The 52,968-nt window shown below is 70.9% G+C and carries 69 protein-coding genes, 1 pseudogene and 1 riboswitch (1 of these 71 only partly in view); of the genes and pseudogenes, 35 read left to right on the top strand and 35 right to left on the bottom strand.

What is annotated here, in order from left to right:
* The 3 genes in view from ON36_RS31350 to ON36_RS31340 are tightly spaced (at most 8 nt apart) and all read right to left on the bottom strand, a layout consistent with a single transcriptional unit that may run on beyond the window.
* On the bottom strand, positions 1–1,197 hold the 5' portion of the coding sequence (locus ON36_RS31350; RefSeq protein WP_052314584.1) for a multicopper oxidase family protein. Its footprint begins 753 nt before the window's first position; the window shows 1,197 of its 1,950 coding nt (coding positions 1–1,197); its start codon is at positions 1,195–1,197; the stop codon falls past the left edge of the window.
* Entirely contained in the window at positions 1,194–1,652 is a 459-nt protein-coding gene (locus ON36_RS31345) for a DUF6220 domain-containing protein (protein ID WP_052314583.1), read from the bottom strand. Before ON36_RS31345 ends, ON36_RS31350 begins: the two co-directional genes overlap by 4 nt.
* An 8-nt stretch (positions 1,653–1,660) precedes the next feature.
* Complete coding sequence (locus ON36_RS31340; protein WP_052314582.1) at positions 1,661–3,124, bottom strand: MFS transporter; 1,464 nt, start codon at positions 3,122–3,124, stop codon at positions 1,661–1,663.
* A 111-nt stretch (positions 3,125–3,235) separates the two neighbouring features.
* Here ON36_RS31340 and ON36_RS31335 point away from each other — a divergent pair, with 111 nt between their 5' ends.
* Positions 3,236–3,919 carry a TetR/AcrR family transcriptional regulator gene (locus ON36_RS31335; protein WP_052314581.1) on the top strand — a complete coding sequence of 228 codons (684 nt, stop codon included), beginning with the start codon at positions 3,236–3,238 and terminating at the stop codon, positions 3,917–3,919.
* A 150-nt stretch (positions 3,920–4,069) separates the two neighbouring features.
* Here the strand turns inward: ON36_RS31335 and ON36_RS31330 are convergent, their stop codons facing one another.
* On the bottom strand, positions 4,070–4,438 hold the full coding sequence (locus ON36_RS31330; protein ID WP_052314580.1) for a cupin domain-containing protein: 369 nt from the start codon (positions 4,436–4,438) through the stop codon (positions 4,070–4,072).
* Positions 4,439–4,566: 128 nt separating this feature from the next.
* Here ON36_RS31330 and ON36_RS31325 point away from each other — a divergent pair, with 128 nt between their 5' ends.
* Positions 4,567–4,980 (top strand): hypothetical protein, encoded by a 414-nt coding sequence (locus ON36_RS31325; protein ID WP_052314579.1) that lies wholly within the window; start codon positions 4,567–4,569, stop codon positions 4,978–4,980.
* Positions 4,981–5,272: 292 nt separating this feature from the next.
* Here ON36_RS31325 and ON36_RS31315 read toward each other — a convergent pair whose 3' ends face one another.
* Both ON36_RS31315 and ON36_RS31310 read right to left on the bottom strand, forming a co-directional pair.
* Positions 5,273–5,641, bottom strand: coding sequence for a hypothetical protein (locus tag ON36_RS31315; RefSeq protein WP_043661384.1), 369 nt, complete (start codon positions 5,639–5,641; stop codon positions 5,273–5,275).
* 121 nt (positions 5,642–5,762) lie between these two features.
* Complete coding sequence (locus ON36_RS31310) at positions 5,763–6,374, bottom strand: TetR/AcrR family transcriptional regulator (RefSeq protein WP_174377629.1); 612 nt, start codon at positions 6,372–6,374, stop codon at positions 5,763–5,765.
* A gap of 86 nt (positions 6,375–6,460) precedes the next feature.
* On the opposite strand from ON36_RS31310, the gene ON36_RS31305 reads away from it, so the two are divergent.
* From ON36_RS31305 to ON36_RS31280, 7 genes are all read left to right on the top strand, one after another.
* Complete coding sequence (locus tag ON36_RS31305; protein WP_043661326.1) at positions 6,461–7,234, top strand: SDR family oxidoreductase; 774 nt, start codon at positions 6,461–6,463, stop codon at positions 7,232–7,234.
* Between the two features lie 117 nt (positions 7,235–7,351).
* Entirely contained in the window at positions 7,352–8,506 is a 1,155-nt protein-coding gene (locus ON36_RS31300) for an acyl-CoA dehydrogenase family protein (RefSeq protein ID WP_043661324.1), read from the top strand.
* The gene (locus tag ON36_RS31295) at positions 8,503–9,324 is read left to right on the top strand and encodes a crotonase/enoyl-CoA hydratase family protein (protein ID WP_043661322.1); all 822 of its coding nucleotides are present in this window, start codon (positions 8,503–8,505) and stop codon (positions 9,322–9,324) included. The genes ON36_RS31300 and ON36_RS31295 overlap by 4 nt, the downstream gene beginning before the upstream one ends.
* Positions 9,324–10,151, top strand: a complete 828-nt coding sequence (locus ON36_RS31290; protein ID WP_043661319.1) for an SDR family NAD(P)-dependent oxidoreductase — start codon at positions 9,324–9,326, stop codon at positions 10,149–10,151. Before ON36_RS31295 ends, ON36_RS31290 begins: the two co-directional genes overlap by 1 nt.
* Complete coding sequence (locus tag ON36_RS35225) at positions 10,151–10,303, top strand: hotdog family protein (protein ID WP_157225108.1); 153 nt, start codon at positions 10,151–10,153, stop codon at positions 10,301–10,303. Before ON36_RS31290 ends, ON36_RS35225 begins: the two co-directional genes overlap by 1 nt.
* Positions 10,304–10,431: 128 nt before the next feature.
* A complete protein-coding gene (locus ON36_RS31285) occupies positions 10,432–11,055 on the top strand; it encodes a TetR/AcrR family transcriptional regulator (RefSeq protein WP_043661379.1) in 624 nt (207 codons plus the stop codon).
* Between the two features lie 210 nt (positions 11,056–11,265).
* A complete protein-coding gene (locus tag ON36_RS31280; protein ID WP_157225107.1) occupies positions 11,266–11,742 on the top strand; it encodes a hypothetical protein in 477 nt (158 codons plus the stop codon).
* Positions 11,743–11,962: 220 nt separating this feature from the next.
* On the opposite strand, the gene ON36_RS31275 is transcribed toward ON36_RS31280, so the two are convergent.
* Positions 11,963–12,625: a TetR/AcrR family transcriptional regulator gene (locus ON36_RS31275; protein ID WP_043661314.1), complete on the bottom strand. Its 663-nt coding sequence runs from the start codon at positions 12,623–12,625 to the stop codon at positions 11,963–11,965.
* A 115-nt stretch (positions 12,626–12,740) separates the two neighbouring features.
* On the opposite strand from ON36_RS31275, the gene ON36_RS31270 reads away from it, so the two are divergent.
* The 7 genes from ON36_RS31270 to ON36_RS31245 all read left to right on the top strand — a co-directional run bounded on the left by ON36_RS31270 (position 12,741) and on the right by ON36_RS31245 (position 16,660).
* Entirely contained in the window at positions 12,741–13,127 is a 387-nt protein-coding gene (locus tag ON36_RS31270; RefSeq protein ID WP_043661311.1) for a cupin domain-containing protein, read from the top strand.
* A gap of 272 nt (positions 13,128–13,399) precedes the next feature.
* Positions 13,400–13,600 carry a hypothetical protein gene (locus tag ON36_RS31265; RefSeq protein WP_157225106.1) on the top strand — a complete coding sequence of 67 codons (201 nt, stop codon included), beginning with the start codon at positions 13,400–13,402 and terminating at the stop codon, positions 13,598–13,600.
* Positions 13,597–13,770 (top strand): hypothetical protein, encoded by a 174-nt coding sequence (locus ON36_RS35220; RefSeq protein ID WP_157225105.1) that lies wholly within the window; start codon positions 13,597–13,599, stop codon positions 13,768–13,770. The genes ON36_RS31265 and ON36_RS35220 overlap by 4 nt, the downstream gene beginning before the upstream one ends.
* Positions 13,771–13,801: 31 nt before the next feature.
* Positions 13,802–14,014 (top strand): antibiotic biosynthesis monooxygenase family protein, encoded by a 213-nt coding sequence (locus ON36_RS31260; protein ID WP_052314578.1) that lies wholly within the window; start codon positions 13,802–13,804, stop codon positions 14,012–14,014.
* On the top strand, positions 14,015–14,410 hold the full coding sequence (locus ON36_RS31255; RefSeq protein ID WP_043661305.1) for a DUF3592 domain-containing protein: 396 nt from the start codon (positions 14,015–14,017) through the stop codon (positions 14,408–14,410).
* 153 nt (positions 14,411–14,563) lie between these two features.
* Positions 14,564–15,379, top strand: a complete 816-nt coding sequence (locus ON36_RS31250; protein WP_157225104.1) for a hypothetical protein — start codon at positions 14,564–14,566, stop codon at positions 15,377–15,379.
* A 102-nt stretch (positions 15,380–15,481) separates the two neighbouring features.
* Positions 15,482–16,660, top strand: a complete 1,179-nt coding sequence (locus ON36_RS31245) for an alpha/beta fold hydrolase (RefSeq protein ID WP_043661303.1) — start codon at positions 15,482–15,484, stop codon at positions 16,658–16,660.
* A 30-nt stretch (positions 16,661–16,690) separates the two neighbouring features.
* Here the strand turns inward: ON36_RS31245 and ON36_RS31240 are convergent, their stop codons facing one another.
* Entirely contained in the window at positions 16,691–17,638 is a 948-nt protein-coding gene (locus ON36_RS31240; protein WP_043661301.1) for a sterol desaturase family protein, read from the bottom strand.
* A 43-nt stretch (positions 17,639–17,681) separates the two neighbouring features.
* On the bottom strand, positions 17,682–18,422 hold the full coding sequence (locus ON36_RS31235) for a helix-turn-helix transcriptional regulator (RefSeq protein ID WP_043661300.1): 741 nt from the start codon (positions 18,420–18,422) through the stop codon (positions 17,682–17,684).
* Positions 18,423–18,680: 258 nt separating this feature from the next.
* Between ON36_RS31235 and ON36_RS31230 the strand changes: the two genes are divergently transcribed.
* Both ON36_RS31230 and ON36_RS35215 read left to right on the top strand, forming a co-directional pair.
* Entirely contained in the window at positions 18,681–19,478 is a 798-nt protein-coding gene (locus ON36_RS31230) for an alpha/beta fold hydrolase (RefSeq protein ID WP_052314576.1), read from the top strand.
* A 29-nt stretch (positions 19,479–19,507) separates the two neighbouring features.
* The gene (locus tag ON36_RS35215; protein ID WP_157225103.1) at positions 19,508–20,032 is read left to right on the top strand and encodes a GNAT family N-acetyltransferase; all 525 of its coding nucleotides are present in this window, start codon (positions 19,508–19,510) and stop codon (positions 20,030–20,032) included.
* A 34-nt stretch (positions 20,033–20,066) separates the two neighbouring features.
* On the opposite strand, the gene ON36_RS31220 is transcribed toward ON36_RS35215, so the two are convergent.
* On the bottom strand, positions 20,067–20,312 hold the full coding sequence (locus tag ON36_RS31220; protein WP_043661294.1) for a hypothetical protein: 246 nt from the start codon (positions 20,310–20,312) through the stop codon (positions 20,067–20,069).
* A 260-nt stretch (positions 20,313–20,572) separates the two neighbouring features.
* On the opposite strand from ON36_RS31220, the gene ON36_RS33185 reads away from it, so the two are divergent.
* The 3 genes from ON36_RS33185 to ON36_RS31205 all read left to right on the top strand — a co-directional run bounded on the left by ON36_RS33185 (position 20,573) and on the right by ON36_RS31205 (position 22,421).
* Positions 20,573–21,034 (top strand): hypothetical protein, encoded by a 462-nt coding sequence (locus tag ON36_RS33185; protein WP_052314574.1) that lies wholly within the window; start codon positions 20,573–20,575, stop codon positions 21,032–21,034.
* Positions 21,035–21,303: 269 nt separating this feature from the next.
* Entirely contained in the window at positions 21,304–21,873 is a 570-nt protein-coding gene (locus ON36_RS31210) for a DUF6630 family protein (protein WP_157225102.1), read from the top strand.
* Positions 21,874–22,040: 167 nt separating this feature from the next.
* Positions 22,041–22,421 carry a glycine cleavage system protein H gene (locus ON36_RS31205; protein ID WP_052314573.1) on the top strand — a complete coding sequence of 127 codons (381 nt, stop codon included), beginning with the start codon at positions 22,041–22,043 and terminating at the stop codon, positions 22,419–22,421.
* A gap of 24 nt (positions 22,422–22,445) precedes the next feature.
* Here ON36_RS31205 and ON36_RS31200 read toward each other — a convergent pair whose 3' ends face one another.
* The 9 genes from ON36_RS31200 to ON36_RS31160 all read right to left on the bottom strand — a co-directional run bounded on the left by ON36_RS31200 (position 22,446) and on the right by ON36_RS31160 (position 30,704).
* Positions 22,446–23,408 carry a YihY/virulence factor BrkB family protein gene (locus ON36_RS31200; RefSeq protein WP_245558280.1) on the bottom strand — a complete coding sequence of 321 codons (963 nt, stop codon included), beginning with the start codon at positions 23,406–23,408 and terminating at the stop codon, positions 22,446–22,448.
* A gap of 104 nt (positions 23,409–23,512) precedes the next feature.
* The gene (locus tag ON36_RS31195) at positions 23,513–24,022 is read right to left on the bottom strand and encodes a MarR family winged helix-turn-helix transcriptional regulator (RefSeq protein ID WP_245558279.1); all 510 of its coding nucleotides are present in this window, start codon (positions 24,020–24,022) and stop codon (positions 23,513–23,515) included.
* Between the two features lie 156 nt (positions 24,023–24,178).
* Positions 24,179–24,796 carry a hypothetical protein gene (locus ON36_RS36485; protein ID WP_043661283.1) on the bottom strand — a complete coding sequence of 206 codons (618 nt, stop codon included), beginning with the start codon at positions 24,794–24,796 and terminating at the stop codon, positions 24,179–24,181.
* A 676-nt stretch (positions 24,797–25,472) separates the two neighbouring features.
* The gene (locus tag ON36_RS31185) at positions 25,473–25,817 is read right to left on the bottom strand and encodes a hypothetical protein (protein ID WP_157225101.1); all 345 of its coding nucleotides are present in this window, start codon (positions 25,815–25,817) and stop codon (positions 25,473–25,475) included.
* 763 nt (positions 25,818–26,580) lie between these two features.
* Positions 26,581–27,087 carry a TspO/MBR family protein gene (locus ON36_RS31180; RefSeq protein ID WP_052314571.1) on the bottom strand — a complete coding sequence of 169 codons (507 nt, stop codon included), beginning with the start codon at positions 27,085–27,087 and terminating at the stop codon, positions 26,581–26,583.
* A gap of 135 nt (positions 27,088–27,222) precedes the next feature.
* Positions 27,223–28,533: a DUF1254 domain-containing protein gene (locus ON36_RS31175; protein ID WP_043661279.1), complete on the bottom strand. Its 1,311-nt coding sequence runs from the start codon at positions 28,531–28,533 to the stop codon at positions 27,223–27,225.
* 341 nt (positions 28,534–28,874) lie between these two features.
* Positions 28,875–29,066: a hypothetical protein gene (locus ON36_RS31170; protein WP_043661277.1), complete on the bottom strand. Its 192-nt coding sequence runs from the start codon at positions 29,064–29,066 to the stop codon at positions 28,875–28,877.
* Positions 29,067–29,253: 187 nt separating this feature from the next.
* Positions 29,254–29,766: an OmpA family protein gene (locus ON36_RS31165; RefSeq protein WP_043661275.1), complete on the bottom strand. Its 513-nt coding sequence runs from the start codon at positions 29,764–29,766 to the stop codon at positions 29,254–29,256.
* A 128-nt stretch (positions 29,767–29,894) separates the two neighbouring features.
* A complete protein-coding gene (locus tag ON36_RS31160; protein ID WP_043661272.1) occupies positions 29,895–30,704 on the bottom strand; it encodes an acyl-CoA thioesterase in 810 nt (269 codons plus the stop codon).
* A gap of 146 nt (positions 30,705–30,850) precedes the next feature.
* On the opposite strand from ON36_RS31160, the gene ON36_RS31155 reads away from it, so the two are divergent.
* Positions 30,851–31,255, top strand: coding sequence for a DUF4870 domain-containing protein (locus ON36_RS31155; RefSeq protein ID WP_043661269.1), 405 nt, complete (start codon positions 30,851–30,853; stop codon positions 31,253–31,255).
* A gap of 314 nt (positions 31,256–31,569) precedes the next feature.
* Positions 31,570–31,695: a hypothetical protein gene (locus ON36_RS36720; protein WP_281004931.1), complete on the top strand. Its 126-nt coding sequence runs from the start codon at positions 31,570–31,572 to the stop codon at positions 31,693–31,695.
* A gap of 105 nt (positions 31,696–31,800) precedes the next feature.
* Here ON36_RS36720 and ON36_RS31150 read toward each other — a convergent pair whose 3' ends face one another.
* On the bottom strand, positions 31,801–32,031 hold the full coding sequence (locus tag ON36_RS31150; protein ID WP_043661266.1) for a hypothetical protein: 231 nt from the start codon (positions 32,029–32,031) through the stop codon (positions 31,801–31,803).
* 329 nt (positions 32,032–32,360) lie between these two features.
* Here ON36_RS31150 and ON36_RS35210 point away from each other — a divergent pair, with 329 nt between their 5' ends.
* On the top strand, positions 32,361–32,558 hold the full coding sequence (locus ON36_RS35210; protein WP_157225100.1) for a hypothetical protein: 198 nt from the start codon (positions 32,361–32,363) through the stop codon (positions 32,556–32,558).
* 92 nt (positions 32,559–32,650) lie between these two features.
* On the opposite strand, the gene ON36_RS31145 is transcribed toward ON36_RS35210, so the two are convergent.
* The 7 genes from ON36_RS31145 to ON36_RS31115 all read right to left on the bottom strand — a co-directional run bounded on the left by ON36_RS31145 (position 32,651) and on the right by ON36_RS31115 (position 38,518).
* Positions 32,651–32,890: a hypothetical protein gene (locus ON36_RS31145; RefSeq protein ID WP_043661263.1), complete on the bottom strand. Its 240-nt coding sequence runs from the start codon at positions 32,888–32,890 to the stop codon at positions 32,651–32,653.
* A 113-nt stretch (positions 32,891–33,003) separates the two neighbouring features.
* Complete coding sequence (locus ON36_RS31140) at positions 33,004–34,581, bottom strand: sugar porter family MFS transporter (RefSeq protein WP_083885573.1); 1,578 nt, start codon at positions 34,579–34,581, stop codon at positions 33,004–33,006.
* A gap of 186 nt (positions 34,582–34,767) precedes the next feature.
* Positions 34,768–35,568, bottom strand: a complete 801-nt coding sequence (locus ON36_RS31135; protein ID WP_043661261.1) for an ABC transporter ATP-binding protein — start codon at positions 35,566–35,568, stop codon at positions 34,768–34,770.
* Positions 35,561–36,385 carry an ABC transporter permease gene (locus ON36_RS31130; RefSeq protein WP_043661259.1) on the bottom strand — a complete coding sequence of 275 codons (825 nt, stop codon included), beginning with the start codon at positions 36,383–36,385 and terminating at the stop codon, positions 35,561–35,563. Before ON36_RS31130 ends, ON36_RS31135 begins: the two co-directional genes overlap by 8 nt.
* Positions 36,363–37,382 carry an ABC transporter substrate-binding protein gene (locus ON36_RS31125; protein WP_174377628.1) on the bottom strand — a complete coding sequence of 340 codons (1,020 nt, stop codon included), beginning with the start codon at positions 37,380–37,382 and terminating at the stop codon, positions 36,363–36,365. The genes ON36_RS31130 and ON36_RS31125 overlap by 23 nt, the downstream gene beginning before the upstream one ends.
* Complete coding sequence (locus ON36_RS31120) at positions 37,379–38,080, bottom strand: TenA family protein (protein ID WP_043661255.1); 702 nt, start codon at positions 38,078–38,080, stop codon at positions 37,379–37,381. Before ON36_RS31120 ends, ON36_RS31125 begins: the two co-directional genes overlap by 4 nt.
* A riboswitch (TPP riboswitch) is annotated at positions 38,074–38,170 on the bottom strand. It overlaps the preceding gene by 7 nt.
* 126 nt (positions 38,171–38,296) lie before the next feature.
* Positions 38,297–38,518, bottom strand: coding sequence for a hypothetical protein (locus ON36_RS31115; RefSeq protein WP_043661253.1), 222 nt, complete (start codon positions 38,516–38,518; stop codon positions 38,297–38,299).
* Between the two features lie 88 nt (positions 38,519–38,606).
* Between ON36_RS31115 and ON36_RS31110 the strand changes: the two genes are divergently transcribed.
* On the top strand, positions 38,607–39,188 hold the full coding sequence (locus ON36_RS31110; protein ID WP_043661250.1) for a TetR/AcrR family transcriptional regulator: 582 nt from the start codon (positions 38,607–38,609) through the stop codon (positions 39,186–39,188).
* Positions 39,189–39,285: 97 nt separating this feature from the next.
* Here ON36_RS31110 and ON36_RS31105 read toward each other — a convergent pair whose 3' ends face one another.
* Positions 39,286–39,672 (bottom strand): STAS domain-containing protein, encoded by a 387-nt coding sequence (locus ON36_RS31105; protein ID WP_245558278.1) that lies wholly within the window; start codon positions 39,670–39,672, stop codon positions 39,286–39,288.
* A 274-nt stretch (positions 39,673–39,946) separates the two neighbouring features.
* Here ON36_RS31105 and ON36_RS31100 point away from each other — a divergent pair, with 274 nt between their 5' ends.
* Complete coding sequence (locus tag ON36_RS31100; RefSeq protein WP_052314570.1) at positions 39,947–40,312, top strand: ATP-binding protein; 366 nt, start codon at positions 39,947–39,949, stop codon at positions 40,310–40,312.
* Here ON36_RS31100 and ON36_RS31095 read toward each other — a convergent pair whose 3' ends face one another.
* From ON36_RS31095 to ON36_RS33170, 4 genes are all read right to left on the bottom strand, one after another.
* A complete protein-coding gene (locus tag ON36_RS31095) occupies positions 40,313–40,756 on the bottom strand; it encodes a response regulator (RefSeq protein WP_043661247.1) in 444 nt (147 codons plus the stop codon).
* Complete coding sequence (locus tag ON36_RS31090) at positions 40,753–42,291, bottom strand: sensor histidine kinase (protein ID WP_083885579.1); 1,539 nt, start codon at positions 42,289–42,291, stop codon at positions 40,753–40,755. Before ON36_RS31090 ends, ON36_RS31095 begins: the two co-directional genes overlap by 4 nt.
* Before the next feature lie 86 nt (positions 42,292–42,377).
* Positions 42,378–43,598: a PP2C family protein-serine/threonine phosphatase gene (locus ON36_RS31085; RefSeq protein ID WP_245558277.1), complete on the bottom strand. Its 1,221-nt coding sequence runs from the start codon at positions 43,596–43,598 to the stop codon at positions 42,378–42,380.
* A 309-nt stretch (positions 43,599–43,907) separates the two neighbouring features.
* On the bottom strand, positions 43,908–44,336 hold the full coding sequence (locus tag ON36_RS33170; protein WP_157225099.1) for a hypothetical protein: 429 nt from the start codon (positions 44,334–44,336) through the stop codon (positions 43,908–43,910).
* A gap of 318 nt (positions 44,337–44,654) precedes the next feature.
* Between ON36_RS33170 and ON36_RS31075 the strand changes: the two genes are divergently transcribed.
* Positions 44,655–45,467 carry a SigB/SigF/SigG family RNA polymerase sigma factor gene (locus ON36_RS31075; protein WP_245558276.1) on the top strand — a complete coding sequence of 271 codons (813 nt, stop codon included), beginning with the start codon at positions 44,655–44,657 and terminating at the stop codon, positions 45,465–45,467.
* Positions 45,468–45,482: 15 nt separating this feature from the next.
* Here ON36_RS31075 and fdxA read toward each other — a convergent pair whose 3' ends face one another.
* On the bottom strand, positions 45,483–45,830 hold the full coding sequence (gene fdxA / locus ON36_RS31070) for a ferredoxin (RefSeq protein WP_043661241.1): 348 nt from the start codon (positions 45,828–45,830) through the stop codon (positions 45,483–45,485).
* A 109-nt stretch (positions 45,831–45,939) separates the two neighbouring features.
* On the opposite strand from fdxA, the gene ON36_RS31065 reads away from it, so the two are divergent.
* Both ON36_RS31065 and ON36_RS36795 read left to right on the top strand, forming a co-directional pair.
* The gene (locus ON36_RS31065) at positions 45,940–46,881 is read left to right on the top strand and encodes a LysR family transcriptional regulator (protein WP_043661239.1); all 942 of its coding nucleotides are present in this window, start codon (positions 45,940–45,942) and stop codon (positions 46,879–46,881) included.
* Between the two features lie 86 nt (positions 46,882–46,967).
* Positions 46,968–47,531, top strand: coding sequence for an amphi-Trp domain-containing protein (locus tag ON36_RS36795; protein WP_083885571.1), 564 nt, complete (start codon positions 46,968–46,970; stop codon positions 47,529–47,531).
* A 33-nt stretch (positions 47,532–47,564) separates the two neighbouring features.
* On the opposite strand, the gene ON36_RS35605 is transcribed toward ON36_RS36795, so the two are convergent.
* On the bottom strand, positions 47,565–47,735 hold the full coding sequence (locus tag ON36_RS35605; RefSeq protein ID WP_169334759.1) for a hypothetical protein: 171 nt from the start codon (positions 47,733–47,735) through the stop codon (positions 47,565–47,567).
* A gap of 25 nt (positions 47,736–47,760) precedes the next feature.
* Between ON36_RS35605 and ON36_RS31055 the strand changes: the two genes are divergently transcribed.
* Entirely contained in the window at positions 47,761–48,285 is a 525-nt protein-coding gene (locus ON36_RS31055) for a CGNR zinc finger domain-containing protein (RefSeq protein ID WP_043661236.1), read from the top strand.
* A 49-nt stretch (positions 48,286–48,334) separates the two neighbouring features.
* Positions 48,335–49,087 carry an isocitrate lyase/PEP mutase family protein gene (locus ON36_RS31050; RefSeq protein ID WP_043661233.1) on the top strand — a complete coding sequence of 251 codons (753 nt, stop codon included), beginning with the start codon at positions 48,335–48,337 and terminating at the stop codon, positions 49,085–49,087.
* A gap of 39 nt (positions 49,088–49,126) precedes the next feature.
* Here ON36_RS31050 and ON36_RS31045 read toward each other — a convergent pair whose 3' ends face one another.
* Complete coding sequence (locus ON36_RS31045) at positions 49,127–49,609, bottom strand: nuclear transport factor 2 family protein (RefSeq protein ID WP_043661230.1); 483 nt, start codon at positions 49,607–49,609, stop codon at positions 49,127–49,129.
* Positions 49,610–49,777: 168 nt separating this feature from the next.
* On the opposite strand from ON36_RS31045, the gene ON36_RS31040 reads away from it, so the two are divergent.
* From ON36_RS31040 to ON36_RS31030, 4 genes and pseudogenes are all read left to right on the top strand, one after another.
* A complete protein-coding gene (locus tag ON36_RS31040; RefSeq protein ID WP_043661227.1) occupies positions 49,778–50,053 on the top strand; it encodes a DUF4242 domain-containing protein in 276 nt (91 codons plus the stop codon).
* Positions 50,054–50,085: 32 nt separating this feature from the next.
* Positions 50,086–51,231 (top strand): AAA family ATPase, encoded by a 1,146-nt coding sequence (locus tag ON36_RS36475; RefSeq protein WP_245558275.1) that lies wholly within the window; start codon positions 50,086–50,088, stop codon positions 51,229–51,231.
* A complete protein-coding gene (locus ON36_RS36790; RefSeq protein WP_306306924.1) occupies positions 51,228–52,634 on the top strand; it encodes a LuxR C-terminal-related transcriptional regulator in 1,407 nt (468 codons plus the stop codon). The genes ON36_RS36475 and ON36_RS36790 overlap by 4 nt, the downstream gene beginning before the upstream one ends.
* A gap of 61 nt (positions 52,635–52,695) precedes the next feature.
* Positions 52,696–52,968: pseudogene (locus ON36_RS31030) on the top strand (hypothetical protein); the annotation flags it as partial.

Genomic DNA, 52,968 nt, shown 5'->3' with positions numbered 1-52,968 from the left:
GAATCGATGAGACTCCGAATCGGTGTTGATCAGCCGGAGGCGGGTGGGTGTGCCGACGGGCACGACGTGCTCGCCGCCCCCGGACACGGTCGCCCCGTGCCCGTCGAAGGTGTGTACCGACATCGTCAGGTCGCGCCGATCGACCGTGTCGCGATCGCGCGGGGTGACGATCAGGTACCCGTACAGTCCGCGGCGGACACCGACATGGGAGACGAAATGCGTGTGATACCAATACGTGCCGACCTGATCGGCCCGGAATCGGTAGACGAAACGGCCTCCCGGGGGCACCGCGTCCTGGGTGACTCCGGCCGCGCCGTCCTGGGAGCAGGCGACGTAACCGTGCCAGTGCAGCGTCACCCCGTCGTCGATGTCGTGGTTGATCAGTTCGACCTCGATCAGGTCACCCTGGTTCGCGAGGACCGGTGGCCCGGGGACCGTCCCCTCGAAGGTCCACGCCTCGACCTCGCCCGACGGGAGTTCCAGCGTCGCCTTGCGCGCGGTGAGCACCTGCCGACGCACCACTCCCCCGGCGGCCGGAGCGTCGGGACCGCGCAGGTCCTCCACCGAGACGGTGTGGCCACCGGTGTGCTGCGCTCCGATCTCGGTGGGGCCGCGTCGGGCGGCCAGTCCGACCCCAGTCGCGGCGGCGCCCACGACCGCGACTCCGGCGGCGACACCGAAGAGCCGGCGACGCGGCATCGTCGGCGTACGGTTCGAGGATGTCGCTCCCGTAGCCTCGGGTTCGGTGAGTACCCGCCGCGTGAGCAGGACGGTCGCACCGAAGACCGCGATCGAGATCAGTGCGGTCGCCGGGGTCAGCGGGTAACCGAGCAGGAAGCTCACCACGAAACTCACCACCGCCGCGTACCCGGCACCGAGCAGCACCGTCGGGAGCGTCGTACCCGCCGATCCCCGACCGGCGACGGTGCGCGCGAGCACCGCGACGGCGAGCGCGCCGGTGCCGATCATCAGTGGAAGTCCCAGCCAGACCTTCTCCTGCGCGAACCACGCACCCCGGGCGCCGAGCACCGCCACCGCGACGGCGCGGGTGATCGTCAGTGCCACGGCCAGGCCGGCGATGGTCGCGACGAGTCGGATCGACCGCCCCGCGAGCGCCGCACCGGCCGCGGCGAACCATGCCAGCGCGCACAGCACGGTGCAAGCATGGTCGAACACCATCCATCCGGCGGTACTCATGGCGCGACCGCTCCCGGCGCTGCCTCTCCCGAGGCAACATGGTGCGAGGCAACGGGTTCCGGGGCCGGGCTGCGGGAGGCGATGCGGGCCTGGCGCACCAGCGCGCCGACAGCACCGACGATGAGCATCCCGTTCAGCCCGTGCAGGCCGAACAGCAGATGACCGGCGCCGGAGGAGTCGCCGAGCCCCTTGGACACCTCCCTGATCACCGACTGGAACAACACCAGCAGCACCACCGATCCAGCGGTGCCGACGAAACGCCTCGGCATCCGCACCAGGGCAGCGAGCACGGTGAGCACCACGGCGAGCAGGAGAATCGCGGTGCCCACCGCGCGGTGCGGCCGGAACGCCTCCTCGGTGGGCGCCGAGTCGAAGGCGCCCGACGCGGCGAGATAGAACTGGACGACGACGGTGAGCATCAGCAGAGCGGCGAGGCCCGACACGAGTTTCTTCATGGCACCGATCATTTCGGGAGGGGGTGATTGTGCGCGTCCGTCAGTTGTGGCGCTCGGCTACGTTCGGCCGCACTTTCGCCGCTCGCTGCCTCGCCCGGCCGCAGGACCACGGCGGCGAATACCGCGGCGACCACCAGCAATCCGGCACCGAGCGCGAAGCCGAACGCGTAGCCGCTGGTGAGCGTCGCGGGGGTGACGACGGCCCCGGTGCGAGCGTCGGCGGCGGTCCCGAGGACGGCGAGCCCCAGGGAGGCACCGATCTGACGTGAGCTGCTGAGCAGACCCGACGCGGTGCCCACCTCCTGCGGTGCGACCCCGACGGTGGCGGTCGCGACCACCGGACCCAGGCACAGCCCGAATCCGACACTGGCGACGAGCGAGGGGCCGAGGACGTCGGTGACGAAGTCCCCGGTCGGGCTGATCAGGCTGAACCACGCGAATCCGACCGCCGTCAGCAGCCCGCCGACGACCAGCAGGTCACGGGCCGGGTATCGGTACCCCAGTTTGACGGCCAGCACCGCACCGGCGACCACCCCCAGCGCGAACGGCAGGAACTGCACACCGGTGAGGGTCGGGCTGTGACCGAGCACCGTCTGCAGATACAGCGACATGAAATAGAACGCCGACGCCATGACGGCGCCGACCATCAGGTTGTAACCGTTGGCGCCGGCGACCGAGCGGTTGGCGAAGAGGCCGAGCCGAATCAACGGCTCCCGTCGCGTGGTGCGCTCGACCTGCAGGAACGCTGCCAGCAGGGCCACGGAAAGGGCGATGGTCCCGATCGTCACCGGCGATGTCCATCCGTAGACGTCGGTGCGGACGACCCCGAAGACCAGCGAGGTCATGCCGACCGTCACGAGCACGGCACCGAGCACGTCCGGGCGTCCGGCCCGCGCGACGCGCTGATCGGCGACACCGCGCAGCGACAACACCAACGCGCACACCACGATCGGGAGGTTCACGAACATCACCGAACGCCACCCGAGATAGTCGGTCAGCAGGCCGCCGATCAGTACGCCGAAGGCGCCCCCGGCGGCGTTGGTCGCGCTCCACACGCCGAACGCGCGCACGCGACCCTTCCCGTCGGGGAAGGTCGCGCTCAGCAAGGCCAGCGCGGCGGGTGCGAGCGCGGCCGCGCCCGCGCCCTGCACCGCGCGCGCGGCCACCAACTGGGCGGGGCTCTGGGCGAGACCGCCGAGCAGTGAGGCGATTCCGAACAGGCCAAGTCCCAGCAGCAGGACGCGTTTGCGCCCGTAACGGTCGGCGGCTTTGCCGCCGAGCAGCAGCAGACCGCCGAAGGTGAGCGCGTAGGCATGGATCACCCACGTCACCCCGACCGATCCGAAGCCGAGTCCGGTCGTGATCTGCGGGAGGGCGACGTTGACCACCGACAGATCCAGCGACACCATGAACTGGACGACAGCCACCGCCGCCAGAGTGCGCGCCGGGCGCGCGACCTGCATCTCTTCCATGACGAGTTCCCTGCTACGTGCCGTGCCGACTTTTCGAACGTGTTCCGAAAGTAGCATCCGACAGACCCGGGTGTCGAGAGCGTTCCGGCGACGACACGGCATGATGGGACGATGTCCCGAGTGAGCAGCCAGTCCGGACGCACCGGCCGACCACCGTTGACCTCGCGCACGCAGATCCTGGCCGCGGCGCGCCGGCTCATCGACCGCGACGGCTGGGAACAGCTCACCATCCGGCGACTGGCCGCCGACCTCGGCGTCGGGGCCACGACGCTCTACCACCACATCCGCGACAAGCACGACCTGCTGGTACTACTGCTGACCGACGCGGTCGACCAGATCGACCGGCCTCCGCTGCCGGATGATCCGCGCGAACGCATCGTGACCGTCGCTACGGCCATGCACGACGCGCTGGCGACCTGGCCGTGGGCCGCCGAGGTCCTGACCACCGACGGATTCGTCGGCCTCCTCGACGAATCCGCGCTGTGGATGGTCGAATCCATCGTCGCTGCCGCCGCCGAGTGCGGATGCACCCAGGAGCGATCCGTCGACGTCTTTCGCGGTATCTGGTACTACACCGTGGGGGAGATCCTCGTCCGAGCTCATTCGGATCGTCGGCCCGCCGCCGAATCCCCCACTCGCCCGGTATCTTTCGACCGTTTCGACCCGGAGCAACTACCCCAGCTGGCGGCCATCGGCAATCGCTGGCCCGCCCTGGCCGCCCGCGACACCTACCGTTCCGGGCTGCGCGCCCTGGTGATCGGACTGACCGAGCAGACCGACCCGACGTCGCCATGACCAGCGGGCCCCGACCGACGTAGGACGAGCACCGACCACCCACGTGTCTCGGCGCAATCGCCACGCGATCCGGCGGACGGGGTGACGACCGCGAGAGTATGGACCGAGCATGCTCGGACGGCTCCAGGGGCCTCCCGCCCCGCAGCGCCGTCAGATCAGCGAGTCGTCATATCCCGCAGTCAGCGGCCCGCCCGCATCGCCGGTGTTCACCACGCCGGCAGGCTCGATGAGCATCGCGTGCACTTCACCGTCGGCCGCGGTGCAGTGCTCGACACCTCGGGGCACCACGAACAACTGACCCGGCCGTAGTCGGACGTCGCCGTCACGCATCCGAATGATCAGTTCGCCTTCGATGACGAAGAAGAGCTCGTCCGATTCGTCATGCTTGTGCCACACGAACTCGCCTGCGAGTTTGACGACCTTGATCTCGTAGTCGTTGATCCGAGCAACAACCTTCGGCGACCAATGCTCGGAGAACAACGACAGCTTCGCGGCCAGGTCGACAGCATCCTTCGTCATCACCCGATCTTGGCACCACTCGGGTTCCCGCGCCGGGTGACCAGGTGGTGGCAGACCGGGAAACCCGCCAGAATGGCGGATCATGGCACGTAGACCATGAAGACCGTGAATCCGAACAGGGTCGACCAGTGAGAGCCGAGAACATCGCCTGGGGCCGGGAGCGCGACGGTGATCCGACGGAGGCGGAACTCGTCTTCGCGACGTCGTTGGACGCGCTGTTTCCTGGATTGGAGTACTGGCTACACGCCGATGACGATGGCACGCCCTGGCTCCTGGTGTCCTTGGACATTGTCGAGGAGAACGCCATCAGAGGCACTCTGCGCCTGGATTTCGACGATCACGGCATTCGCGGTGGTTGGAGTCCGGCGAATCTGAATTGGGACGGCGGGGTGAGGGCCGAAGAGGGCGTGATAGACCCGGCGGAGCCCGACAGCCTGACCTTCTCGACGGCCGGATCGTCGGTCGAGTATCTGGCCCGTCGAGCGGCGGAGTGGTTCGGCATGCCGAAGAATCGGCGGTGGGACGGGCATTCCGGCTCGTGAGCCGCGCTCAGGCGCGGTCCACCGGGCGGCGCTGACCGCGGAGGGGTTCCGCGGCGCCGTCCGAGGAGAGGGCCGGCACCGCGTCCGCCCGGACGTCGCGAATGCGTCTGTGGCGCATGCGTTCCGCGTTCGCCCGGCTGAAGCTCCGCCTGCACGTCCGCACCCCGACCGCGTTCGGGCGGCAGTTTCGCGACGCCTGCTTGCCGGTGACCCGGTCAGCCGCGTTCGGCGCGCGGAAGCCGGTCCCAGCCATGCGGGTGTCGGCGATCCGTGTCCGCGCGGTCCGCCCTTCCTAGAACACCTGAATGCGGTCGATCTCGGGCAGTGACGCCGGCCGCTCGTCGGTGTACCAGCTGTATTCGATCGCGCTCAGCGCACCATCCGCCACCCACAGGATGAGCTCTCCGATCGGCGCTCCCCCGGGCGCCGTCACCGCGCCGTCGGCGAGGATCCCGTCCGCGGCCGGCGACACCCGCGCCGCGTCGGGCAGCACCTCGAGGTCGACGCTCGGCGATCCCGGCCCCCAGGTGGCGACGACCCGGGTGAACGGAAGCTGCGCAAGATATCCGCTCGCGCCGTCCACCTCTCCGGACAGCAGGGTGGTGATCACGTCGGCCTCACGCGCGGTCAGCACGCGCGGCTCGATCGGGGTGGTGCTCATGGTTCCCTCCGTACCGGTCCCGGGAAATGCGTTGTCCGACTCGAAGACGGCGGCGATCATGGCGTTTCACGGTCGCCGCACTGCGCGACGACCGGGTCCGGGACGGTGCGAGCCGCGCCCGTCACCCCGAGGTCGGCCAGGCAGCCAGTGCCAGTTCGACGACGGCGGTCAGTTCCGAGGCGGAGGCGCCGTCCCGAGCTCGTTGCGAGAGTCCCTGCAGGACGGTCGCGACGTAGTCGGCCAGAGCCCGCGGACTGACCTCGGCGGGCAGTTCCCCCCTTCGCTGCGCCTCCGTCAGTCGGGCCTCGAACTGGTCGAGGTTCCCGGCGCGTTGATCGCGCAGAAGTGCCTGGACGTCCTGGTCCTGCACGGTGACGTTGGTCGCCGCGCCGATAACCAGGCACCCTGCCGGATGCGCGGGATCGGGATAGATGACCGCGGCTTCCCTGAGGATGCGGGCGAACGCCGCGTAGGCGGTGGGCTCCTCGGACAGCGCCCGGCCGGCGAAGGCTCCGACAGGTGAGCGGCCGTAGGTGTCGAGCACTTCGGTGAACAGCGACCGCTTGTCGCCGAAGGCCGCGTACAGGCTTCCCGAGCGGATACCCATCGCTTCGGTCAGTTCGCCGATGGAGACACCTTCGTAGCCGCGCTCCCAGAACAGGCGGGTGGCGGCGGTCAACGCGGCCGCGCGGTCGAAGGTCGGCGGACGGCCGCGCCGGGGCTTCTCGGTCATACCCAAAATTTTAGAACGATCGACCAAAAAAGTCTGCTACCGTCTTTGTTGGTCAATCACTCAACAATCAGAAGGTGGTCCCCACCATGGGTTCGCAGCGACTCACAGGAAAGATCGCGCTCGTCACCGGCGGCAGCAGAGGCATCGGGCGCGCCGTCGCGCAGCGACTCGCCCGCGACGGCGCGGTCGTCGCGCTGAGCTATGGCCGCGACGAGAACGCGGCACACGAGACCGTGGCACAGATCCACGAGGACGGCGGCAGCGCCGTGGCCCTCCACGCGCCGCTCGGCGATCATGGGGACGCCGCCGCTCTGTGGTCCGCCTTCGACGCCCACATCCCCCACCACACACCGGAACCGGTCGTCGACATCATCGTCAACAACGCCGGCGCGGCCCACGTCGCCGACCTGACCTCGCTGACCGAGAAGGGTTTCGACGACGTCTTCGCCGTCAACGTGCGCGCACCGTTCTTCATCGTGCAGGAGGGGTCGAAGCGCCTGCGCGACAACGGCCGGATCATCAACATCTCCAGCGGCGCGGCCCGCCTGGCCATGCCCGAGGCCATCGCCTACGGCGCGACCAAGAGCGCGCTGGACAACTTCACGCGCAATCTCGCCAAAGAACTCGGGCCCAGGGGCATCACGGCGAACTCGGTGGCTCCCGGCATCGTCGACACCGACGTCAACGCGGGATGGTTGCGAGGCAACCCGGAAGCCGAAGCCCACGCGGCCGCCCTGGCCGCACTGGGACGCGTCGGCCGGCCGGAGGATGTGGCCGACATCGTGGCCTTCCTCGCCTCCGACGACGCGCGATGGGTCACCGGCAGGGTGATCGACGCCACCGGCGGCGCGGGCCTGTGACGGTCCGCTTTCCGACGTCCGACACCCAGCGCGACCCGTGGTCGACCTTCGGCGAGTAGGGGCCCATCATGAGGCCGATATTTACAGTCAGTCCGGACTGACTGTACTGTCGGGCGTATGACGACCATCGCCGGGCCACCGCCGTGGGCCTCCGATTCCGACGCCGTCGCGTTGCGTGAGACGGCGCGATCATTCCTCGCCGCCGAGGCCGTCCCCCGTCGCAGGGACTGGGCGGATCAGCGTCGCGTCGACCGCGAATTCTGGCTACACGCCGGGGATCTCGGTCTGCTGTGCGTCGCGGTGCCCGCGGAGTACGGGGGCGGCGGCGGCACCTTCGCCCACGAGATGGTGATCCTGGAGGAACAGGGCCGCATCGACGAGCCGGGATGGGGCAACCACGTGCACAGCGGCATCGTGGCGCCCTACCTGGTGGCCTACGGGACCGAGGAGCAGAAGCGGAGGTGGCTGCCGCCGATGTGCTCGGGGGAGGTCGTGGCCGCCATCGCGATGACCGAGCCCGGTGGCGGTTCGGATCTCGCCGCGATGACCACCCGGGCGACCCCGGTCGAGGGCGGCTACGTCCTCAACGGTGCGAAGACCTTCATCACCAACGGCGGGTCGGCCGACCTGGTCGTCCTCGCGGCGAAGACCGACCCGGACGCCGGCGCGCACGGTGTCTCGCTGTTCCTGGTGGACGCCGCCACGCCCGGGGTCCGGCGGGGGCGGGTACTCGACAAATTGGGCCAGCACAGCGGTGACACCGCCGAATTGTTCTTCGACGACGTGGTCGTGCCCGCGGCGGCCTTGCTGGGCGGCACGCCCGGGCAGGGTTTCGTCCAGCTGATGACCCAGCTGCCCCAGGAACGGCTGATCCTGGCGCTGGGCGCCGTCGTGGCCACCGAGTGCGCGGTCGAACTGGCGCTCGCCTACACGAAGGAGCGGACGGCCTTCGGGAAGCCACTGTTCGCCAAGCAGCACATCAAGTTCGAGCTGGCCGAGTGCGCGACGCTGGCGCGGGTCGCGCGCACCTTCGTCGACGACTGCGTCACACGCCACGGCGCGGGCGTCCTCGACGTCGCGACGGCCTCGATGGCCAAGTACTGGGCCACCGACGTGCAGTGCCAGGTCGTCGACCGGTGCCTGCAGCTGTTCGGTGGCTACGGCTACATGCGGGAGTATCCGATCTCCGAGATGTATGTCAATGCCCGGGCGCAGCGCATCTACGGCGGCACCAACGAAATCATGAAAGAGATCATCGCGAGGTCGCTGTGACTACATCATCCGAAGTATCCGCCCCCGTCCTGGTCCGGCGTGACGGTCCGGTCACCATCATCTCGATCAATCGGCCCGAGGTCCGCAACGCGGTGGACCGCACGACCGCGGAGATGCTGGCCGACGCGTTCCGGGCGTTCGACGCCGACGCGGACGCGGCCGTTGCCGTCCTCGGCGGTGAAGGCGGCACCTTCTGCGCCGGCGCCGACCTGAAGGCCGTGGCCGCGGGAGATCCGAACCGTTTCGCACCCGACGGCGACGCGCCGATGGGCGTCTCACGCCTGCGGCTGTCCAAACCGGTGATCGCGGCGATCGGCGGTCACGCCGTCGCGGGCGGGCTCGAACTGGCGCTGTGGAGCGATCTGCGCGTCGCCGAGGAGGACTCCGTCCTCGGAGTCTTCTGCCGCCGGTGGGGCGTCCCGCTGATCGACGGTGGCACGGTACGCCTGCCGCGTCTCATCGGCGCGAGCCACGCGATGGATCTGATCCTGACCGGTCGGCCGGTGCACGCCGAGGAGGCCCTGCGGATCGGCCTGGTCAACCGGGTCGCGCCGCGCGGAAAGGCACTCGAGCACGCAGTGGCCCTCGCGCAGGAACTGGCCCGCTTTCCCCAGACCTGCCTGCGCCACGACCGGCTGTCGGCGCTGGAGCAGGAAGGGCTCACCGAAACCGAGGCCATGGCCAACGAGCACGAACACGGCGCGATCTCCTTGATCGCCGACACCGTCGCCGGGGCAACCCGGTTCGCCCAGGGCGCGGGACGCCACGGCAGCTTCACCGACCTCCACCCTCCGACCACCGAAGGAAACGCGCACTGATGAACACCCTCCACGGAAAGTCGGCGATCGTCAGCGGCTCGGGCCGGGGAATCGGCGCCGCCGTCGCCCGCAAGCTCGCCGCCCACGGGGCCCGCGTCGTGGTCAACGACCTCGACACCGCCGTCGCCGAGGCCGTCGCCGCCGAGATCACCGCGGCGGGCGGGACCGCGGTGTCCTGTCCCGGCAACGTCACCGAGGCCGGCTTCGCGCAGCGCTTCGTCGACACCGCCGTCGACGCGTTCGGTGGACTCGACATCATCGTCAACAACGCCGGCTACACCTGGGACGGCGTCGTGCAGAAGATGTCGGACGAGCAGTGGGACGCCATCCTCGACGTCCACCTCAAGGCGCCGTTCCAGATCCTGCGCGCCGCCCAGCCGGTGATCAGCGCCGCCGCCAAACGCGAGCGGGAGTCCGGTGCACCGGTGACACGCAAGGTCGTCAACATCTCGTCACTGGCGGGCCTCTACGGCAATGCCGGGCAGGCCAACTACTCCGCGGGCAAGGCGGGCATCCTCGGCCTGACCAAAGCGATCGCCAAGGAATGGGGCCGATACCGCGTGACCGTCAACGCTGTCGCCTACGGCGTGATCCAGACGCGACTCACCGAGTCGGCGGCCGACCAGGACACCACCATCGACATCGAGGGCCGCGAGATCAGAGTCGGCGTGAACCCGATGATCCTGCAGGCCGCCCAGCACATCGCGCCGCTGGGCAGGCTGGGCACCCCGGAAGAGGCGGCCGGTGCGGTATATCTGTTGTGCCTGCCCGAATCGGACTACATCACAGGCGAAGTCCTGGCGTGCAGCGGCGGGCTGGTCGGCTGATGCCCACCTTCACCCTCACCGCGGTCGAACAGATCGCGGGCGCGATGCAGGTCACCCTGGCGGCCGCGATCGAGGTCGAGGGCGCAGGCGAGCCCGCCTGTGTCGCCGAACCACTGATCAGACTCTTCCCCCCGGCCACCGGGCCCGCCTAGTGCAGGACGGGTCCGGCCGCGGTAGCACGGGGCGCCGCGGCCGGACCTGGTGTACTCGGTGCCGCGACGGCGATGCCACGATGATGGCGACGGGACACGGGGTGTCGTCGCGGCGGAAGGTGGGACCGATGGCAGGCCGACGGACGAACCCGGTCGAAATGCGCCGTCGGCTGATCGAGGCGACCGTCACCTGCCTGGTCGAGCACGGCTACGCTGGCACGACGACGCTGCGGGTCCAGCAGCTCGCCGGTGTCTCCCGCGGCGCCCTGCTGCACCACTTCCCGAGCAAGGCCGACATGTTCGTGGCCGCGGTGCAGCGAGTCGCCCAGCAACAGGCGGACGACATCCGAGGCGCTCTCGCCGCTCCTCCCCCGGCCGACGGACGTATCGAGTTCGCGATCGACGTCCTGCGCCGGGCGATGTCAGGACCGCTGTACCTGGCCGGGTACGAGCTGTGGATGGCGGCCCGCACGGATCCCGAACTCCGTGCGGTCCTCGCACCCTACGAACGGGAGGTCGGCAAGGGCATCAGGCAGCTCGGCGCCGAGGCTTTCGGTCCGGAATATGCCACACAGCCAGGCTTTCCGGTGGCCTTCGAATCCCTGCTGCAACTACTCCGCGGCCAGGCACTGACCAGCATCCTGCGCACCTCGCCGGACACCGAGAACCTCGTTCTGTCCGCGTGGGCGAGCACGTTTCCGGCGCTGTGCGCCGCCACGACCGGAACCGGTCGGTCGCCAGACCCTCGTTAGGCTGCCGCCCCGGCACAACAGCACGGCCGACGTCCTCAGCGCCGTCGGTGGGTTCGGGCCGGACCCGGCCGATCGCCGCTCGAGGTTCGATCGATCCCACATTTCCGGATGGGTCGTGCCCCGCGATGAACCAGTCGGCTCGGGAGCCGAAGCTGCCTGACGAGCGGAAATGAGTTTGCCGGAGCGACAGTGGGCCGGGAGGATACGGGCATGCGGGAGATGACCTGGCTCAACAAGCCCGACCAGTTCGAGCCTGGACGCGAGCTCTATCGCAGTGAGCGCGGCTTCACGCTGTGGGCATATACGGTCAGCCACGGACAGCTGTTGTTGCGCAGCCCATGCGGCTCCGATTGGCGAGGCCGACCCACGACCACGACGATCGATATCCTGTTCAAGCCCGTCAGTGCCATGAACCTCCAGGCTCGCTACGACGGTGTGGTGATCAGATGCGCCACCGACGAGGAAGCGGCCGCCGCCCTCGGAGACCTCCCCGGATGGTGGTATCGCGACGACGATCGGGTCATCGTCCTCGAGGCCAACGGGACTCGCGGCCACGTCGTTTGCCTCGCGCTCGGCTGGTGCGAAGGCGTCCTGGCGTCAGGCGAGGGCGGCTTCTTCGTCCATGATCCCTCGCCGCTGCCGACACGTGCGTTGGACGGTATCGACTCCGGTCTGTCGGATACCTGAGTACCGGCCCGCAATTCCCCCTGGCGGCGAGGCGACCCGGCTCACCGCAGGAATCCACAAGTAGGATCCGGGTGCCGAAAGATTTTAGGCCGGACGGGTCGCAGAACGGCCACGGCCGAGGTTTCGGACCGGCGGCGGGTGTCGCGACCCGGTCGGCCATCCGCACGAACACGCCGCCGAGAGCACACGCCGGACAGGCGCCCCGGGGCCGACAACGTCGTCACGGGGGCGGCGCGTCCGTGTCACCGGGCCCGAGCAGGCCGGTGACCAGTGCGCGCAGGCCGCGCTCGTAGGTGTCCCGCGCGGCAAGAGTCACATAGCTTTCGCCCAGGGCGGCCAGCCGGGGCAGCGCCTCGGCGTCGATGTCGGAGAACACCTTGTCGCGGAAGGTGACACGGCCCGTGCCCCGGCGGGTCGCGGCGGCACGGACGAGCAGTTCGCCCGCCGTGTAGTACCAGATGGTTCGGTAGACGTAGACCGCCTCGTCGGCGTCGGCACCGCACGCCGTGGCGGCGTCGACGATCGCCTCGGTGTACCAGAGCGCCGACCGCGACAGCAGGTCGTCGCCGGTGAGAACCTCGACTATCCAGGGCACCTCGGCCAGCGCCGCGTGCATCGCCAGCGCCACCGCCACGATCCGGGCCCGGGGATCGTCGGGGAGAGCGGGCCTGCGCAGCCCGGCGGCGAGGTCGTCGAGCAGGAGCAGGAGCAGTTCGTCCTTGTCGCGTACGTGGCGATACACGGCCATGGGCGTGGCAGACAACTCTGCGGCCAGGCGGCGCATGGTCAGTGCCTCGACCCCGTGCGCGGCGACCAGGTCACGCGCCACGGCCACGATCTGGGCTCGGGACAGTCGCGACGGACGGCCTGCGCGGGTGCTCACCCGACCATCTTGGCATGGGCTGTCGACAGCCCGACCACGGCGCGCTAGTTTGTATACGCGTATACAAACTAGGCGGGCGAGCCGGCGACATCGCCCCCTCATAAGGAGAAACACCATGGAAATCGACACCGTCAATCTCTTCGACCGCGGCGTGCGCATCCTGCCCGACGGGCGGCTGCTCAGCGAAGAACGCCGGATGCAGGGCGACATGGACGGCTGGACTGTCGCGACCTTCCACGTCGACACCGATGCCGACGTCCACAGCGACACCTGGGAGATGCATCCCGCCGGCGACGAACTGGTCACCGTCCTGGCCGGAAGCGTCCGGATCTACCTCAGACCCGAACAGGAGGGCGCGCCGGCGGTGCCCGTCCAGATGGGGGCCGGACACGCCTTCATCGTCCCCCGCGGACACTGGCACCGCATCGAACTGGACGAACCCAGCGACCTGATGTCCATCGGGCCACGCCGCGGCACCCGGCTGGAACGCCGCGCCGCGTGACGGACCCGCCCCCGCTCGGAGAGACATCCGGGCGGGGGCTTCGTCGTCGGCGAGCGGAATGGCGCCCGGCCCCCGCGTGCTCCCGGCCGCATTCAGCAGGTGCCGACGTACGAGAGGTCGCCGGAACCCGGTATGCCGTCGACGCTTTCTCGCAAGGCCCCGGAATTGGGGTGGCGACGGCTCTGGACCGATCGTTCGTCGATGAACGACAATGTTCTTCTGTACGGGTTGCGAGGCCGCCCGGCACGTGCCGGGCACGGTGGGGAGGGCGCATGAAATCGGTGATGCGTTCGGCGGCAACAGCTGTCGGCACGGTCGCGGTCGTGGTTCTGTGCAGTGGACCGGCCGCGGCCGAGTCCGGATTCGAGGGCGATCACACGGCGATCGATGCCCAGGTGTGCCTGGACACCGGCGGCCACCTCGACGGGCTCATCTGCGTCGGTGGCCCGTACACCGGCTACATCACCCGATGAGCCGCGCACGGCCGACGACCGTCGGGGCGATGCTCGCGTGCAGCCTCGCCGCAGGCGTCGCGCTGACGGTGAGCGGCTGCAGGGACGAGAGCCACGTCCCGGACCTCCCGGCCCACGTGGTCTCGACCACCCCGATGACCACGGCACCGGTCCCGCCGGCGGGGCGGTGACCGTCCCGATCCCGGAACCCGACCCGAGGAAGTGATCCGGCACCGGCCCGGGTTCGTGGCCGCCAACATCCACGCCAGCCTCGACGGCGAACGGGTCGTCAACTACGCCCAGTGGCGCACGACCGAGGACTTCCACGCCATGCTCGAACACCCTGCCGCACAAGAGCATCTGCGCGAAGCCGCCCGCATCGCCGAGGGGTTCGATCCGCACCTGCACACCGTCGTCTCCGTCCACCACTGCTGAATGAACGCCCTCGCTCTCCTCCCGCTCGGCGTCGGCCTGCTCTTCACCGGTGTCGGTGCCACCATGCTGCGCCGCTCACGCCTGCTGCGCACTCGCGGCGCCACGGCACACGGGCGTGTCGTGCGCCTGCACGAGAGCGCGGGCCGGGCGGGCACGCTCTATCACCCCGTCGTCGTATGGGAGCTTCCCGACGGCGGCCGCGCCGAAGCGACCGCCGCCGTCGGGAAGTCGTGGATCGGTCACTACCGGCCGGGCACCCAGGTGACGGTCTTCTACGACCCCGCCGACCCCGCCCGCATGGTCATCGACGGCTACAGCCGCGCCGTCGAATGGGTCCTGCTGCTCCTGGGCGCCGCGACGATCGCCGTCACCGTCATGGTCGTCGCCGTGACCTAGCCAGACCTCACGCCGGTGAGGAGATCGATCCAGGGGGAATCCGCGATGTATCAACTGCCACCGGATCCGTTCGTCCCGGAGACCACGCGACAGCTGATCCACGAACACCGACCGCGTCCGGTCCCGAGGCGCCGCCGCACGACGATCGGCGTGGTGGCGGCCGTGTCGGTCCTGCTGGGCGCGGTGTGCCTGCTGTCGATACGGTCGCCCGGCTCCGATCACTCGGCCACCACGACCACGACGACCACCCGGCTCGACGAACGCGCCCGCGTCGACCTGGCCCACCCCTACGAACACACTCCCGCCCAGGACTGGGCCGAAGGGGAACGGGGCATCGTTGCACCGCCCCCTGCCCCGATCGGGCGCTACTCCGGCGAACAGGTCGGCGCCGCCATGGCGAAGGTGCGGGCACTGATCGTCGCCGCCCGCCTCGACCGCCAGGTGATCGAACGACACGACTACGAACCGGTTCTCGCGCTGCTCGCCCCGCATCAAGCCGAGGAGATCCGGCCGCGCCTGCGGCCCGGCACCGAGGCCGAGACCTGGTGGGTCGCGGTGCGCATCGCCACCGAGTACCCGCTGCTGCCGGTGACACCCCGGGTGACCGGCACCATGACCACGGCCCTCGACGACGACGGCGAACTGATCATCCGCACCAACTACCTCGTCGCCTACGCCTTCGACGCCCCACACCCCGAACTGCTCGACGGCCCCCTCGACATCGTCGCCGTCGACCGCTGGGAAGCCGACTACCACTGGGTCGACGACCCCGCCTACGACGCGGAGTCCCAGGGCATCCACTACGGCGAGATCAACGGTCATCAGTACTCCGTCGGCTGCGCCCTCGGCCACCGGGGCTTCACCGCGCCCAACTACACCAATTCCGCCTGGACCGGCTCCCCCTCCGACCGACCCGCCGAAGCCTACTTCGATCCCACCCAGCCCCTGCCCACCGAAGACGGATGCTGAGCCCGGAATCCGCTGACGCCCTGGCGGACCGGTCGCGACCGGCGCATCCACGGCCGGGCACCACTTGACTTGGACCGGGGTCCAACGCCGAGGCTTGGGTGCATGGATGAGTCAGACGAATTGTTCGGCATCGCGGAGGTCTCGGCGCGGATCGGTCTGGCGCCCGACACCCTGCGCTACTTCGAACGTCACGGAATCGTGCCACCTCCCCGGCGTGACAGCGCGGGCCGTCGCCGGTATACGACGGCCGATATCGAGCTGATCGACATGCTGGTTCATCTCCGTGAGACGGGAATGCCGCTGGCCGACATCGCTCAGTTCACCGCCGCCGACGACACTGTCACCGATCCCGTCGGCTTCCGGCTGGAATTGCTCGCCGCTCACCGCCGCCGCGTCCGAGAACGACGCGAGGAACTCAACCGCGCGCTCGACGTGATCACGCGCAAGATCGCGGACTACAGCGATCGGATCGCGAGCTCTCCGGAACTTCTCCGCCGCCCGGACTGCACGATCGCCTTCAGCAGTCAGGGCCAGGGCCCACTGCTCTTCCTCGTCGGCGCGCCCGCAGGCCGAGCCGGTTTCGCGGCCCTGGTGCAAGAGCTCGCGGGCCGATACACGGTCGTCACCCACGACCCACGCGGCATCGGCGCCAGCCGCGCGGCGCCGGGGATGGCCGCGCCCACGCCCGAGGTCCTTGCCGAGGACCTGTCCGCACTGGTCGACCGCTTCACCGGAGGGCCCGCGCTGTTCGTCGGCACCAGCGGGGGTGCGGTCACGCTGCTGGAGCTGATCAGGCGGCGACCCGATCTGGTCGGCCGGGCGGTACTGCACGAGCCGCCCCTGGTTTCCCTCCTGGCCGACGGGAATCTGGCAGACCGCGCCCGGGCGGCGTTCGCCGCGGCGGAAACCGACCCGCAACGGGCGGTGCAGGAGTTCTTCGACCTCAGCGGCGCGGGCCACCACACCGGCCCGGACCAGGTTCCGCCCACACACACGACTCTCCCCGAGCTGCCGGCCGGGGAACTCGACAAGAACCGCTATTTCCTCGGGCGCATGGCCGGCCCCACGGTCTTCTACACGCCCGACATCGAAGCGACCCGCCAGGCTTCGGTCGCACTCTGCGCGGGCGCGCTGAGCCATCACCAGATGGCGCGCCGGGCCACCCGGGCACTCGCCGATCGGCTGGGACTTCCCCTGATCGACCTGCCCGGCAATCACGTCGGCGCGAGCGCCGAGCCGGCGGAGTTCGCCCGCGCCGTCGTTCCCCTACTCGAACACTGACCCCCGTGGCGGGCGACGCGCGCGACGTTCTCAGCCGGGTTCTCCCGGCACGCTGAACGGGGCCGACCCGCTCGGCGAGCGATCGTCCGGGCGGGTGGTGTCGGGCGCGAAGTGGCAGCCGCTGTGACGGGTGAACGGTTCCGCCAGCTGCGCCAGGTAGCCCGCCGGGTAGTCGGGTTTCGCGGCCATGCCCAGGTCGGCGCTGGTGAACCGGCGGGCAGGCTCGAAGCTGTAGGTGCGCAGGAGGTGGTCCCAGACGAGGGTGAACAGCCCGAAGTTGACATCGCCGACGCCGGCCCATTTGAGGTGGTGGAAGCGGTGGCCCTCGTTGAGGGCCAGCACGTGCTTGAACGGTCCGACGCGGTAGTCGGCGTTGGAGTGCTGCAACAGCAACTGCACCGCGACCGCCAGCGACAGCGCGGCGGCGACCGGTACGGGAATCCCGGCCAGCAGCAGCGGGGTGACCCCGGCGATCGTCTCGATCGTCTGGTGCAGTGGGTGTTTCATCAGGCCGTTGAGCCCGTAGAAGCGGGTGACACTGTGGTGCACGGCGTGAAACCGCCACAGCACCCCGATCCTGTGGCTGGCGTAGTGGGTGAGGGTGATCCCCAGATCGGCGACGAGGACTGCGGCCAGCACCTGCACGACGAACGGCGCGTCGTGCGGCCAGATCCCGTCGCCGGGGACGAGCGCGGTGAGGGCGGGGACGGCGGCCACGCTCGCGAGGATGAGGGTTTCGTTGACGAAGCCGTGGGCCGTGTCGCGGCCGAGGTCACCGTGGGAGGTGTTCCAGGAATCCTGGTACGGCAGCAGTCGTTCGGCGATGAACGACACCGCGACCGCGACCGCCAGCAGGGCGATCAACCAGGCCTTGGGCGCGCCGGAGGCGGCCAGGGCGATGCCGGCGCCGTCGACGCCGAGCAGCATGAACGGAACGTAGCCGTAGCGGATGAGGGGGTGGACGAGCGTGGACGTCATGGGTCTCAGCGTGGCGTCCCGGCCGGGTGGGGGCTTGAAGAAATCAGCCGACTTCGCCGCGGCCCGTGGGTGCGGGCCGCCAGCCGGTGGCGATGAGCGCCTCGGTGGGCGTGATGCCGATCAGGTCGCGGCAGGTGCGCGTGAGATGAGCGCTGTCGGCGAACCCGGCGGTGTGGGCGGCCTCGGTCAGGGAGCCACCGGCGCGCACCACGGCGAAGGCCTGATGCAGCCGGGTCCACCGCCGCCACGCCGCGTACGGCAACCCCACGTGTTCGGTGAACACGTGCGACAGGCGGCTGCCGGACATCCCGACCCGGGTGGCGAGTTCGCCGAGCGCGGGTGGGCCGCCCGGCCAGTCGGCCGCGGCCCGCAGCGCCGCCCCGACGACCTGATGCGCGCGCCGCGGTCGAGCCGCGGTGCGCGGCGAGGGCGGGCGAGGGCGCGCGGCAGCGACCCAGCTCGTGGCGTGATCGCCGGGTAGTCCGGCCAACCGCTCGACGGCGGCCCGCGCGGTCACGGACTCGGGGTCGAGGAACGCGACGAACCCGCTGGTGCCGGGTTCGGCATCCACCCGATGGCCGACACCGGGCGGAATGATCGCCGCCTGCGCGGGCGTGGTGCGCCCGGCCGGATCGGTGAGGGTGAGCGCGCCGCGGGCGACGAAAAGCACCTGCACCGCGGCGTGCGCGTGCGCGTCGGTGTCGCCGATGCCCCCGGTGAACGCCATCAGCCCCGGGCTGAACACCACCCCACCGCGCCACCGCGCCGCCCCCGACGCCGTCATGACGGTCCGTCCATCCAGACCACACGACACTCTTCGACACTCGCCACAGTGCCATTCTCACCGCCGGCGGGCCGAGGCGGTGGACACGGGCGTGTCTCGCCGGAGGGCCGCCGCGGAAATCGCACGCCGGCACCGCCCGGCAGCGACCGCCGTATGCCTGACCTGCCGATCGGGTCCCGAGAAACTACCTATGCGTGACTGATTCGGCCCGGGCGCCGGGTGCCTACCGTGGTGGCACAGCCACGAGAGGACACGACGATGACGCACACACCCGCTGCCCCGACGACCTCGCGGCCCGGGGTGGACCTGGCCTTCGACGAGGCCGGGACCGGTTCGGTCGCGCTGTACGCGCACGGTGCGTTCCTCAGTCGCGCCGAGGACGACCGGCTCGGCCACGTGATCCTGCGGGAGGCGCTGCCGCCGGGGCTGCGGCTGGTGCGGTACGACGCCCGCGGGCACGGTCTCTCGGGGGGACGGGCCGTCGCCGACGACTACCTGTACGAGCGCCTCGGTGAGGATCTGCTGGCCGTGGCCGACCGGGTGCAGCCCGAGTCGCCGATCGTGGGGATGGGGGCATCAATGGGCGCGGCGAGCCTGCTGCAGGCGGCGGTGCGTCGACCCGACCGGTTCACCCGGCTGGTGCTGATCATCCCGCCCACGGCGTGGGAGGCGCGCAGCGCGCAGGCGGAATCCTATCTCGCGCAAGCGGACCTGGTGGAGCGGGCGGGCAAGGCGGCGATGGGGGCGGCGATGGGGGCGATGCCCGCGCCCCCGGCCCTGGCGGAGGCGGGCGCGTGGCCGATCGTGCCCGATGTCGCCGACGCCGTCCTGCCGTCGGTGATGCGGGGCATGGGTCGGTCCGATCTCCCCGGCCGGTCCGAGCTGGCGCGGTTGCCCCACCCGACGCTGATCCTGGGCTGGGTCGGCGATCCGGTCCATCCCGTCGAGACCGCCGAGCAGCTGGCCGAGCTGTTGCCGGGCGGTCGGGCAGTGATCGCTGCGAGCCCGGCCGACCGGGCGACGTGGCGGGCGCGGATCGCGGAGTTCCTGAGCTGATCGGGGTCGGCGGCGTCGGTGACAGCGCGGTGGTGCGTCGGCTGGCGAGGGCGGCGCGGAAGTCGTCCCGGGGGCAGGAGGGCCATACCCGGGCCCGGCGGGGCGGCGAACGCCCCCGCCGGGAGATCGAGTGGCTGTTCCGGCTTGCCGAGGACTCCGAGACCCGGCTGCGCGGATACCTCGACCGTGGGCAGGTGTGGGTGGCGCTCGCCGCCGACGGTGCGATCGTCGGGCACGTCCAAGCCGTCCGGGATCCGGGAGGCGCACGCTGGGAAGTGCTCACCCTCGCCGTCGCCGAGCAGTGGCGCGGAGTCGGCATCGGACGAGGGTTGCTCGAGCACGCCGTCGCGGAGGCCCGCCGAGCCGGCGCGCAGCGGATCGAACTCGCCACGGCCACCGCCGATATCGACAACCTGCGGTTCTACCAACGTTGCGGGTTCCGCATGAGCCACGTGGTCCGTGACGCCTTCACGCCCGACACCGGCTATCCCGAATCGGTCGACATCGACGGAATCCCGCTCCGGGACCAGATCTGGTTCGATCGCGAGCTCTGAACGACACCGCCTACGCGCCGAGCCGGCGGAACCGTCAGAAGTTCGAGAGGCTGTCGAGCGCCGACAGCGCCAGGACGATGTAGCCGACGGCACCGGCCGCGCACATCACGACGAACCCCAGGGAGAGCCGCAACGCCACCGCGGCGAGCCACGGTCGGACGCCCACCCGGCGACCGATCATCACACCGGCGAGCGACGCCATGATCGCGAGGGCGGCGGGCCCGGCGAAACTGCCGATCGTGACGACCGGAGGTGGCAGTTCATCGCCGGGCTGATTCATCCTCCAGAACAGAGCCGCCGTCGCGACGACCAGGAGACCCAGCGCAACGCCACCCGACCAGTGGTCCGGCCTCAGCCGAGCTCGGAGCCGAAGGTCTGCGCGCACCGGTTCATTGAATCAGCGCCGGACCGCACGCGCACGACACCGCCGCACGCGACCACCCGGCGACGCCGCGATGCCCGGTGGACGGCAGGCCCGCACCGGGCGCACCGGCGCGTAATCCAGTTGTCCCCGGTCACGCCGAGCGCCACAATCCAGGCATGCACGAGATGTCCTGGCTCAACAAGGACCACCATTTCGAACCCGGCGCCGAGCTGTTCCGCAGCGATCGCAGCTTCTCCGTCTGGGCCTACACGGTCAGCCACGGGCAGCTGCTGTTGCGAAGCGACGTCGGCCGCAACGGAAACGGCACCACGATCGACATCCTGTTCAAACCGGTCAAGGCGATGAAACTCCAGTATCGCTACGAAGGGCTCCGCATCCGATGCGCAGAAGAAAAAGAAGCGGCCGCGGCGAAGGCGGAGATCCCGCGGTCGCGACTGTTCCCCGATGACCGGGTCCTGGTCCTGGAGAGCGACGGCATCGTCGACCACGTGGTCTGCAAAGCGGTCGGCTGGTGCGAAGGCGTCCTGCGCCACGATCAGAGAGGCTTCTTCGTCGATGATCCGTCCCGCCCGCCGCCGCGCGCCGTGGACGGAATCGACTCCGGCCTCTCGATATAGCCCCTCTCGGCCCGTTCCCCGTGCCGAGGTTCCGTGCGAACGCCTGACAGGCACGCGGGCCGCCGACGGGTAGTCCGGTGCCCTGGATCCGAACACCTCCGTCCGGCTGTGGACGCGGGACGTGCCCGAACCGCCAGGGCTGTGACGCCCTCGGCTACAGGGACGCCACCGTGCGGTTCGTGCATCCTCCGGCGCGGCGTGCCCTGCCGAGCGCTCGTCGATCCAGCGCAGAAACCGGGCGTCGCGCTGATCGTTCGTATGCTGGCGGCGTGAGCGATGTGGCGTACTTCTTCGCGCGGGGCGAGCAGGGGCTCCGGCCCACCGCGACCGATGCGGTGGATTCCTTGATCCGGCTGGGGGTCCTGCTGCCGGTCGACTGGGCGGGCGAGGAAACCGCCGGACAGATCGCGGAGTTCGTCGCGGCGCGGGTGGCGGCCTTCGGGAAGGGCCGCGCGGTCGTGGCCGCGGTGGAGTCCGCGGCCGGGCGCGCGGCCGAGGCCGACCTCGATCGCGGCGCGCAGGTGCCTGCGATCCTGCGGGCGGTGGACGAAGCCCTGGCCGGCGCGGGGTTGGCGCTGGGCGAACTCCGGTCCGGCGACGACACCTATCGCATCGGCGTCATGCGCCGGTCGGCGGCGTCGGCGCGTGCGTGGGGCCTGGATCGGCCCGCTTCCGAACTGCTGTACATCATCGACTGCCCGTGCGGCGGCATGAACGTGTGGCAGCTGCCCGAGACGGAGACGGCTCCCGATGAGGGCGCCTGCGACTCGTGCGGTCGTGACCTGTTCGATCCGGCCGGGTGCCCGATCGCGCCCATGGTCGTGGAGGCCGCCCGCTGAGGCGAGCGTCCCCGTGCCCGGCACGGCCCATGGATCACGTTGCGAGGGGGTGACCGCCGATCACCCGGAGACCCCCGCGAGCGCCGGGCGGGCTACGCCGCCGCTACCCTGTGAGCGGCTTCACCGAAACCGAGAATCGAACCGTCGACAGGAGTTTCGCTTTGCCCGTGCCAGCTGATCTGCAGTACACCGAGGACCACCTGTGGGTGCGGACCGAACCGCAGGGCTCGGTCACCATCGGGATCACCGACTACGGGCAGCAACTGCTCGGTGACATCGTCGAACTCGTCCTGCCGTCGATCGGCGCACCGGTCCAGGCGGGCAGTACCGGCTTCGAGGTGTCGGCGGTGGCGGGTTACCGCAGCTTCGACGCCCCGGTCGACGGCGCGGTCGCGGAGACCAACCCGGAGGCGTTCCGCTCCCCGGGCGCGGTCGACGAAAGCCCCTACGACACCTGGCTGTTGCGGGTGGAGCCGTGGTGCCCGCTGACCGGTCTGCTCGGCGCGGCGGAGTACCAGGCTCTGGTCGAGGCCGATTCCCGAGTCTGACCTGTCTTCGCGGGGCGGCGGACGCTATTCCGGGGCGTCCCGTGGGGGCAGGATGGGTTCCTGATCGGGTGGTGCGCCTCGGTCGATGTTGCGGCCTCGGGCGAGTTCGGCGTCGAACTGGGCGCCGAGCAGGATCGCGATATTGGTCAGCCACAGCCAGACCAGGAACACCACCGCCCCGGCCAGGGAGCCGTAGACCTTGTTGTAGGACCCGAAATGCGTGGCATAGAAGGCGAACCCGGCCGAAACCAGGACCCAGAGGACCACGGCGAGGACGCTGCCGGGACTCAACCAGCGGAACCCGGGCTGGCGGGCGTTCGGCGCCGCCCAATACAGCAGCGCGAAGGCGAGACTGACCAGGATCGCCAGGACCGGCCATTTCACGATGCCCCACACCGTGACGGTGGCCGAACCCACGCCCAGCCACGCGCCGACGATCTCGGCGACGCGCCCCGAGACCAGGACACCGACCGCGCACACCACGACCAGCACCACCAGCGCGGCGGTGAGCGCGAGCCGCAGGGGAATCGTCTTCCAGATCGGGCGGCCCTCGTCGGTGTCGTAGACGACGTTGCAGGCGCGCACGAACGCCCCGACATAGCCCGACGCGGTCCACAGGGCGGTCGCGATGCCCAGTATCGCCAGCGGCCCCGCGAGGGAGCGGGCGTCCTGGAGTTGCGTGAGCACCTGCACGGCAACGGAGTTCGTGCCGCCGTAGCCGAGCTGGTCGATCGTGTCGATCAGCGTCCGGCCCGCGTCGGGGCCGGCGAGGCCGAGAAGCGCGGAGACGACCATGACCCCGGGGAACAACGAGATCACGCTGTAGTAGGTGAGTGCGGCGGCCCAGTCGGGCAGGGTGTCACCGAAGACCTCGGCGACCGTGCGCCGCAGCACTCCCCACCAGGTCCGTGACCGTAACGCCCACGGGCCCTCGATCTCTCGCCGCTTCACCCTCACGCCCGCATCGGCCCTCGCGTGCTCGATCACCACGCCCACCTCCCGTTCGGTCGGGGCGATACCCCGCGCCGCCGCGGCGCAATCACCTCGTCTGCGCGGCCCTGCGCGCGTGGGCCGAGGAAGGCAGGCCCGGTCTAGGGCCTCGGGTAGGGGTCGACGCCGCGCAGGCGCTGCCGGTGCACCCGTTGCAGTTCACCCGCGCGGGTGAGGAAGTCGGCGATGAGGCGGAGTTCCTCCTCGTCGTAGTAGCTCAGCAGCATCTTGTAGCTCTCGACGATCATCGGGACCACGAGTTCCTGCACGCGCCGCGCGGCGAGCTCGGTGGCCATCACGATCACGCGGCGGCGATCCGTCGGGTGCAGGGATCGGGCGATATAGCCCTGCTTCTCCAATCGATTCAGCATGATGGCGACGCCGGCGGAGGTGAGACCCAGGCGCTCGGCCAGCATTCCCGGCGTCGTGGACTTCTCCTCCTCGAGCAGGACGATCTCCAGGGCTCGGCGGTCGGTCTCGTTCACTCCCAGCACGCGGATCAGTTCGCGGACCAGGTCCTCGACGGTTCCGTGATAGAACTCCAGCGCTCGTTTGAGCTCGACGGAGATACGGGCGGGTTCGCTTGTCGTCGGGCACACAGGCTTTCCCATCGCTCACTCGGAAGATGAACCCGCGCGGGATCATCGGGGCGGGCGCACCCGGCCGGGCACGGCCGGACCGGGCCGCCGCTGCGGCCCGGTCCGGATGATGCTCGCCGAAGGCGTCCACGCGGGCGCGACTCTCGTGAGGCCGCGCCCGCCGACCTGTCAGGAGACCGTGGTGGTGGTCAGGGTCGGGGACGGGTTCGGGTAGCACGCGGTGGCGACGTTGCCGACCAACGAGACGTTCGTGGTCATCGTCATTCCGGGGCTGGTGTAGCTGGTGCCCGCGTACTTGCTGGTGATCGGCGTCCCGGCGGCGCCTGCGGTGACGTTGATGGTCACCGCGGGCGGCGTGAAGCTGGTGCCACCGGGGATCGGGCCGGGCACGGTCAGCACGACGTTCCCGCCCGAGGTGGCGACGGTGCCCGCCACGCTGCCGCCGGAGGCGGTGGCCGACACGAGGGTCGAGTTCGCCGGCGTCGGGATGGTCATCTTGAGGTTGCTGATGTTGTTCACGGTGAAGCCCGACGCCGAGCTGGGCACGGACGAGGCGCCCGGCGTGATGGTGATGGCGACCGCCGAGCCCGACGCCGCCGAGGCGGGCGCGGTGCCGGTGACCGAGGTGGTCATGCTCGAGGTCTGGCCGATACCGAAGATCGTGCCCCGGCAGCTCCAGTTCACGCTGATCGGGGCAGCGTTGACCGGAGCGGCCAGACAAAAGACGGTGGCGACTGCCACGGGAGCCAGAAAGGCGGTGCGCAGCAGGGAAGAGGTCGAGCTCATGGCGATCTCCCGGAATATCGAGCGGCGGAATGACGGGTTCGTCGTACCGCTAATTGGGTGTGCATGAAATATAGCGCCCGTCCAACTTTTCATGGACGGAATTCGCGAATCCCGACGTTTCGTAGCCATTAATATCCGCTATTAGATTTTCACCCCGGTTAGCTAACCGCCGAAAGATATTCCGCTCTATTGTCGAGTCGAATTGCGGAGACCTGCGCATTTACTCGGCGCAAATCACTTTCACCCGGGAACGCCACCCGACGTCGCGTCGCGCCGCGCCGGACGGCAGGCTGGCCTCGACGGGCACCGGCATCCCTGGTCGAGCGCCTCCGCCGGGACGAGCCGATGGCACCCGTCCGGGAGTCGCCGTCGGCCCCGCACCGCCGTTGACAGAGCGGGGCCGCCGACGTCGGATACGGCCGGCTTTTTCACGGGAGGTCGGCCGGAGCGGAACGGTTCCCCGATTCACGCCGCAGCGGCGAGTGGGGCACCGCCCGCCGGCCGAGCGGCAATCGGCGACGCCACCGCGGGCCGAAAGAATTGCTCGTCAAGAATGGTCGCACCCGGAATCGGGCGACCCGAATACGTGGACGAACAGAAATATCACCGACGAGTGCACGCGCCCGTGCGCACCGATATCAGGCCCGGCACGCGCGCATCGACCCGCGACGGCGCCTCATCCGCACTCGCCCTTGATCGCGTCGCGCGAGCCTTCGATGGTGGCGGCCTGCTCCTCGGGACTCAGTTCCTGGAACGCCGGCCAGGAGGAGAACACCGCGATCGCAGCCTCGACGAGTTGCGCCCTGCTCTTGGACGGTTCCTGGATCCGCATGTTCTCGAGCTTCGGCAGCATCTCGGCGCACGCCTTCGCCCGCAGCTGCTCGGGCGGTATCGCGGTGGAGGTCACCGCGGCACTGGTGATGCCCGCCGCGGACGTGGAGGCCGCGCGCTGAATCCCGTCATCCGCACCTCCGCACCCGGCGAGCACCGCCGAGCCGGCCAACACCGAGGCGACCGCCATCAGGATCCGAGCCATTACATCCACTCCGTCGTAGCACCGTGGCGAAATCCCGTGTAGACCACTGGACATCGCGCGACCAGTAGGATCGTAGACTTCGATCCGGCCCCGGCTACCTCTTTCCGAATACCTCGTCGGGAGTGCTTCGGCCCTGCGGGTTCACGCTGGGAGACGAACCGGACATCCGGCACCGGACGCGCATCCCGGCGAATCGGCTACCGGGCAGCCACTCCCGAGCCGGGAGTCGCCGCGTGTCATGGATGCCGCCGCCGGGGCAGGTAGCGAGCGGCCGACACCGCGATCGAAGCGAAAGCGACTGCCGTGCCGGCGATCCCGGCCCGCACACCGACGACGGGTCCGCCCGGACCAGGCACAACCCGAGGACCGCGATCCCGACGGCCATGCCGATCTGGCGAGCGGCGTTCAGCGAGGGCCTCGTAACCCTGGTGGCGCTGTAGGTAGATCGCGATCGGGAACAGTAGCCCGTATGCCTCGAACTGGAAGGCGAAGCCGTTCGCGATGGATGCCCAGAACGCCGCATCGCGGAACAGGCCGAGAGGGAGCACGGGAGTGTGATCGCGGGCCCGATCGGCGGCGGATTGTTGACCGAGGCCCTTGGCCGGCGATCGATCCTCCTCGTCAACGTCCCGATCGGTCTGGCGGCGTTGCGGATCGCCTGGCGGCGCATCGACGAGACCGCGCGCCGGGGCGGCGAATCCTTCGACTGGACCCGATCCTGCAGCTACTCTCCCGCTGACGCCGGGCGTCAGCGGCGGTTGCGCCGCCAGAGCGCGGCCGACAGCACCGTGGCGAAGGCGCACCACGCCGGGTACGGCGCGAGGGCGAGACCGCGCCGGTCCGCGGCGGCCGCGCGGCGGGTCAGATCGGCGCTGCTCGCGGTGAGCGCCGCCGCGATCAGCGTGGCGGCGCCGAGGCGATGCGCCCGGAAGAAGACCAGCGACCACCCCGCGTTCAGCACCAGGTCGACGGCCAGCGCCCGCCGCGTGCGGGTGGCGTGCCGCTCGTCGGGCGCGTTGTCCAGCGCTAGCGCGAAGATCACCGCCAGGTCGGCGTAGAGCAGGGTCCACGCCAGCGGGAACGCCGCGGGCGGCGGCTGGAAACCCGGCTTGCTCAGACTCCGGTACCAGGCGCTGCCCGGGTCGGTCGCCGCCGATCCGACGATCGCCGCGGCCGACACGCCGAGCGCCGTCCGGATGAGCGTGGGCCTCGACGGCCCGCGGTGCGCCGTCTTCGCGGCCGGGATCAGCGTCATGGGCATCGCGATACCCGGGCCTCGCCGCGGCAAACGGGCAGCCGGCGGGTCAGGCCACCCGACACGATCCGCCGCAACCGCCACTCCGTCCGGGTTCGCCCGACGGCGGGCGCGACGATCCCGGCGGCATCGGGGTCAGCGGAGCTTGCGGACCGGCGGCGGGTTCCAGGTGCCGTCGAGGACCTGGGGGCGCGGCGCGTAGAGGCGCATCGTGATGCCGAGAGGGCCCGCGGGGGCGGGCAGCCAGTTCGCCTGCCGGTCCGGGCCGGGGTCGGTGTGGGAGACGAGGATGTCGAGGGAACCGTCGGGGTTGTAGCGCAGCGGGTCGCGGTCGCCGAGGGCGTATCGGTCCAGTTCGTTGGCGACCTGGAATCCTTCGTCGTCGTACATGGTGATCGACCAGAACGCGGCCACCGGCGGCAGCGCGTCGGCGTCGAAGTGGATCTCGTAGTCGGTGAGGCCGATCAGCGGATCGCCGTCGGCGTCGTGGGCGAGCAGGGGGTAGATGGCGTCCTCGGGCGGGTTGGCGCCCAGCCCGACCAACGTGACCGTCGCCCGCGTGAGGTACTCGTTGCCGTACACGCCGATCGAGCCGAGCATGCTCACCCATCCGTTCACGGGCGCGGCCAGCTTCGTCGGGGCCGCGGCCAGGGCGGCGCGCGCGGCCTTCACACCCGCCTCGATCTGCTCGCGGTCACCGGAGCCGAAACGGGACAGGTCGAGATCGCGGCCGGGCACGATGCCGAGGGCGGCGATCCGGGCGAGCTGGGAGAAGTCGGTGTAGTGCGGCGGATCGACCTTCATCGCCGCCGCGGCGCGGGTGAAGAACTCCTCCGCCGTCATGGTGTTGACCCGGCGCAGCGGTTCGATCGAGTCGGCCTGGTCCGGGTCGGGCCGGAACGGGGGCGCGTCCGGGGGCGGGGTGAGGGACAGGCCGTCCTGGAAGGCGTTGACCGCCGCGTAGTCGTCCGGGCCGTTGGTCTGGGTGCGGCCGATGATCCACGCGTGCGGGGTCGGCGAGGCGATCACGGTGTGGCCGTCGGGCACCTCACCGCGAAAGCCGGGGCCGACGATGACGTAGTCCTGTTCGCCGGTCCCGGTCGTGCGCTTGCCGGGATTGGCGAACACGTCGGTCCACGCATCGAGGATCGGCAGCATGAAGTACCGGTCGCCGCTGTCGGGCACGTGCAACCGGACCGGGCCGTGACGCAGATCCAGCCAGGCCGAGGAGTAGAGGGTGTCGAAGTTCGGGCGCACCACCGCGCGGAAGTCGGCGTCGGGGAATCGGCGCAGGTGGTGGAACTGGTTGGGTGGGCCGAAGCCCGGCCGTTCGCCGGCGGCGGTGTTCGTTTCCTGACGACGGGTGACGTCCATCGTCACCAGCGGATACAGGTACACATACGCTTCGTAACTCAGGGTTTGCAGATCGTCGGACAGAACGCTCATCACGCCTCCGCATCGCCTCGCAAGACACCGGTAGTGGCTGCTGCGACGCTAACAGCGCCCTCCGATCCGGGACAATCACTCGGCGTTTGCCGTTATGAACTCGGGGCACGAGGCGTGGACGTCGAGCCGGGGCTGTCGGGTGGCCGCCACGCGCCTGACGGCGACGTCGATGGTGCCGCGGTCGGAGGACGTAGGCGCGTCTCGGCAGGCCTGGCCGACGCTCGCGCCGCGCAGGCAGGGCGTCGAGGTTATCCGACCTCGGCCGCGGCGGGCGCCGCATGACCTGCCCCCATAGTCCGCGACACGATCGACTACTGAGGCAGGCGCACCCGGCGGCGGGCTCAGTTCGATTCGGCGTTGTCCAGGCCGAGCATGGCCAGCAGGCGCGCGCAGTCGGCGCTGTCGTGGGAGTGTCCCGCGACCGTCCGCGCGGCCAGGGCGTCCTGCTGGACGCGGAAGGCCTTCTCGGCCGCCCGCACGTCCGCGAACGCGCTGTGGTCTTCGAGGGGACGGCTGTTACCGACCGAGGTCATCAAGGCTCCCTTGCGGATAGTCCCCAACTGGATGCCTGATGCCTCCACCCGAGGCCGGCGCGCGATCACGGTGCGGTGCGCTCGGGCGCCCGCGCCGGTGATCGTCGCCGGTGGACTCGACCGTACCCGTCGGGGTCGCGCGGCACGCGGGTTCACCCGCAATGGCCGTGCGCCGGGCGGGTCGGGCTCAGGCGTCGACGACGGTGATCTTCGCCTGATCGGCGTTGATCGACGAATCGGAGGGATTCCCGTCGGACTTCAGCGTGATCCGCGACTTGTCGATGCCGTCGGACTCCAGCTCGGCCACGATGTTGTCCCCGCGCGACTTGGCCAGCGACGCGGCGGTGGCGGGGTTGGAGTCCTTGGCGTAGGTGGTGACCTCGATCTTGGTGCCGTTGCCCTGCAGCGCGGCCGCGACCGCCTTGAGGGTGGCGCCGAGGTCGGAGCTGCCCGGATCGAAGGTGATGGGCGCGGCGGTCAGGACCTTGTTGATCGTGTTCTGGACGCCCTGCTCCACGCTGTCGAGCGCGGAGTTCACCGCCGACGACGCCGTCGCGGCGACGCTGCTGCGCATCGGACTGACCTGGGCGGTGGAGGTGGGGCTCGACGAGGATTCGTCGTCGCCGGAGCTACACCCCCCGATCACCAGCGCGACCGCCACGATCGATGCTGCCCCGACGGCGCCGACCTCGAGCTTCATGGATGTCTCCCGTTCTGTGTGTCGGACAAGGACCGGATCCCACACGCGAACACTCCCCCGTCCCCCGCCCGCGCACCTCACCCGATTCGGGTGATCTCCGGCCGCCGACTCGTCCTTCGGGGAGGTGACTACTGCGCGGTGCGCAGCAGTACTTCCTGCATGACCATGGCGACCAGCGTGCCGTCGCGGTCCCAGATCTTGCCCTGGGTGAGGGCGCGGCCGCCGTCCGCCGACGGGGAGGACTGGTCGTAGAGGAGCCATTCGTCGGCGCGGAAGGGACGCAGGAACCACATGGCGTGGTCGAGGGACGCCTCCTGGGTGCGGATGTCGCGGTGGTTGACCTTGGAGGAGCCGAGCAGGGTCATGTCGCTCATGTAGGCGAGGGTGCAGACGTGGAACACCTGGTCGTCGGGTAGCCGGTGCCTGTAGCGGAACCAGACCTGCTGGGCCGAGACCACGCCGTCCCGGTCGGTGACCCGGTCGGGCGGGACGAGGACGAAGTCCCAGTCCTCCCACTCGCGCTTGATCCACTGCCGTTCCGGACTGAACGAATCGTCGGGAAGATTCTCCGGCAGCTCGACATCGGGCATGACGTCCTGATGCTCCGGGCCCTCGTCGCCGTGATGGAACGACGCGGCCATCGTGAAGATGGCCTGGCCGTCCTGGATGCCGGTGACCCGCCGGGTGCAGAACGAACGCCCCTCCCGGATCCGGTCGACCTGATAGACGGTGCGCTCCAGCGGATTTCCCGGGCGAAGGAAGTAGCCGTGCAGGGAGTGCACGCGGTAGGCGGGGTCGACGGTGCGCACCGCCGAGACCAGCGCCTGGCCCGCCACCTGACCACCGAAGGTCCGCGGCAACTGCGACTCGATGGTCGCCCCACGAAAGATGTCCCGTTCGAGCCGCTCGACCGCCAGGGCCTTTTCGATGATCGCCATGAGACCGGACAGTAACGCGACCACACGGTCCTTCGCCGGACGGGACGGACCCCGAGCGCCCCGCGCCCCCGCGCACCCACCGCGACCTGCGGTTCTTCCCGAAACCTGGGATCGGTAGGTGGCGGCCGCCCGATCTACTCATCGGCATGACCTCTTCACAGCACCCCACCAACCAGTCCTCCGGCCTGGACAAGAAGACCAGCGCGATCCTGTCCTACGTGCTGGGCTGGCTCTCCGGCCTCGTGTTCCTCTTCGTCGGCAAGAACGACCCCGACGTGAAATTCCATGCCGCGCAATCGGTCGTCTTCTTCGGCGCGGTCTCGGTCCTCAACATCGCGCTCAGCGTCATCGGCGCCGTCGTCGGGGTGCTCGTCGGGGCGCTCGGGATCGTGTTCAGCCTCGCCGGCCTCGCGCTCGGGGTGTTCACGGTGGTCGTGTGGATCATGGCCATCGTCCAGGCGAACAACACCGGCGGGGCGCGGGCCGAGCTCCCCCTGGTCGGGAAGTTCGTCGCCCCCTACGCCGACCGGCTGGCCGGCTCGGTCGGGTAGTGCCGCGGCGCCCACGCAACGCCGGGACGGGCGGCCCGAGGACTCACCTCGGGCCGCCTGCGGGCGTCGGCGGGGTTCTGCCGCTGCCCGCGCCGCGCCACCGGTTACGCCGCGACCATCGTCGCCGGCACCACCGCCTCACCCGCATTGCCAAACGGCGGTCGTGCAGTCGCCGCATCGGAGGCCGCGACAAGCACCACGGCGCCGGGAACGCCCGAGTCACGCAGCAGTACAGCGGATTGCACTGATCCACTCTGAGTCCGGGTCGGACGAACCCGAACTGCACCGGCCGGACCGTCACTCTCACCCTGCCGGTGCCCAGCCTCAACGGGAACAGCTTCGTCGCCGGGCACACCGCGACCTTCAGCGTCCGCCTCGACGACGGCGACGGCAACGAAGTGCTCTGGGCCACCGGGCAGCTCACCATCGCCGGCTCCTAGCGGCACGCGCGACCGCGCCGCCGCCGAGGTCTCGCCGCCGCACCGCGGTGGGGCCCGCGGTCACTCAGCGGGGCGCGTCGCGGACGGGCGGGTGGCGGGCCCGGATCACGGGCCGAGCGGACGCTCGCCGCGGCGCTGCCAGGCGCGGCCGGCGATACTGACGGCGAGGTCGGCGATCTGAGCTTCGGTGCGGCCGTGGAACTCCCGATCGTTGAGGTGGCGGGCACAGGCGGTGGTGGCCTCGACGAACGCCGCTTCGTCGCGGTATTCCGCCGCGTTGCGGTGCGCCCAGTCCCACACGCTGTCGAACAGGCCGGAGGCAGGAATGTCGGACATGGCCGCCAAGCTACGTCCCGGCTACCGCGCTCGCAGCGCGAACGTCGGCGAGGGGGCACACCGTTATCCGGGTGAGACAGTGCCTTCCGCTCGGACACTGCACGCCACGCGCGGACCTCGGTCCTACCGCCCCCGACAGGAAGACCTCAGGGCGTCACGCGCGCGAGTGTGGTGGGCGATTCCATCGCGCCGTTCGGACGACGGCGGAGGTCCGAACCAGCGACCACGAGGAATTGGGTTGTCGCCGGCCGCCGGCGCCGTCGATACTGGACTCCTGCGGTGGCCGCGACGAATCGGGCGGGTAGGCACCGCCTTCCGCAGGAGGTCGCGTGCGTCGTGAAGTCTTCCCGACACGGGAACCGGGAACGATCCCGTGCCTGGTGATCGGCTGTCTGCGACCGCGCGTGTGGCGGGTGATCGTCGGTGTCGGGGTGGGGCATCTCGACGGTGGGGTCGAGCAGGACTGGCCCGAGGAGGATCTCCCGTGGGACTTCCGCAGGCCGAACGCCGAGTTCTTCGTCCGCTGACCGCGATCCCGGGAGTCCGGGCCGGTGTCGGCCCGCGTGGGCGGCGCCTGCGCGGGCGCCCCGGCCGTCGTGGTCGGATGCCGGCGATGGCGTCAGAGCTGCGCGGAATAGCCCACCGTGGGCAGGGATTCGGTGCGGCGTAGCGACTCCGCGGCCGCGCCGAGCCACAGCAGCGCCTCGGTCGACAGGCCCGACGCGGTGGACAGCAGCGCGCGCAGGTGGTCGTCGCGCAGCCCGGCCACCAGCGAGCCGTCCCTGTCGTCGTCCTCTCCTGTGACGGCGGGCGGCTCGGCCACGGCGGCGAAGTCCTGTCGGGCGGCGGCGAACGGCATGCTGACCTCCTGGCGTGGCCCGCCCGGCGGACGGGGCACCGATGCGATGTACCGGTGGGTACATTCCCCGTCCGCGCGGCGGTAATCAGCGCGTGGCGGGATCTTCGATCCGGTCAGCTCTCGGCGGCGGCGGTGATCTGTTCCAGGGACACGCCTTTGGTCTCGGGCACGCGCCGGTAGCAGAACGCCAGCGAGGCGACGCCGACGGCGGCGAAGATGACGAACATCGTCGAGGGCCCCCACAGGTCGCCCAGCGGCGGGAAGACGAGGGAGACCACGAAATTGCCCGCCCACACCAGGAAGGTGGTGATCGACATGGCCACCGAGCGGATCGGCGCGGGGAAGATCTCCGACAGCAGCAGCCAGGTCGGCACGCCGACGCCGACCTGGAAGGAGCCGATGTAGAGGATCATCATGGCCAGCAGGAGGTAGCCGGAGGCGGGCTCGTCGGGCAGGAGGGCCTCGGCGGCGGCCATGGCGATCAGCGCCACGATCATGACCGTCATACCGGCGAACATGGTGGGGCGGCGGCCGATCCGGTCCACCAGGCTCATGCCGCCCAGCACGCCGAGCACCGCGCCGATCCCGATGCCGATGGAGGAGGTGACGGCGCTGCTGTCGCCGAGCCCGGCCTGGGTCAGGGTCGTCGGCGCGTAGTAGACCACGGTGTTCACGCCGACGAACTGCTGGATGAGCGCGAGGCCGACGCCGGTCCAGAACAGCGCGCGCACCTTGGGTTTGCGCAACTGGTCACGCAGGCTCGCCTTCACCGCCCGGTCGGCGGCCGTGGTCTCCTCGATCTCGGTGATGGTCGGTTCGACGTGCTCGGGATAGTAGGAGCGCCGCAGGACCCGGCGGGCGTCGTCCTCGCGCCCCTTGCTCAGGTACCAGCGCGGCGAATCGGGCATGAACAGCATCCCGGCGAACAGCGCGACGGCCGGGATCGCGGCCATGGCCAGCATGACCCGCCAGTTGCCGGTCGGCGCCAGCAGGGCGTTGACGATGTAGGCCAGGAGCTGGCCGCTGGCGATCATCAGGCTGTTCATCGAAACCAGGCGGCCACGGTAGGTGGCGGGCGCGATCTCGGAGACGTACATGGGCACCACCAGCGAGGCGGTGCCGACGGCGACGCCGAGCAGCAGCCGGGTGCCGACCATGAAGGCCGGGTTCGGGCTCAGCGCCTGGGCGATCGCGCCCGCGAAGAACAGGGTGGCGGCGCCGAGGAGCGTACGGCGCCTGCCGACCCGGTCGGCCAGCCACCCGCCGGTCAGCGACCCTATGGCGGCGCCGATCAGCAGGGAGGAGGTGATCACCCCGACCTGGGTGGAACTGAGGCCGAAATCGGGCGTCAGGTAGACCAGCACGCCGGAGATGACACCGGTGTCGTAGCCGAAGAGGGCGCCGCCGAGCGCGGCGATGATCACGACGGTCAGCACGAACCGCTTGATCCGCGCGCGCATCGCGACGTGCGCGGGATCGTCGGCGGCGTCGGCCACGGGCGGCTCGGGGACGGGGTCGATCGTCACCTGTCCCGTGTCGACCGGCACGGGATTCGGGCCGCGGACCGGCACGTCGGTGTCGGGGTGGATGAGGCGGTCGGCCGGACGCAGGGCCGGCGTGCCCGTCGGCGGGGTGAGGACGTCGCCGGGCACCGGGGTTCCGGCGCCCTCGTCGATCGGTGAATCCGCCATCTCTGCACCTCCGGGGTCGGCGAGGACCGGAGACCCGGAACCTCGGCCGGATGTGACGCGCACGTCCGGCCGACATTACCGGGCACGCTCCGCGCGGCGGGCACGATCCGGCCTCTGCTCGATAAACACGCCGTGACCAGCGATGATGATCCGAGCGACGGTCCGGCGGGATGCGGCGCGGGGTGGTCAGCGGGATCCGGCGCCCGACGGCCCGGAATGCTCGTGCAGCACCGCCAGGAGTTCCTCCTCCAGGGCGACGAATTCCGGCGTGGTCAGCAGCGACAGCGTGCGCGGGCGCGGCAGGTCGATCCGCATCTCGTGACGGACGGTGGCCGGGCGGGCCGAGAGGACGACGACCCGGTCCGAGAGGTAGACCGCCTCGCGGATGTCGTGGGTGATCATCAGGACCATCCAGCGGTAGCGCTGCCAGACGTCCTGGAGCCAGGACTGCATCTCGGTGCGGGTGAGCGAGTCCAGGGCGCCGAAGGGCTCGTCGAGCAGCACCAGCTCGCGGTCCTGGACCACGGTGCGCAGCAGCGCGGCGCGCTGGCGCATGCCGCCGGACAGCTCGTCCGGGCGCGCGTCCTCGAAGCCGGACAGGCCGAACAGCGGGAACAGCGCCCGGGCACGGCGCCGGGCCTCGGCCTTCGGCACGCCCTGCACCCGGAGGCCGAGCACGGTGTTGTCGAGGACGGTGCGCCAGGGGAACAGCAGGTCCTTCTGCGGCATGTAGGCGCAGTGCCCGGCGGTGTTCCCGCCCGCGCCGAAACCGATGCTGCCCGAGTCCGGGGTCTCCAGCCCGGCGAGCATGTTGAACACGGTGCTCTTGCCGCAGCCGCTCGGGCCGATGACGGTGACGAACTCCCCGGCCCGCACGGTGAACGACACCCCGCCGAGGACCGCCAGGTCCGGGGTGTTCCGGCCGGGCTGGGGGAAGGACTTCGTGACGCGGTCGACGACGATCCGGTCGCCGGTCGGCTCAGGCACGATCGCTCCCGTTCCGCGCGCGCGACCACGGGGCGACCAGCCGTTCGATCGCGAAGGTGGCCAGGTAGAGCGCGATGCTCAGCAGCGCGGTCACCAGGACCGCCGCCAGGACGAGGTCGGTCCGGAAGGAGTTCTTCTGCAGACTCATGTAGATGCCGAGACCGGCGCTGGCACCGACGTATTCGGCGAAGACCGCGCCGACGACGGCGTAGGTGATGCCGATGCGGAGCGCGGTGAAGAAGCGCGGGATCGCCGAAGGCAGCCGCAGGTACCGGAAGACCTGGGCGCGGGAGGCGCCCATGCTGCGCAGCAGCGCGCCCGCGTCCCGGTCGGCGGCGGCGAATCCCTCGATCAGGCCGATGGCCATCGGGAAGAAGGTGACCAGCGCGACCACCAGGACCTTGGGCAGCAGCCCGAAGCCGAACCAGATGATCATCAGCGGCGCGACGGCGACGATGGGCAGGGTCTGCGAGGCCACGAACAGCGGCACGAGCGCGCGGCGCAGCCAGGGGGAGAAGTCCACGACGATCGCCAGGGTCCAGGCCAGAACGAGCGAGAGCCCGAACCCGGCCAGGGTCACCTGCAGGGTGGCCGCCGCGTGGGTGGCGATCTCGTCGCGGTGTGCCCAGCCCTGGCGCAGCACCCGCAGCGGCGAGGGCAGCACCTGCGGGCGGATCCCGCTGGTCATGGCGTAGATCTGCCAGACGGCGACGAGGACGGCGACGGTGATCACCGACGGCAGCGCCCAGCGCAGGCCGCCGCGTCCGGGCCGCCCCCGGTCGCTCGCGGGCAGGTCAGGGGGCGGCGAGGTATTCATTGGTGAAGTAGGTCGACCAGTCGGGTTCGGTGGTCAGCGGCTTGCCGTCGGGCCCGTTCAGCAGGCCGCCCCGATAGAGGAATCCGGAGTTGGCGGCCCACTGCTGGGCGGTCTGCCCGCCCACCCGGCCCGCGGCGTCCTTCATGAATTCGGCGGCCAGCATGCGCTGGCTCTGGAAGACCAGCCCCTCGTCGGTGAAGGCGCCGGGATTGGCGTCGAGGAGGTCGCGGGCGGCCGCGTCGGGGTCGTCGGCGGCGAACTGGTAGCCGCGCTGCAGGGCCTGGACGAACTTCCGCGCCCGATCCGGGTTGGCGGCCAGCCAGCTCTCGTTGCCGTCGACCACGATGGCGTAGGAGTCCGGGAACCCGAAGTCGGTGTAGCGGAAGTAGCGCATGGGCGTGCCGTGGTGTTCGGCCTCGATGCCCTCCCAGGCGAGGTAGGAGACGGTGAAGTCCGCCTTGCCCGAATAGACGGCCTCGTAGGCGGACGAGCCGAGCGTCACGGAGGTGAACTCGCCCTTGCCGCCGTCGTTGCGGATGACCTGCTGCAGGGTCTCGCGCTCCCCCGGGTCGCCGAATCCCGCGTAGGTTCTGCCGTCCAGGTTCTTCGGGCTCGCCAGGTCGGCCCGGTCGGCGCGCACCCCGATGCCGGTCGCCCAGTGCTGCAGGGGCGCGAGCACCGAGCGGACCCGGGCGCCCGAGGCGCGGGCGAAGGTGGCCGAGTTGTGGGTGCTGATGCCGAATTCCGCGTTGCCCGCGTCGATCACGGTGTCGACGGAGGTGTTGTTGTACGGCAGGATCCGCACGTCGAGACCGGCATCGGCGAAGTAGCCGCGCTGCAGGGCGACGTAGAGGCCGGTGTGGTTGGTGTTGGGCGTCCAGTCCAGGGCGAACCGGATCGTGTCGCCGGAGTCGTCGGAAGCGCAGGCCGTGACCGCCGACAGGCCGGCGACGAGGGCGACGAGGACCGCGAGCGCGCGGCGCAGCGGCCCGTTCACGCGGCGGGCCAGGGCTGGGGGCGCAGGACGGTGTCCCAGAACAGCAGCTCATAGCGGCAGGCGAGGGTGAACGCCTGCTCCATCGCCGCGCGGTCGCGCTCGTCCGCCGACTCGGCGGCGGCGTCGACCAGCGCGCGGGCGGTGTCCGAGGAGTTCTGGAACTCCTCGGCGCCGTAGGTGGTGACCCACCGGGCGTAGGGATGGGTCGGGTCGGCGGCGATCACCGAGGCGGCCCGGCGGGCGAGGTCGCGCCCGACCTCGGCGTAGATCCAGAAGCACGGCAGGGCCGCCGCGGCGGCGACGGCGTAGGGCTCGGTCGCGGCGGTGGCGACCAGGTAGGAGACGTAGGCCAGGCAGGTCGGCGAGTGCTCGGGTTCACCCTGCCGCGGGGGCAGCGCGCCGCCGGTGAGCAGCTCGTCGTGCATGGCCGATTCGACGGCGGCCGCCGAGGCGGACGAGGTCGCCCAGAACGCGGCGGTCGCCGGGTCCGGGGACTTGGCGGCGAGCAGGGCCAGCGCCTTCGCGTAGCCCGTGAGGTACAACGAGTCCTGTTCGATGTAGGTGCGGAACGCGTCGAGGGGCAGCGTGCCCTCGCCGAGGAGCCGCAGGAATTCCAGGTCGTCGATCGCGGCGCGCAGGGCCTTGGTCTGCGACCACAGGTGGTCGGTGAATCGCTCGGTGTTCGTGTGGGCGCGCAACGCCGTGACATCCCTTCGTCAGCATTACCTGGACAGGTTCGGCGGGTGTGTTCTCAGCCCCGCGGTCGCGGGGCACCCCGTGTCGGATACTCGTTCGACCGTAGCAGCGACCACCGGCGCGCGGAGTACGTACCCGCTGCCGTGCCCCCGGTCGCGGACGCGGACCGGCCGGGGACTCCGTGGCGGTGTCCCCGGCCGTTCGTCACGCGGTGCGGATCAGTACGGGCACTGCGCGGCCGAGCCGCACTGCATCGTGCGCACCAGCGCGGCGAAGGCGTCGGTGACGGCGCTGCCCGTCGACGTCCCGCCGGGCGCGGGCTCACCGGGGGCGACCACCGGGGCGGGCTCGACGGCGGCGGCCGCCGCGGGGCCCGCGCCGAGCAGGGCACCGAAGGCCACTGCCGCGGCGCAGGCGCCGAGCGACTTGCTGAACGACATGAGAGGTCCTTTGTTCGATTGTGTGGAGCGCCCCGCAGTGTTCCATATTTGACCGATCGGTCGCAATAGCGGTTGCTATGCTCCGAACATGGCGCGTACCAAGGAATTCGACCCCGACGAGGTGCTGGGTCGCGCGCTGGATCTGTTCTGGCGCCAGGGCTACGAGGCGACCTCGATCGCGGACCTGGTCGACCATCTCGGCATCGCGCGGGCCTGCATCTATTCGACGTACGGACCCAAGCACGACCTGTTCATGAAGGCGCTGCGGCGCCACGTGGAGATCGTCGATCTACGGATCACCGCCCAGCTCTCCGGCACCGGTCCGGCGCTGCCGCTGGTCCATGGGCTGATCGAGCTGTTCGTGACCGAATCCTGCACGGAGAACCGCTATCTGGGCTGCCTGGTCACCAATGCCGCGGTGGAGCTGGCCGCGGGCGATCCCGAGGTCGCCCGGGTCGTCGAATCGAGCTGGGCGCGTACCGAGTCGGCCCTGCACTCGGCACTCACCCGCGCCCGCGCCCAGGGCGAGCTCGCCGCGGACGCCGACCCACGGGCGCTGGCGCGGTTCCTGCTCGTGTTCCTGCAGGGCGTCTGGGTGCTCGAACGCGCGCCCGACGCCGCCGACCGGCTGCGCGACGCGAGCCGGATCGCGCGGTCCATCCTGGGCTGACGGAGCACTCTTCGTCAGAACGATCGGTCAGAACGATCGGTCCGAAATCACCGCCGAACCGGCCCATCGTCTTCGAGCCGGGGCCGGGAGCGGGTGCTCAGACGGCGGTGGTGTCCGGTGCGGCCACGGCCGCCTCGAGCGTCGCGTAGACCGACAGCAGCTTGTCCAGCCCGGTCAGCTCGATCGGCCGGGCGACCTCGCGGGAGGCGACCACGCGCAGCTGGTCGGGGGCGCCCTTGGAGACCACGAGCAGAGCGCTGAGGCCGGCGGAACCGAGGAAACCGACGTGGGTCATGTCGACCACGAGGGTCTTGCCGCGGGAGCGGGCGTCCTGCAGGGCCGCCTGCAACTGCGGGGCCGAGGCCATGTCCACCTCGCCGCGTACCGTGAGGATCTCGAACCCCTCGTGGGCCCTGACCTGGATGTCGAGGTCACGGGACACTTCTGCTGCGGCCATCACGAACTCCTGGTCACCGTCGGTCACTGTCCACCTCTTGCCACTGGCTTCGCCGGCGCGGCGAAGATTGCATCGATCGCAGACAACCTACCCCATCCCACCGACCGCAAACGGCCGTCGACCGCACGGGCGCGGTATTCTGCACCAGGACTCGGATCACGAGCGGTGCGTGTCACACTCGAGCTCGAGTTCGACATAGATGTCGATCAGCCGGGTATCGCTGTAGGCGAGACCGAGAGGGAGGCATCAGGTGTCGACGACGCACCCGCCTCGACAGGAGACCACACTGAAGCCCTTTCACGTGGACTTTCCCGCCGAGGCACGCTATCTGTCCCGGGTTCGCCGCGCCCTGCAGCAGTGGCTCGCCGACATCCCGGTCGAGGACGCCGCGGCCTTCGACATCGTCCTCGCGGTCGCGGAGGCGTGTACCAACGCCGTGGAGCACGGCCACCGCGAAGACGGCGGCACCGTGGCGGTGGCCGCCGAGGTCGACGGCGAGCACATCCGCGTCACCGTGGCCGACCGCGGCTCCTGGAAACCGCCCGACCACGACGCCGATTCCCTGCGCGGGCGCGGCATGGACATCATGCGCGCGCTCAGCACCCGGTTCCGTGTCGCGTCCTCCGACTCCGGCACGGTGGTCGAGATGCTGCTCGCGCGCCGCTGATCAGCGGATGCGCGGCAGCCGCACCACCTGCACGAAGAACTCGTCGATCTGGCGGATCGCGGCGATGAACTGATCCAGGTCGACCGGTTTGGTGACGTAGGCGTTGGCGTGCAGTTTGTAGCTGCGCAGGATGTCCTCCTCCGCCGCGGAGGTGGTCAGCACCACCACCGGGATGAGCGAGAGATCCGGGTCGGCCTTGATCTTCTCCAGCACCTGCCTGCCGTCGTACTTCGGCAGGTTCAGGTCCAGCAGGATCAGGTCGGGGCGCGGCGCCTGGGCGTACTCGCCCGCGCGGTAGAGGAAGTCGAGGGCCTCCTGCCCGTCGCGCACCACGTGCAGGGTGTTGCCGATCTTGTTGTCCTCGAACGCCTCGCGCGTCATCAGCTCGTCGCCGGGGTCGTCCTCGACGAGGAGGATGTCGATGGGCTGGCCGGGATCCGTCACGAAGTGACCTCTTTCTCGTCGAGGGGCGCGGGCACGGCGTCGACGCCGGACCGCAGAGTGAAGCACAGGCGCGTTCCGTCGCGGTACTCGGTATCGATCCAGATCCGTCCGCCGTGGAACTCCACGATCTTCTTGCACACCGCCAGCCCGATGCCCGTGCCCCCGTAGGTGTCGCGCGAGTGCAGGCGCTGGAAGATGACGAACACCTTCTCCGCGAACTCCGGTTCGACGCCGATGCCGTTGTCGGTCACCGTGAACTCCCACTCCCCCGCGTCGGCGTCGTCGGGCGCACAGGTGATCTCGATGACGGGCGGCGTCTCGGGCTTGCGGAACTTGACGGCGTTGCCGAGGATGTTCTGCCACAGCATGATCAGCAGCGTCTGCTCGCCGACCAGTTCGGGCAGCCACGCCGGGCGCCGGATCACCGCGCCGGTTTCCTCGATGCTCGCGGCGAGGGCCGACAGTGCCGCGTCCAGGGTGCCTGCGAGGGCGACCCGTTCGGCGCCGTCGGTCATCCGCCCGACCCGGGAGAAGGTGAGCAGGTCGTTGATCAGGACCTGCATGCGTTTGGCCCCGTCGACGGCGAAGTCGATGTACTGCTTGCCGCGCTCGTCGAGCTTGTCGCCGTAGCGCTTGTCCAGCAGCTGGCAGAACGAGGCGACCTTGCGCAGCGGCTCCTGCAGATCGTGGGAGGCCACGTAGGCGAACTGTTCGAGCTCGGCGTTGGAACGGCGCAGTTCCTCGGCCTGCGCGGCCAGGTCCTGCTTCTGCTGGTGCAGCAGCGCTTCCTGGGTGCGCGAGGAGTCGAGTTCGGTGACGATCTGGTGGCGCATGTCCTCCACGGCCTCACACACCGAGGCGATGTCGGAGGGCCCGACGGTGCGGATGTGCAGGGCGAAGTTCCCGGCGGCGACCTCCTGGGACGACTCGGTCAGGTAGCTCAGCGGCCGCACGATCAGCCGCCGGACCAGGAAGATCAGCAGCACACCGGTCAGCAGGAAGGCCAGCACGATGCCGGCCAGCGCGGTGTCGCGGGTGGCGCGGGAGGCGGCCAGTTCGTCGTTGTCGCGGGCGATGGCGGCGACCAGGTGCTCGTTCTGGACGGTGAACTGATCGCGCAGCCCGTCGAACAGCGTCTTGCCGCGCACCGCGCTCGCGGTGTCGGTGGACGGGCCACCGGAGGCGGAGATCGCCGCCGAGAGCGGTTCGGTGTATTCGGTGCGCCACCGCTCGGCTGCCGCGTCGATCGCTTCGGCGTCGGCGAGCAGGTCGGGGCGTCCGGCCAGCAGCTCGCGCAGCCGGACGAGCGCGCCCATCTCCTCGCGGCGCCCGATGTCGAACGGCTCGAGGAACTGGGAGTCGCCGGTGGCCGCGTAGCCGCGGATGCCGGTCTCCTGGTTGATCAGCGCGCCCTGCAGGCGGAACGCCTCGGCGGAGGCGGGCAGCGTCTGTTCCAACAGACGGTCGGTCACCCGCGTGGTGTCGGTGATGACCTTGGCCCCCACCGCGGCGCCGGCGGCGACCGCGAGGACCATGAACACCAGCACGAGCTGGAACCAGCCCTGGGCGGTCAGGCCCGCCGTACGGTTCACCGCCCGTGACGTGGTACGGACACGTTGCCTCACTGCGGATTCCGCCTCTGCTCCTCGGACCACCGCACGTACAGGATGGCCACGTCGTCGTCCAGGCCGCCCGCGTCGGCGGCCGATTCCTCCACGCGCGCGATGAGCGCGTCGACGAAGTCCTCGGGATGCTCGGCGGACAGCGTGTTCGCCACCGCGAGCAGGCCGTCCTCGCCGAGCCGCTCGGAGCCCTGCCCGACCCGGCCCTCGAACAGGCCGTCGGTGAACAGCATCAGGCCGGCGTCCGCCGGGAGCGTCAGGTCGTGCGCGGGCCAGCGGCCGAGGCCGGGGACGAACCCGAGGGCCGGGCCGCCGGGCACCTCGACCCAGCCGAGCCCGTCCCGGTCGCGGCGCAGCATGCCGGGATGTCCGGCGCGGCGGATGCCGACCCGGCGGGTCGCCGGGTCGAACCGGAGACCGGTCGCGGTGGCGAAGGTCTGCTCGTCACCGCGCTCGGCGACGAGGACCTCCTCGAGCAGTTCGAGCTGCCGCGCGCCGGTGACACCGCTGAGGACCAGCGTGCGCCACGCCAGCCGCAGGGCGACCCCGGTCGCGGCCGCGTCGGGCCCGTGCCCGGAGACGTCGCCGATGACGACGTGCACGATGCCGTCCGGGTCCTGGACCACGTCGTAGAAGTCGCCGCCGAGCAGCGAGTGGTCGCGCCCGGGCCGGTACCGGGAGATCACCTCGACCGCCGGGTGCGCGCCGAGCAGCGGCGTCGGCAGCAGCCCCCGCTCCAGGCGCGCGTTCTCCTGTGCCCGCATCTGGCTGGCCTGCAGGGCGGCGCTGGTGCGCTCGGTCTGCTTGCGCTGGATGGCATAGCGGACCGCGCGCCCGAACAGCTCCGGCTCCACGCGGCCCTTGACCAGGTAGTCCTGCGCGCCCGCCGCCAGCGCCGCCAGGCCGGTCTGCTCCTGGTCGAGTCCGGTCATGACGACGACCGCGACCCGGTCGTCGATCTGGTGCAGGCGTGCGAGGGCCTCCAGGCCGTGCGCGTCCGGCAGGTGCAGGTCGAGCAGGACGCAGTCGGGCACCTCGGCACGCAGCCGCTCGCCCGCCTCGGCCAGGGTGCGTACCCAGTCCAGCCGGAGTCCGCCGGCCAGGTCGGTGACCATCTCCTCGACCAGCAGCGCGTCGCCGGGGTCGTCCTCGACGAGCAGGATGCGGGCCTGTGGTCCCTGCCGCAGGGATGTCTCGAGGGCGAAGAGATCGGCGTTCACCACGTCACTCCGTGTCACGGCGCACCGGTTGGGCCCCCACGGACTGCCGACAGGGGCGTTCCGCCGTGCGTCCGACGCACAGCACAAATCCCACGGTGTTCACAACGCCTCCGATCACGCGCGCCACAGCACGAACTGACACCGTCGGCCGGTTGCTGGACCGAGAGGTAGCGAAAGCCTAACCGATGGCTTCGCGCGCCGGTCCGGCTCACCTGACCGCGCCCGGCCGCGGCGCCGTGGTATCGCCGGAGGGGGCGGTGAGGCGGAAGCGTTGGGGCCCAGCGGTTCACCCGCCGCGCGGCCGCCGGGTCATCCCCGGTGGCGGCGGTGGTGGGTCAGTGTCACCTCCACCTCGTACCCGTCGGCGGCGGGGCGCACGCGTCGTTCGATGCGGTCGCTGGTCGCGACGAGGAGCTGCCAGGACAGTCCGGACTCGTCGATGGGGTGCTCCACGACCGTCACCGCCGTGATCCGCACCACGACCTGCTCGCGATCGGTGTCGAAGGCGCAGCGCAGCATCGTCTCGGGCAGCGACTGCCTGCTCAGGCAGGTCGCCACCTCGTCGATGCTGACGCGGATGTCGGTGGTCTCGTCGAGCGACAGCCCGGCGATCATCGACACCGTGTCCGCCAGCGCGCGCAGGGTCAGCAGCTGGCCGACCTCGGCGGGTACCTCGACGGCGGTCCTGGTCACCCGCGCCTGCCGGGACGCGATGGAACTCAGCGGCGTCTCCGTCATCTCCATCTCCCATCCGGTTCACGCGCACAGCCCGGCCCGCGCGCGAGCGATTCCGCCGCGGGCCGCTGCCCAGTATCCACGCCTGCGCCGTGGCGTCGGGGCCCGCCGTGAGAACTGTGGCTTCTCGATCATCTCCGGAACTACCCGGCTGCCCGGGACGGAAACGACGCGCTGCGAACCGGAACCATTACACACCAGCGGATTCCGCCCGGGCTGTGACCTGCGTCGCATCCGGTGTTTACGGTTCCGGGATCCGGTTATTACCCGGATCGCGTGTGGGACCCGCCACCCGGTCCGAAGATGTCCAGGAGCTGAACGATGCCGATGAACACCACCCCCGTCGCCGAGACGGACCGGACCTACGAGAACGTCGAGCCGTTGTTCGTGCACTGGTCGCTGACCGACCCCGCTTCCCCCGAGCACGCCGCGCTGCGCGAACGGATCATCGGGATCTGCCTGACCCTGGCCGACAACATCGCGCGCCGCTTCGCCGGGCGCGGCGAGTCGCACGACGACCTGATCCAGACCGCCCGCGTGGGGCTGGTCATGGCCGTCGACCGCTACGACGTCCGCACGGGCGCGCCGTTCCTCAGCTTCGCGGTCCCCACCGTGATGGGTGAGGTGCGCAGGCACTTCCGGGATCGGACGTGGGCGCTGCACGTCCCCCGCAGCGACAAGGAGCTGCACGCCCGGATCCGTCCCGCGATCGAGACGCTGACCCGCAAGCTGCACCGCTCCCCCACCGCCTACGACCTGGCCGCCGAACTCGAGGTCGACGTCACCGACATCACCCGGGCCATGGCGGCCGCCGAGGCGCACCAGACGCGCAGCCTGGACACCCCGCTGCCCGCCGGCGACAGCGGCCGCACCGCCACCATCGCCGACACCCTCGGCGCCGAGGATCCGCGGTTCGAGCTCACCGAGCAGACGCTGACGGTCGCGCCGCTGCTCGCCCGGCTCTCGCCGCAGGAACGGCAGCTGCTCGTGTGGCGCTATTACGACTCGCTCACCCAGTCCGACATCGCCGAGCGGCTCGGCATCTCGCAGATGACCGTGTCGCGCAAGCTGACCCGGCTGCTCACCCAGCTCCAGCATCAGACCGTCGATCGCCGCCAGAGCCGGATCGCCTGACCCGAGACGTGGGGCCTACGTCGCCGGGCCTGCGGCGTAGGCCGCGACGTAGGCCGTGTCGACGCCGAGTTCGCCGGTCGCGGTGGCGCTCCCGGAATCCCCGAGCGGTTCGGTCCGCCCGGGAAGCGGCTCGTCGAAGAAGCGCCGGTTCTCGGCGCGGAACTGTTCCTGTCCCGGGGGCAGGTCGTCCTCGAAGTAGATCGCCTCGACCGGGCAGGCCGGCTCGCACGCGCCGCAGTCGGTGCACAGATCGGGCTGGATGTAGGCCATCCGGTTCCCGATGAAGATGCAGTCGACCGGGCACTCTTCCAGGCACGCCCGGTCGAGTACATCCACGCAGGCCGCGCCGACGACGAATGTCATGTCCTTCTCCTCCCAGCGGAGGCGCCCTCGCCGGGCGCCGATCTCGATCCTGCTGGGCGGGGAGGTCCCGCGGTAGCGGCCATCGGCGCGGACCTCCTAAGGTCTGCTTATGAGGTTTCCCCCGGGCACGCCCGATCTCGAGGTGCTCGGACTGCTCGTCTCGGTCGCGGAGCTGGGGAGCCTCGGCGCGGCCGCGCGACGGCACGGCATCAGCCAGCCCGCGGTCGGCATGCGGATCGGCGCGCTGGAGAAGCGGTTGCGCCTGCGGCTGGTGGATCGCGGGCCGACGGGGTCGACGCTCACCGACGCGGGTCACGCCGTGGTGGAACTCGCGCGGCCGGTCCTGGCCGCGGGGCGGACGCTGATGGACGGCGTGGCCGATCTCCAGCGGGAACTGGACCCCGGGCTGCGCGTCGTCGCCTCGAAGACGATCGGAGACCACCGGATTCCACACTGGCTGTCGGCGCTGCGCAAGCTACGGCCGGAACTCGCCGTGGCACTGGACGTGGCGAATTCCGAGCAGGTGACCGACGCGGTCCGCGACCGCTCGGCCGCGCTCGGCTTCGTCGAAGGCCCGCACGCCCCCGCCGGTCTGGGCAACCGGGTGGTGGTCACCGACGAACTGGCCGTGGTGGTCGCGCCGGGTCACCCGTGGGCGACGCGGCCGCGCGCGGTGACGTTGCGCGAGGTCGCCGGGACTCCGCTGCTGTGGCGGGAGAAGGGTTCGGGCACCCGCGACACGGTGTGGTCGGCGCTCGCGATCCACGGCACGCCCGTCCGGCCCGCCGCCGAACTCGGTTCGGCCGCGGCCATTCTCGCGACCGCGCGCAGTGGTACGGCACCCGCGGTGGTGAGCAGGCTGATCGTGGCGCACGAGCTGCGGGCGGGCACCCTGCGCGAGGTGCGCCTCGCCGACGGCGTCGTGCTCGCGCGGAAGTTCCGGGCGATCTGGCATCGGCGCACCCCTCCGGCGGGGCCCGCCGCCGACCTGGTCGAGCTGGCCGTCCGCATCGAGGAGGCGCGTATCCGGCGTGGCAGCCGGGCGGGCTGACGGGCCGAGCCGATTCCCGGATCCGCGCCACCGGCCGGGCTATCGTGGAGCTACCGATTCGGTCTTCACCGAGGTCAGGAGCCATCGTGCCGAAGCTGGAATTCACCCGCAGGTCCGAACTCACCCGCCGCGAGGCCGCCGAGCGGCTGATCGCGATCGGTCGCGCGCTCGCCGAGGGCCCCGAGGTGGCACTCACCTCCGGCGCCGACACGGTGGAGGTGACCGTCGCCGATCGGGTCCGCTGGAAGATCGAGATCGAGATCGACGGGGACGAGACCGAGATCGAGTTCGAGATCAGCTGGCGCGACGGGGCGGCCGCCGAGCCGCCGACCGAGGCCGCGTCGGAAGAGACGCCGACCGGGGCCGCGTCGGCCGAGGCGCCGGGAGCCGGGAAGGCCACCTCTCCCGCCGAGACCGGGCCCACCCCCGCCGAATCCACCGCCTCGACGCGCGCCGCGACCGAATCGTCCGCGACGAAAGCGAGCGCGGCCCAGCCCTCCGCCGCGAAGCGCAGCGCCGGCAAGTCCACCACGGCGAGAACGAAGGCGGCCAAGAGCAGCGCGGCGAGATCCACCGCGAGGAAGAGCACGCCGGCGAAAGCCGCCGCGGCCGGAACCGCGCGCGGCCGGACGCGCAACTCCGCGAAATAGCCGGTCCGCCAGGAGGTCCCGCGCGGCCCGTCGCTACGCGGTGTCCGCCAGGGGTTCGCCGGGCAGTTCCGCCGAGATGCCGTGGTCGGGGTGCGCGGCGGCGACCCGGCGCGCGCCGCAGCGGCAGCGCTGGTAGACGACGAGGCCCTCGCTGGTCCGATGACTGGACTCGATCCGCCAGGTGTGGGAGCTGTGGGTGTTCATGCCCCGAGTCTGTTGTAATGGCATTGTGCATTACAACCATTACGGGCGTGAACCGGTGCAGCTCGGCGTCGGCCTGCTCAACGAGCCGTGCGACACCCCCGGCGAGCTCGCGCGCCGCTGCGCGGACGCCGGGCTGGCCCTGGCGCGGGAGCCCACCGGCGACGACCTCGCGTCGGTGACGGCGTTCCTGCGGCGGTGGCGGCGCGTGGTGGAGTGCGCGGAACCACCCGCCCGCGCCGAACTGCTCAACGCCCTGCTCGCCGAGTACGCGTCGGCCCCGCGCCTGACCGACCATCTGGGCGACGGCTGGCATCTGCACTTCCGCGATCCCGGCGTCGCCACCGATCGCCAGATCGCCGCACTCATCACCGTCGGGACCGCGCTGCACCTCACCGGACTCGGCATGGACCGGCTCGGCGTGTGCGCCGCCGACGGGTGCGCACGGGCCTACGCCGACACCTCCCGCAACGGCAGGCAGCGGTTCTGCAGCCCGGCGTGCGCGAACCGGTCCGCGGTGCGCAGGCATCGCGCCCGCGCCGCCGCGCGCTGACCCCGGCGGTTCCCAGCGCGGATTCCCGCGGTGCGGCATCATCGCAGACATGACCTCTCTGGACGCGAAGGCGAAGGCCCTGCTCGAACTCCACCGACCGGGCGACCCGGTGGTGCTGCCCACGGTGTGGGACGCGTGGTCGGCGAATGTCGCTGTCGCCGCGGGTTTCCCGGGCCTGACCCTGGGCAGTCACCCGGTGGCCGACTCGGTCGGACGCAGCGACGGCGAGGGGATGACCTACGACGAGCTGCTCGCCCGGGTCACCCAGGTCACCGGCGCGGTGGACGTGCCGGTCTCGGTGGACATCGAGTCGGGGTACGGCCTCGGGGCGGATCGGCTCGTCGAGGGCCTGCTCGCGGCGGGCGCGGTCGGCCTCAACATCGAGGACACGGTCCACAGCGAGGGCAAGCGGCTGCGCGCCCCCGAGGAGCACGCCGCGCTGGTCGGCGAACTGCGGGCCGCCGCCGACGCGGCGGGCGTGCACGTGGTCGTCAACGCGCGCACCGATCTGTTCCTGCGCCAGGACGGCGACGAGGCGGACCGGGTCGACCGGGCCGTCGCCCGGTTGCGGCTGGCCGCCGAGGCGGGCGCCGACGTGCTGTACCCGGTGGGTCGGCACGCCGACGACGTCCTGCGCAGGCTCACCACCGAGCTGCCGCTGCCGGTCAACGCCATCGGCCAGCCGGGCACCCCGGCCAAGGACTACTTCGCCGGTCTCGGCGTCGCCCGGATCAGTTTCGGCCCGTTCCTGCAGGCGGCCCTGGCCGCCGAGGCGAGTTCGCTGCTCGCGGCCTGGGCCTGAGTCCGTCCGCCGGCCGCCCCGCCGGGCGGCCGGCGCCGGTCAGTGGTCGAGCGAGGAATCCCAGCGGTTGGCCAGCAGCCGGAATCCGGGCAGGTCGGCCAGCGAGGTCGAGGCTTCGTAGATGCGCTCGTACCGCGTCGCGGCGATGCGCCACCGCCCGTCCGGGTCACGGCGATAGGAGTCGGCGTAGTACCCGGCGCCGCGGATCTGCGCCTGCGCGGCCGGCACGAGCACGGTGTCCTCGAACACCCACGAGCCGGTCGCGGTGTCGCCGTCGACGTCGATCTCGGGGTGGCCCGCGACGTGGACCGTGACGATCCCCGGCCCGAGGCTCCGCTCCATGAACGCCACGACCTCGGCGCGGCTGTCGTAGTGCAGCGGCGCGCCCATGGCGAGGGTGCCGTAGCGCGCGGAGACGTCCTCGGCGAGACAGTCCGCGAACTCCTCCCACAGCTTCAGGTCGAGGGTGCGGAAGTAGCGGTGCTTGAGGCGCTTGATCTCCTCGACGGCAACAAGGTCCATCACCGGATTCTAGAACGCGTTCTAATCCTGGTCCGCGGTTTCGCGGTGCCGGTCCCGGCGGCCGTCGCGCGAAAGTAGGGAGGTTCTCCCGATGTCGGCGGCCGCGGCCCGGACCAGAGTGGAGGAAGCGAGCCGGACCGCGGCTCACCGTCCACCGAGGAGCACACCATGACCCGTTTCGTCGTCGAACGCGAGATCCCCGGCGCCGCCGACCTCACCGAGGCGCAGCTGGCCGACATCGCCACGACCTCCAACGCCGCCGTCGCCTCGCTCGGGGTGCCCTACACCTGGATCACCAGCTACGTGGCCGGGGACAAGATCTACTGCATCCACGAGGCCGAGGACGCGGAGGCGATCCTCGAACACGCCCGCCGTGGCGGATTCCCCGCGAACCGGGTCACCGCGGTCGCGAACGAGTTCGGCCCGCAGTGGGAACAGCGCTAGGGGACCCGCGCGCGGGCTCCTACACTGACGTCGTGCGGCTGCTCGAGCGGGATTCCCAACTCGGGCTGCTGCGCGCCGCCGTCGCCTCCCTCGAACGCGACGGCACCGGCGCGGGCATCGCGATCTCCGGCGACAGCGGCGCGGGCAAGACCACCCTCGTCGACGCGGCCGCCGCCGAGGCGCGCGCCGCGCGGGTCCTGCGGGTCGAATGCGACCCCCTCGGGACGCCGCGTCCCCTCGGCCCGTTCAAGGACCTCGGGCTCGACGTGGTCAGCAAGGACGCGCTGCTCGCCGAGGTCTGCGAGAAGGTGTACGCCGCCCTCGGCGCCGCGCCGACGGTGCTGGTCGTGGAGGATCTGCACTGGGTGGACGCCGCCTCGGTCGAGGTGCTGCGGTTCCTGGTCCGCCGGATCGAGTCGGTGCCGCTGGTACTGCTGATGACCTGGCGCGACACCGAGATCGGCGCCGCGCACACCGCGCGCCCTCTGCTGGGCGACATCGCCGGGCTCGACGGGCTGTCCTCGCTGACGTTGCCACCGCTGACCGTCGACGCGGTCACCGACCTGCTGGCGGGAACGGGCCTCGACCCCGCCCGCGTGCACGCGGTGACCGGCGGCAACCCGTTCTTCGTGCACGAGATCGCGAAGGAGCCGGACCTGCCGATGCCCGCCTCCGTCCGCGACGCGGTGCTCGCCCACGTCGCGGCCGTCGATCCGGCCGACCTGGAGATCCTGCAGCTCGTCGCGACCGCGCCGGACCTGGTCGCCGACCGGGTGCTGCCGACCCTCGGCATCGACCTGCCGACGCTGCGGCGGCTCACCGACACCACCCTGCTCGACCGCACCAGCGAGGGCATCGTGTTCCGCCACGAACTCGCCCGCCGCGCGATCGCGTCCACGATCCCGCCCGGCGGACAGGGCAGGCTGCACGCGCGGCTGCTCGACGCCCTGGAACGGCTCGAGCACTGCGACCCGCGGTGCTCACCCACCACGCCGTCGCCGCGCACGACAGCGCCCGCGCCGCCGTCCACGCCCGCGCCGCGGCCGAGGAGGCCATCCGGGCGGGCGCGCACACCGACGCGGTCGCCTTCTACGAGATCGCGCTCGCCCACCTGGGCACGGCCCGGACCGCCGAACGCGCGGAACTCCTTCTGGCGCTGGCCTTCCAGCAGTACATGACGAGCAGGCTGTCCGACGCCATCGCCTCCGTCCGCCGGGGATTCCCGCTGTGGCAGGACACCGGCGACGCCGACGGCCTCGCGCAGGCGCACGCCGCGGTCGCGGTCTACGAGTACTACTCCTCCCAGCGCAGGCGCGCGGAGTCGCACCTGGACCGCGCCTGCGAGATCGCCGACGACATCGGCGCGCGCCTGACGTTCGGGCACGCGCGCTCGACCCGCGCCTACCTCGCCTACATGCGCAGCGACGCCGAGCTGGCCCGCGCGTGCCTCGACGAGGTGCGCGCCACCGGCGAACACGAGGAACTGCTGCGGCTGCGGACCCTGGTCGTCAACGCCGCCAACGAGCTGGTCTGCGGCGACGACGACGCGCGCACCCGCCTCTTCGACCATCTGGAATCCGCCCGCGTCCTCGGGTTCGACGAACTGGCCTCGACCGTGTACTCCAACGTCGCCACGCTCGACGTGGAGCACGGCCGCTACCGGGCGGCCGAACGGGTGCTCGAGGAGTCGCTGCCGTTCACCGTCGAGCGCGACATCCCGATCTGCAGGCACTGGCAGACCGCGGTCCGCTCCCGCCTGCAACTGGTCAAGGGACACTGGAACGCGGCCCTCGAGGACGCGAACACGGTGCTCGTCGACGACGGCATGCCGGTGGCGGCGCTGTGGCCGCATCTCGTGCGCGCCCTCGTCCCGCTGCGTCGCGGCGAGGATGTGCCCGTCGAGGAACTCGACCGCGCCTGGACGCTCGCGGAACGGCTCGACGAACCACTGCGCAGGCTGGCCGTGCTGGCGGCCCTCGCCGAGGTGTCGTGGACCACCGGCCGCGCCGACCGCCGCGTCACCGTCGACGCGGTGGACGAGCTGCGCCGCTGCGCCGCCGTTCCCGGAACCTCCTGGGGCGCAGGCAATCTGGCTGTCTGGCTGCGCCGACTCGGCGTCGAGGTGCCCGAGGAGGCGACCGTGTCGCATCCCTATCGGCTCGCGCTCGACGCCCGCCCGGCCGAGGCGGCCTCGTGGTGGCACCTCGCCGGCGATCCGTTCGCCGAGGCCATGAGCTGGTCGGACGCGCCGGCGGCCGAGGACCGGGTACGCGGCGTGCTGCTGCTGGACCGGCTCGGCGCGATCGGCACCGCCGACCGGCTGCGGGTCGCGCTGCGCCGCGACGGCGGGGTGGTCCCGCAACGCCCGCGCGGGATGACCCGCGCGAACCCCGGCGGCCTGACCAACCGGCAGCTCGAGGTCGCGCGACTGATCGCGCGCGGACTCTCCAACACCGAGATCGCCGCGCGCCTCTACATCTCCCCGAAGACCGCCGACCACCACGTGTCGGCGATCCTGGCCAAACTCGGGCTCCCCACCCGCCGCGCGGTGATCGCCCAGGCCGACGAGCTGGGCTTCTAGGGAGCGGAGATAGGTGGTCGCTCCCGATGTCGGGGAGCGGGCGGATTCCTAGCGTCGAGGCATGGATATCGCCGTTCTGGCCGGGATGATCTCGACCGCCGTGTTCGCGGGCAGTTCCCTGCCCATGCTCGTCAAGGCCTTCCGCACCCGCGATCTGGGTTCCTACAGCCTGGGTAACCTGCTGCTGGCCAACGCGGGCAACGCGGTGCACGCGGTCTACGTCTTCAGCCTGCCCGCCGGACCGGTCTGGGTCCTGCACCTGTTCAACGAGCTGGTCGCCGCGTTCATGCTGGCCTGGTACCTCCGGTTCGAACTGGCGCCGCGCCGGGCCGCG

The organism is Nocardia thailandica NBRC 100428, from assembly GCF_000308795.1.
Classification (GTDB): domain Bacteria; phylum Actinomycetota; class Actinomycetes; order Mycobacteriales; family Mycobacteriaceae; genus Nocardia; species Nocardia thailandica.
The sequence above is the reverse complement of the archived record's forward strand: the minus strand, read 5'-3'. Positions and strand labels throughout refer to the sequence as shown.

Excerpts from the sequence above, each read along its gene's own strand:
- ON36_RS31345 (WP_052314583.1), bottom strand. The coding sequence starts at position 1,652 with ATGAAGAAACTCGTGTCGGGCCTCGCCGCTCTGCTGATGCTCACCGTC.
- ON36_RS31340 (WP_052314582.1), bottom strand. The coding sequence starts at position 3,124 with ATGGAAGAGATGCAGGTCGCGCGCCCGGCGCGCACTCTGGCGGCGGTG.
- ON36_RS31335 (WP_052314581.1), top strand. The coding sequence starts at position 3,236 with ATGTCCCGAGTGAGCAGCCAGTCCGGACGCACCGGCCGACCACCGTTG.
- ON36_RS31330 (WP_052314580.1), bottom strand. The coding sequence starts at position 4,438 with ATGACGAAGGATGCTGTCGACCTGGCCGCGAAGCTGTCGTTGTTCTCC.
- ON36_RS31315 (WP_043661384.1), bottom strand. The coding sequence starts at position 5,641 with ATGAGCACCACCCCGATCGAGCCGCGCGTGCTGACCGCGCGTGAGGCC.
- ON36_RS31310 (WP_174377629.1), bottom strand. The coding sequence starts at position 6,374 with ATGACCGAGAAGCCCCGGCGCGGCCGTCCGCCGACCTTCGACCGCGCG.
- ON36_RS31305 (WP_043661326.1), top strand. The coding sequence starts at position 6,461 with ATGGGTTCGCAGCGACTCACAGGAAAGATCGCGCTCGTCACCGGCGGC.
- ON36_RS31300 (WP_043661324.1), top strand. The coding sequence starts at position 7,352 with ATGACGACCATCGCCGGGCCACCGCCGTGGGCCTCCGATTCCGACGCC.
- ON36_RS31290 (WP_043661319.1), top strand. The coding sequence starts at position 9,324 with ATGAACACCCTCCACGGAAAGTCGGCGATCGTCAGCGGCTCGGGCCGG.
- ON36_RS35225 (WP_157225108.1), top strand. The coding sequence starts at position 10,151 with ATGCCCACCTTCACCCTCACCGCGGTCGAACAGATCGCGGGCGCGATG.
- ON36_RS31285 (WP_043661379.1), top strand. The coding sequence starts at position 10,432 with ATGGCAGGCCGACGGACGAACCCGGTCGAAATGCGCCGTCGGCTGATC.
- ON36_RS31280 (WP_157225107.1), top strand. The coding sequence starts at position 11,266 with ATGCGGGAGATGACCTGGCTCAACAAGCCCGACCAGTTCGAGCCTGGA.
- ON36_RS31270 (WP_043661311.1), top strand. The coding sequence starts at position 12,741 with ATGGAAATCGACACCGTCAATCTCTTCGACCGCGGCGTGCGCATCCTG.
- ON36_RS31265 (WP_157225106.1), top strand. The coding sequence starts at position 13,400 with ATGAAATCGGTGATGCGTTCGGCGGCAACAGCTGTCGGCACGGTCGCG.
- ON36_RS35220 (WP_157225105.1), top strand. The coding sequence starts at position 13,597 with ATGAGCCGCGCACGGCCGACGACCGTCGGGGCGATGCTCGCGTGCAGC.
- ON36_RS31255 (WP_043661305.1), top strand. The coding sequence starts at position 14,015 with ATGAACGCCCTCGCTCTCCTCCCGCTCGGCGTCGGCCTGCTCTTCACC.
- ON36_RS31245 (WP_043661303.1), top strand. The coding sequence starts at position 15,482 with ATGGATGAGTCAGACGAATTGTTCGGCATCGCGGAGGTCTCGGCGCGG.
- ON36_RS31240 (WP_043661301.1), bottom strand. The coding sequence starts at position 17,638 with ATGACGTCCACGCTCGTCCACCCCCTCATCCGCTACGGCTACGTTCCG.
- ON36_RS31235 (WP_043661300.1), bottom strand. The coding sequence starts at position 18,422 with ATGACGGCGTCGGGGGCGGCGCGGTGGCGCGGTGGGGTGGTGTTCAGC.
- ON36_RS31230 (WP_052314576.1), top strand. The coding sequence starts at position 18,681 with ATGACGCACACACCCGCTGCCCCGACGACCTCGCGGCCCGGGGTGGAC.
- ON36_RS31220 (WP_043661294.1), bottom strand. The coding sequence starts at position 20,312 with ATGAATCAGCCCGGCGATGAACTGCCACCTCCGGTCGTCACGATCGGC.
- ON36_RS33185 (WP_052314574.1), top strand. The coding sequence starts at position 20,573 with ATGCACGAGATGTCCTGGCTCAACAAGGACCACCATTTCGAACCCGGC.
- ON36_RS31195 (WP_245558279.1), bottom strand. The coding sequence starts at position 24,022 with ATGGGAAAGCCTGTGTGCCCGACGACAAGCGAACCCGCCCGTATCTCC.
- ON36_RS36485 (WP_043661283.1), bottom strand. The coding sequence starts at position 24,796 with ATGAGCTCGACCTCTTCCCTGCTGCGCACCGCCTTTCTGGCTCCCGTG.
- ON36_RS31185 (WP_157225101.1), bottom strand. The coding sequence starts at position 25,817 with ATGGCGGTCGCCTCGGTGTTGGCCGGCTCGGCGGTGCTCGCCGGGTGC.
- ON36_RS31180 (WP_052314571.1), bottom strand. The coding sequence starts at position 27,087 with ATGACGCTGATCCCGGCCGCGAAGACGGCGCACCGCGGGCCGTCGAGG.
- ON36_RS31175 (WP_043661279.1), bottom strand. The coding sequence starts at position 28,533 with ATGAGCGTTCTGTCCGACGATCTGCAAACCCTGAGTTACGAAGCGTAT.
- ON36_RS31170 (WP_043661277.1), bottom strand. The coding sequence starts at position 29,066 with ATGACCTCGGTCGGTAACAGCCGTCCCCTCGAAGACCACAGCGCGTTC.
- ON36_RS31165 (WP_043661275.1), bottom strand. The coding sequence starts at position 29,766 with ATGAAGCTCGAGGTCGGCGCCGTCGGGGCAGCATCGATCGTGGCGGTC.
- ON36_RS31160 (WP_043661272.1), bottom strand. The coding sequence starts at position 30,704 with ATGGCGATCATCGAAAAGGCCCTGGCGGTCGAGCGGCTCGAACGGGAC.
- ON36_RS31155 (WP_043661269.1), top strand. The coding sequence starts at position 30,851 with ATGACCTCTTCACAGCACCCCACCAACCAGTCCTCCGGCCTGGACAAG.
- ON36_RS31150 (WP_043661266.1), bottom strand. The coding sequence starts at position 32,031 with ATGTCCGACATTCCTGCCTCCGGCCTGTTCGACAGCGTGTGGGACTGG.
- ON36_RS31145 (WP_043661263.1), bottom strand. The coding sequence starts at position 32,890 with ATGCCGTTCGCCGCCGCCCGACAGGACTTCGCCGCCGTGGCCGAGCCG.
- ON36_RS31140 (WP_083885573.1), bottom strand. The coding sequence starts at position 34,581 with ATGGCGGATTCACCGATCGACGAGGGCGCCGGAACCCCGGTGCCCGGC.
- ON36_RS31130 (WP_043661259.1), bottom strand. The coding sequence starts at position 36,385 with ATGAATACCTCGCCGCCCCCTGACCTGCCCGCGAGCGACCGGGGGCGG.
- ON36_RS31115 (WP_043661253.1), bottom strand. The coding sequence starts at position 38,518 with ATGTCGTTCAGCAAGTCGCTCGGCGCCTGCGCCGCGGCAGTGGCCTTC.
- ON36_RS31110 (WP_043661250.1), top strand. The coding sequence starts at position 38,607 with ATGGCGCGTACCAAGGAATTCGACCCCGACGAGGTGCTGGGTCGCGCG.
- ON36_RS31090 (WP_083885579.1), bottom strand. The coding sequence starts at position 42,291 with ATGGTCCTCGCGGTCGCCGCCGGCGCCGCGGTGGGGGCCAAGGTCATC.
- ON36_RS33170 (WP_157225099.1), bottom strand. The coding sequence starts at position 44,336 with ATGACGGAGACGCCGCTGAGTTCCATCGCGTCCCGGCAGGCGCGGGTG.
- ON36_RS31075 (WP_245558276.1), top strand. The coding sequence starts at position 44,655 with ATGCCGATGAACACCACCCCCGTCGCCGAGACGGACCGGACCTACGAG.
- fdxA (WP_043661241.1), bottom strand. The coding sequence starts at position 45,830 with ATGACATTCGTCGTCGGCGCGGCCTGCGTGGATGTACTCGACCGGGCG.
- ON36_RS31065 (WP_043661239.1), top strand. The coding sequence starts at position 45,940 with ATGAGGTTTCCCCCGGGCACGCCCGATCTCGAGGTGCTCGGACTGCTC.
- ON36_RS35605 (WP_169334759.1), bottom strand. The coding sequence starts at position 47,735 with ATGAACACCCACAGCTCCCACACCTGGCGGATCGAGTCCAGTCATCGG.
- ON36_RS31050 (WP_043661233.1), top strand. The coding sequence starts at position 48,335 with ATGACCTCTCTGGACGCGAAGGCGAAGGCCCTGCTCGAACTCCACCGA.
- ON36_RS31045 (WP_043661230.1), bottom strand. The coding sequence starts at position 49,609 with ATGGACCTTGTTGCCGTCGAGGAGATCAAGCGCCTCAAGCACCGCTAC.
- ON36_RS31040 (WP_043661227.1), top strand. The coding sequence starts at position 49,778 with ATGACCCGTTTCGTCGTCGAACGCGAGATCCCCGGCGCCGCCGACCTC.
- ON36_RS36790 (WP_306306924.1), top strand. The coding sequence starts at position 51,228 with ATGACGAGCAGGCTGTCCGACGCCATCGCCTCCGTCCGCCGGGGATTC.